Source organism: Burkholderia sp. EMB26 (genome assembly GCF_024730645.1).
Classification (GTDB): domain Bacteria; phylum Pseudomonadota; class Gammaproteobacteria; order Burkholderiales; family Burkholderiaceae; genus Burkholderia; species Burkholderia cenocepacia.
In genome coordinates, this window is sequence record NZ_CP078070.1 from 2667509 (window position 1) to 2722779 (window position 55271).

The 55271-nt window shown below is 65.7% G+C and carries 57 protein-coding genes and 2 tRNA genes (2 of these 59 running past the window's edge); 25 read left to right on the forward strand and 34 right to left on the reverse strand.

Annotated features, from left to right (window positions below; translation table 11 throughout):
- On the reverse strand, positions 1 to 303 hold the beginning of the coding sequence (locus tag KU887_RS12555; RefSeq protein ID WP_034201486.1) for a spermidine synthase. Its footprint begins 615 nt before the window's first position; 303 of the gene's 918 nt are visible here — the first part of the coding sequence; the start codon lies at positions 301 to 303; its stop codon lies beyond the left edge, outside the window.
- A 145-nt stretch (positions 304 to 448) separates the two neighbouring features.
- Here KU887_RS12555 and KU887_RS12560 point away from each other — a divergent pair, with 145 nt between their 5' ends.
- Positions 449 to 703: a hypothetical protein gene (locus KU887_RS12560; RefSeq protein ID WP_006497065.1), complete on the forward strand. Its 255-nt coding sequence runs from the start codon at positions 449 to 451 to the stop codon at positions 701 to 703.
- Between the two features lie 294 nt (positions 704 to 997).
- Positions 998 to 2194, forward strand: coding sequence for a glycosyltransferase family 87 protein (locus KU887_RS12565; RefSeq protein WP_258250084.1), 1197 nt, complete (start codon positions 998 to 1000; stop codon positions 2192 to 2194).
- Between the two features lie 23 nt (positions 2195 to 2217).
- On the opposite strand, the gene KU887_RS12570 is transcribed toward KU887_RS12565, so the two are convergent.
- The 4 genes from KU887_RS12570 to KU887_RS12585 form a co-directional block, all read right to left on the reverse strand.
- The gene (locus KU887_RS12570) at positions 2218 to 2697 is read right to left on the reverse strand and encodes a DNA-deoxyinosine glycosylase (RefSeq protein WP_006490664.1); all 480 of its coding nucleotides are present in this window, start codon (positions 2695 to 2697) and stop codon (positions 2218 to 2220) included.
- On the reverse strand, positions 2697 to 3293 hold the full coding sequence (locus tag KU887_RS12575) for a chorismate lyase (RefSeq protein WP_006493701.1): 597 nt from the start codon (positions 3291 to 3293) through the stop codon (positions 2697 to 2699). Before KU887_RS12575 ends, KU887_RS12570 begins: the two co-directional genes overlap by 1 nt.
- Before the next feature lie 8 nt (positions 3294 to 3301).
- Complete coding sequence (gene htpG, locus KU887_RS12580; protein WP_258250085.1) at positions 3302 to 5200, reverse strand: molecular chaperone HtpG; 1899 nt, start codon at positions 5198 to 5200, stop codon at positions 3302 to 3304.
- A gap of 229 nt (positions 5201 to 5429) precedes the next feature.
- Complete coding sequence (locus KU887_RS12585) at positions 5430 to 6890, reverse strand: PLP-dependent aminotransferase family protein (RefSeq protein WP_006483766.1); 1461 nt, start codon at positions 6888 to 6890, stop codon at positions 5430 to 5432.
- 186 nt (positions 6891 to 7076) lie between these two features.
- Between KU887_RS12585 and KU887_RS12590 the strand changes: the two genes are divergently transcribed.
- From KU887_RS12590 to KU887_RS12620, 7 genes are all read left to right on the forward strand, one after another.
- Positions 7077 to 7769, forward strand: coding sequence for a VOC family protein (locus KU887_RS12590; RefSeq protein WP_006494064.1), 693 nt, complete (start codon positions 7077 to 7079; stop codon positions 7767 to 7769).
- Positions 7770 to 7823: 54 nt separating this feature from the next.
- Complete coding sequence (locus KU887_RS12595; protein ID WP_006497072.1) at positions 7824 to 8732, forward strand: DMT family transporter; 909 nt, start codon at positions 7824 to 7826, stop codon at positions 8730 to 8732.
- A gap of 151 nt (positions 8733 to 8883) precedes the next feature.
- Positions 8884 to 10065, forward strand: a complete 1182-nt coding sequence (locus KU887_RS12600; RefSeq protein ID WP_006497073.1) for a PLP-dependent aminotransferase family protein — start codon at positions 8884 to 8886, stop codon at positions 10063 to 10065.
- 42 nt (positions 10066 to 10107) lie between these two features.
- Entirely contained in the window at positions 10108 to 10566 is a 459-nt protein-coding gene (locus tag KU887_RS12605; protein WP_006478174.1) for a RidA family protein, read from the forward strand.
- 13 nt (positions 10567 to 10579) lie between these two features.
- Entirely contained in the window at positions 10580 to 11464 is an 885-nt protein-coding gene (locus KU887_RS12610) for a PhzF family phenazine biosynthesis protein (RefSeq protein ID WP_048984612.1), read from the forward strand.
- A 216-nt stretch (positions 11465 to 11680) separates the two neighbouring features.
- On the forward strand, positions 11681 to 14020 hold the full coding sequence (locus tag KU887_RS12615) for an EAL domain-containing protein (RefSeq protein ID WP_258250086.1): 2340 nt from the start codon (positions 11681 to 11683) through the stop codon (positions 14018 to 14020).
- A gap of 204 nt (positions 14021 to 14224) precedes the next feature.
- A complete protein-coding gene (locus KU887_RS12620; RefSeq protein WP_006487623.1) occupies positions 14225 to 15433 on the forward strand; it encodes a chromate transporter in 1209 nt (402 codons plus the stop codon).
- Between the two features lie 45 nt (positions 15434 to 15478).
- On the opposite strand, the gene KU887_RS12625 is transcribed toward KU887_RS12620, so the two are convergent.
- Positions 15479 to 15925: a multidrug/biocide efflux PACE transporter gene (locus KU887_RS12625; RefSeq protein WP_034201481.1), complete on the reverse strand. Its 447-nt coding sequence runs from the start codon at positions 15923 to 15925 to the stop codon at positions 15479 to 15481.
- A 112-nt stretch (positions 15926 to 16037) separates the two neighbouring features.
- On the opposite strand from KU887_RS12625, the gene KU887_RS12630 reads away from it, so the two are divergent.
- Positions 16038 to 16922 carry a LysR family transcriptional regulator gene (locus KU887_RS12630; RefSeq protein WP_059721361.1) on the forward strand — a complete coding sequence of 295 codons (885 nt, stop codon included), beginning with the start codon at positions 16038 to 16040 and terminating at the stop codon, positions 16920 to 16922.
- Positions 16923 to 16975: 53 nt separating this feature from the next.
- Here KU887_RS12630 and KU887_RS12635 read toward each other — a convergent pair whose 3' ends face one another.
- The 5 genes from KU887_RS12635 to KU887_RS12655 form a co-directional block, all read right to left on the reverse strand.
- Positions 16976 to 17434, reverse strand: a complete 459-nt coding sequence (locus KU887_RS12635) for a CopD family protein (protein WP_006487629.1) — start codon at positions 17432 to 17434, stop codon at positions 16976 to 16978.
- Between the two features lie 264 nt (positions 17435 to 17698).
- Positions 17699 to 20020, reverse strand: coding sequence for a DNA topoisomerase IV subunit A (gene parC / locus KU887_RS12640; RefSeq protein WP_006487625.1), 2322 nt, complete (start codon positions 20018 to 20020; stop codon positions 17699 to 17701).
- A gap of 69 nt (positions 20021 to 20089) precedes the next feature.
- Positions 20090 to 22072 carry a DNA topoisomerase IV subunit B gene (gene parE / locus KU887_RS12645; RefSeq protein WP_006497076.1) on the reverse strand — a complete coding sequence of 661 codons (1983 nt, stop codon included), beginning with the start codon at positions 22070 to 22072 and terminating at the stop codon, positions 20090 to 20092.
- A 220-nt stretch (positions 22073 to 22292) separates the two neighbouring features.
- Complete coding sequence (locus KU887_RS12650) at positions 22293 to 24278, reverse strand: ATP-binding cassette domain-containing protein (protein ID WP_171983969.1); 1986 nt, start codon at positions 24276 to 24278, stop codon at positions 22293 to 22295.
- Positions 24279 to 24508: 230 nt separating this feature from the next.
- Entirely contained in the window at positions 24509 to 24913 is a 405-nt protein-coding gene (locus KU887_RS12655) for a DUF4399 domain-containing protein (protein WP_012328968.1), read from the reverse strand.
- 198 nt (positions 24914 to 25111) lie between these two features.
- Between KU887_RS12655 and KU887_RS12660 the strand changes: the two genes are divergently transcribed.
- From KU887_RS12660 to KU887_RS12670, 3 genes are all read left to right on the forward strand, one after another.
- A complete protein-coding gene (locus tag KU887_RS12660) occupies positions 25112 to 25294 on the forward strand; it encodes a rubredoxin (protein ID WP_006478164.1) in 183 nt (60 codons plus the stop codon).
- Positions 25295 to 25442: 148 nt separating this feature from the next.
- Positions 25443 to 25517: transfer RNA gene (locus tag KU887_RS12665), tRNA-Arg, on the forward strand.
- Between the two features lie 163 nt (positions 25518 to 25680).
- Positions 25681 to 26895, forward strand: a complete 1215-nt coding sequence (locus KU887_RS12670; RefSeq protein ID WP_258250087.1) for an integrase arm-type DNA-binding domain-containing protein — start codon at positions 25681 to 25683, stop codon at positions 26893 to 26895.
- Positions 26896 to 26948: 53 nt separating this feature from the next.
- Here the strand turns inward: KU887_RS12670 and KU887_RS12675 are convergent, their stop codons facing one another.
- From KU887_RS12675 to KU887_RS12715, 9 genes are all read right to left on the reverse strand, one after another.
- Positions 26949 to 27653, reverse strand: a complete 705-nt coding sequence (locus KU887_RS12675) for a hypothetical protein (RefSeq protein ID WP_088923128.1) — start codon at positions 27651 to 27653, stop codon at positions 26949 to 26951.
- A gap of 744 nt (positions 27654 to 28397) precedes the next feature.
- Positions 28398 to 31250 (reverse strand): DUF927 domain-containing protein, encoded by a 2853-nt coding sequence (locus KU887_RS12680; RefSeq protein ID WP_258250088.1) that lies wholly within the window; start codon positions 31248 to 31250, stop codon positions 28398 to 28400.
- A 127-nt stretch (positions 31251 to 31377) separates the two neighbouring features.
- Positions 31378 to 31704: a hypothetical protein gene (locus tag KU887_RS12685; protein WP_004556769.1), complete on the reverse strand. Its 327-nt coding sequence runs from the start codon at positions 31702 to 31704 to the stop codon at positions 31378 to 31380.
- A gap of 9 nt (positions 31705 to 31713) precedes the next feature.
- Positions 31714 to 32061, reverse strand: coding sequence for a hypothetical protein (locus KU887_RS12690; protein WP_009908645.1), 348 nt, complete (start codon positions 32059 to 32061; stop codon positions 31714 to 31716).
- Positions 32054 to 32266, reverse strand: a complete 213-nt coding sequence (locus KU887_RS12695) for a hypothetical protein (protein WP_258250091.1) — start codon at positions 32264 to 32266, stop codon at positions 32054 to 32056. The genes KU887_RS12690 and KU887_RS12695 overlap by 8 nt, the downstream gene beginning before the upstream one ends.
- A complete protein-coding gene (locus KU887_RS12700) occupies positions 32259 to 32561 on the reverse strand; it encodes a hypothetical protein (RefSeq protein WP_258250092.1) in 303 nt (100 codons plus the stop codon). The genes KU887_RS12695 and KU887_RS12700 overlap by 8 nt, the downstream gene beginning before the upstream one ends.
- Positions 32562 to 33100: 539 nt before the next feature.
- Positions 33101 to 33385 carry a hypothetical protein gene (locus tag KU887_RS12705; protein ID WP_249278670.1) on the reverse strand — a complete coding sequence of 95 codons (285 nt, stop codon included), beginning with the start codon at positions 33383 to 33385 and terminating at the stop codon, positions 33101 to 33103.
- The gene (locus tag KU887_RS12710; protein ID WP_088923538.1) at positions 33385 to 33648 is read right to left on the reverse strand and encodes an AlpA family transcriptional regulator; all 264 of its coding nucleotides are present in this window, start codon (positions 33646 to 33648) and stop codon (positions 33385 to 33387) included. The genes KU887_RS12705 and KU887_RS12710 overlap by 1 nt, the downstream gene beginning before the upstream one ends.
- A gap of 137 nt (positions 33649 to 33785) precedes the next feature.
- Positions 33786 to 34298 (reverse strand): DNA-binding protein, encoded by a 513-nt coding sequence (locus KU887_RS12715; RefSeq protein ID WP_081062730.1) that lies wholly within the window; start codon positions 34296 to 34298, stop codon positions 33786 to 33788.
- A gap of 580 nt (positions 34299 to 34878) precedes the next feature.
- On the opposite strand from KU887_RS12715, the gene KU887_RS12720 reads away from it, so the two are divergent.
- Both KU887_RS12720 and KU887_RS12725 read left to right on the forward strand, forming a co-directional pair.
- A complete protein-coding gene (locus KU887_RS12720) occupies positions 34879 to 35826 on the forward strand; it encodes a hypothetical protein (protein WP_140401375.1) in 948 nt (315 codons plus the stop codon).
- A gap of 168 nt (positions 35827 to 35994) precedes the next feature.
- Complete coding sequence (locus KU887_RS12725) at positions 35995 to 36570, forward strand: recombinase family protein (protein WP_088923118.1); 576 nt, start codon at positions 35995 to 35997, stop codon at positions 36568 to 36570.
- A gap of 233 nt (positions 36571 to 36803) precedes the next feature.
- Here KU887_RS12725 and KU887_RS12730 read toward each other — a convergent pair whose 3' ends face one another.
- The 5 genes from KU887_RS12730 to KU887_RS12750 all read right to left on the reverse strand — a co-directional run bounded on the left by KU887_RS12730 (position 36804) and on the right by KU887_RS12750 (position 41041).
- The gene (locus tag KU887_RS12730) at positions 36804 to 38339 is read right to left on the reverse strand and encodes a P-loop ATPase, Sll1717 family (protein WP_140401363.1); all 1536 of its coding nucleotides are present in this window, start codon (positions 38337 to 38339) and stop codon (positions 36804 to 36806) included.
- Positions 38340 to 39016: 677 nt separating this feature from the next.
- Complete coding sequence (locus KU887_RS12735) at positions 39017 to 39793, reverse strand: O-methyltransferase (RefSeq protein WP_369718848.1); 777 nt, start codon at positions 39791 to 39793, stop codon at positions 39017 to 39019.
- Between the two features lie 46 nt (positions 39794 to 39839).
- Positions 39840 to 40136 (reverse strand): 4Fe-4S dicluster domain-containing protein, encoded by a 297-nt coding sequence (locus KU887_RS12740; RefSeq protein WP_006487655.1) that lies wholly within the window; start codon positions 40134 to 40136, stop codon positions 39840 to 39842.
- A 2-nt stretch (positions 40137 to 40138) separates the two neighbouring features.
- Entirely contained in the window at positions 40139 to 40447 is a 309-nt protein-coding gene (locus tag KU887_RS12745) for a hypothetical protein (RefSeq protein WP_006487637.1), read from the reverse strand.
- 12 nt (positions 40448 to 40459) lie between these two features.
- On the reverse strand, positions 40460 to 41041 hold the full coding sequence (locus KU887_RS12750; RefSeq protein WP_258250095.1) for an RNA polymerase sigma factor: 582 nt from the start codon (positions 41039 to 41041) through the stop codon (positions 40460 to 40462).
- Between KU887_RS12750 and KU887_RS12755 the strand changes: the two genes are divergently transcribed.
- The 3 genes from KU887_RS12755 to KU887_RS12765 all read left to right on the forward strand — a co-directional run bounded on the left by KU887_RS12755 (position 41040) and on the right by KU887_RS12765 (position 41849).
- A complete protein-coding gene (locus KU887_RS12755) occupies positions 41040 to 41183 on the forward strand; it encodes a hypothetical protein (protein WP_153260051.1) in 144 nt (47 codons plus the stop codon). The genes KU887_RS12750 and KU887_RS12755 overlap by 2 nt on opposite strands.
- Positions 41184 to 41215: 32 nt before the next feature.
- Positions 41216 to 41292: transfer RNA gene (locus KU887_RS12760), tRNA-Met, on the forward strand.
- Between the two features lie 224 nt (positions 41293 to 41516).
- The gene (locus tag KU887_RS12765) at positions 41517 to 41849 is read left to right on the forward strand and encodes a hypothetical protein (RefSeq protein ID WP_077188835.1); all 333 of its coding nucleotides are present in this window, start codon (positions 41517 to 41519) and stop codon (positions 41847 to 41849) included.
- A 53-nt stretch (positions 41850 to 41902) separates the two neighbouring features.
- On the opposite strand, the gene KU887_RS12770 is transcribed toward KU887_RS12765, so the two are convergent.
- Positions 41903 to 42643 (reverse strand): SDR family NAD(P)-dependent oxidoreductase, encoded by a 741-nt coding sequence (locus tag KU887_RS12770; RefSeq protein WP_006487647.1) that lies wholly within the window; start codon positions 42641 to 42643, stop codon positions 41903 to 41905.
- A gap of 115 nt (positions 42644 to 42758) precedes the next feature.
- On the opposite strand from KU887_RS12770, the gene KU887_RS12775 reads away from it, so the two are divergent.
- A complete protein-coding gene (locus KU887_RS12775; RefSeq protein WP_059721374.1) occupies positions 42759 to 43382 on the forward strand; it encodes a TetR/AcrR family transcriptional regulator in 624 nt (207 codons plus the stop codon).
- A gap of 20 nt (positions 43383 to 43402) precedes the next feature.
- On the opposite strand, the gene eco is transcribed toward KU887_RS12775, so the two are convergent.
- Positions 43403 to 43903 carry a serine protease inhibitor ecotin gene (gene eco, locus KU887_RS12780; RefSeq protein WP_006497142.1) on the reverse strand — a complete coding sequence of 167 codons (501 nt, stop codon included), beginning with the start codon at positions 43901 to 43903 and terminating at the stop codon, positions 43403 to 43405.
- Positions 43904 to 44046: 143 nt separating this feature from the next.
- Here eco and KU887_RS12785 point away from each other — a divergent pair, with 143 nt between their 5' ends.
- A complete protein-coding gene (locus tag KU887_RS12785) occupies positions 44047 to 44373 on the forward strand; it encodes a hypothetical protein (RefSeq protein ID WP_006478153.1) in 327 nt (108 codons plus the stop codon).
- Between the two features lie 198 nt (positions 44374 to 44571).
- On the opposite strand, the gene KU887_RS12790 is transcribed toward KU887_RS12785, so the two are convergent.
- The gene (locus KU887_RS12790) at positions 44572 to 44976 is read right to left on the reverse strand and encodes a hypothetical protein (protein ID WP_006487627.1); all 405 of its coding nucleotides are present in this window, start codon (positions 44974 to 44976) and stop codon (positions 44572 to 44574) included.
- A gap of 117 nt (positions 44977 to 45093) precedes the next feature.
- On the opposite strand from KU887_RS12790, the gene KU887_RS12795 reads away from it, so the two are divergent.
- Both KU887_RS12795 and KU887_RS12800 read left to right on the forward strand, forming a co-directional pair.
- Entirely contained in the window at positions 45094 to 45474 is a 381-nt protein-coding gene (locus KU887_RS12795) for a DUF5594 family protein (protein WP_006487642.1), read from the forward strand.
- Positions 45475 to 45659: 185 nt separating this feature from the next.
- Positions 45660 to 47027, forward strand: a complete 1368-nt coding sequence (locus tag KU887_RS12800) for an MFS transporter (RefSeq protein WP_006497144.1) — start codon at positions 45660 to 45662, stop codon at positions 47025 to 47027.
- 41 nt (positions 47028 to 47068) lie between these two features.
- Here the strand turns inward: KU887_RS12800 and KU887_RS12805 are convergent, their stop codons facing one another.
- From KU887_RS12805 to KU887_RS12815, 3 genes are all read right to left on the reverse strand, one after another.
- The gene (locus KU887_RS12805) at positions 47069 to 47662 is read right to left on the reverse strand and encodes an AAA family ATPase (protein WP_060267035.1); all 594 of its coding nucleotides are present in this window, start codon (positions 47660 to 47662) and stop codon (positions 47069 to 47071) included.
- Positions 47655 to 49076 (reverse strand): alpha,alpha-trehalose-phosphate synthase (UDP-forming), encoded by a 1422-nt coding sequence (otsA, locus tag KU887_RS12810; RefSeq protein ID WP_006497145.1) that lies wholly within the window; start codon positions 49074 to 49076, stop codon positions 47655 to 47657. The genes KU887_RS12805 and otsA overlap by 8 nt, the downstream gene beginning before the upstream one ends.
- Before the next feature lie 138 nt (positions 49077 to 49214).
- The gene (locus KU887_RS12815; protein WP_006487640.1) at positions 49215 to 49424 is read right to left on the reverse strand and encodes a hypothetical protein; all 210 of its coding nucleotides are present in this window, start codon (positions 49422 to 49424) and stop codon (positions 49215 to 49217) included.
- 288 nt (positions 49425 to 49712) lie between these two features.
- Between KU887_RS12815 and KU887_RS12820 the strand changes: the two genes are divergently transcribed.
- Positions 49713 to 50264 (forward strand): hypothetical protein, encoded by a 552-nt coding sequence (locus KU887_RS12820; RefSeq protein WP_006497146.1) that lies wholly within the window; start codon positions 49713 to 49715, stop codon positions 50262 to 50264.
- Positions 50261 to 50755 carry a hypothetical protein gene (locus KU887_RS12825; RefSeq protein WP_006497148.1) on the forward strand — a complete coding sequence of 165 codons (495 nt, stop codon included), beginning with the start codon at positions 50261 to 50263 and terminating at the stop codon, positions 50753 to 50755. The genes KU887_RS12820 and KU887_RS12825 overlap by 4 nt, the downstream gene beginning before the upstream one ends.
- Positions 50756 to 50819: 64 nt before the next feature.
- On the opposite strand, the gene KU887_RS12830 is transcribed toward KU887_RS12825, so the two are convergent.
- Positions 50820 to 52157: an AAA-associated domain-containing protein gene (locus tag KU887_RS12830; RefSeq protein ID WP_006755837.1), complete on the reverse strand. Its 1338-nt coding sequence runs from the start codon at positions 52155 to 52157 to the stop codon at positions 50820 to 50822.
- 22 nt (positions 52158 to 52179) lie between these two features.
- Positions 52180 to 53937 (reverse strand): ABC transporter permease subunit, encoded by a 1758-nt coding sequence (locus tag KU887_RS12835; protein ID WP_006497150.1) that lies wholly within the window; start codon positions 53935 to 53937, stop codon positions 52180 to 52182.
- Between the two features lie 502 nt (positions 53938 to 54439).
- On the opposite strand from KU887_RS12835, the gene KU887_RS12840 reads away from it, so the two are divergent.
- On the forward strand, positions 54440 to 54706 hold the full coding sequence (locus KU887_RS12840) for a hypothetical protein (RefSeq protein WP_011545926.1): 267 nt from the start codon (positions 54440 to 54442) through the stop codon (positions 54704 to 54706).
- 42 nt (positions 54707 to 54748) lie between these two features.
- Here the strand turns inward: KU887_RS12840 and KU887_RS12845 are convergent, their stop codons facing one another.
- Positions 54749 to 55271: the end of an ATP-binding protein gene (locus KU887_RS12845; RefSeq protein ID WP_058901692.1), read on the reverse strand. Its footprint extends 794 nt past the window's final position; only the last 523 of its 1317 coding nucleotides appear in the window; its start codon lies off the right edge, out of view; its stop codon occupies positions 54749 to 54751.

Here is a 55271-nt window from a genome sequence, read left to right on the forward strand (position 1 = left end):
CCACGCCATCATCTGCTGCGCGTATTCAAGCTCGATGTGCAGCGGCTTCGAGATCCGCATCGCGCCCTGCACCCACTCGGTGCCGAAGTGCAGGAAGCGCACGCCGCCTTCTTCGGAGAACGTAACGGGCGCGAAGCGCGGCTTGCGCGGCGCTTCGAGCACCGGCACGTCGTCGTGCTCGTCGATGTCCGGGCGGCGCTTCACGCGCGGCGGCTGGAGTTTTTCGGAGCCGTTGTAGGCGGACGCCTTGCGTTGCTTGAACGCGCGCGCCTCGGCGGACGCGCGCTTGATCAGTCGGGTCATGATGATTGAATCTCGCTGGGTGACGCTGGATGAGCGGACGAGAGGATAGCATTGGTGGGAAACGGAGGCCGCGACGAACGCGCGGCCCTGCGTGACGCCGAATCACGTCGGCGCTACGCTGCACTTGCGGATCACGGGAGCGCGCATGACCTCGAACGACAGGAAGATCTGGTTTCCAGCGAAGCGCTACGGCTGGGGATGGGGATTGCCGGTGGCGTGGCAGGGCTGGGTCGTGCTGCTGCTGTTCGCGTTCGGGATCGTCGCGAGCGCGTGGCTGCTGCCGCCGCAACGCTCGCCGGTCGCGTACGGCGCGTGCATCGTGGTGCTGGTCGCCCTGCTCACCGCGGTGTGCTGGATCAAGGGCGAGAGACCGCGGTGGCGCTGGGGCAACGACGATTGAGCGTCGCCGGCAACGGCGCGCGACGGGCGCCATGCGTGCCTGCGGCCGGTACGTGCCGATGTCCCAGTCCATTCGACTGCTGATACGACGACCGTCGAAATCCACGAACCCGCCGCCAGCCTGATTCGCAGACGTGACCGGTCATTTACTTTCTTGCAATAAAAAGGCCGTTCGGTCGACCGAACCTATGCCAAACTGAAACGGCATTCGGGGAGGCTCATAGCGGCCATGACGCACACTGCGACGGACCACGCATCGCCAGATCGCCGGGGATGGCTCTCCCGAGAGCGGCTCGTGCTGTACAGCGCGGCCATCCTGCTGTTTCAGCTCGCGTTGCTGGGTATCTGGGCATTTTCGTGCTGGGTGCTGCATCTCCCCGGCGTGCCGCCTCCCGGCATCGACTTCCGGGTTTTCTGGAGCGCGTCCTTCGTGTCGCTCCACAGCGGGCCGCTCGCTGCCTTCGACCTTCATCAGATGTTCGCGGCGGAAGCCCGCTTGCTGCCGGATTGGCCGCCCGCGCGGATCGCCGCGCCGTGGGTTTATCCGCCGACCTTCCAGTTGCTGGTGTATCCGCTGGCGTTGCTGCCCTACGCCGCTTCGTACGGCCTGTTCGTCGGCATCGGCATCGCTGTCGCGCTGGCGGCGTGCACGCTCACGATGAAGGATCGCCCGCTGCCGTGGATCGCGCTCATCGCGTTCCCCGGCATCTGGGTCGCGACGATCTGCGGCCAGAATTCATTGCTGACCCTGGCGTGCGCCGCCGGCGCGCTGGGATGGCTCGAACGACGTCCGGTCGCCGCCGGCGTATGCGCTGGCCTGCTCGTCATCAAGCCGCAGCTCGCGCTCCTGTTCCCGGTGCTGTTCCTCTGCGGCGGACATGTCCGCGCGGTTGGCGCGATGGCCGTCACGGCCGCGCTGTTCTGCGCGGTCAGCGCGCTGGTGCTCGGCGTGCCGCCGTGGATGCGTTTTTTCGACACGCTGTCGTGGTTCAGCCACTTGATCCTGGCGAACAACGCCGGCGGAATCTGGAACGCGATGCCGACGCCGTTCGCGATGTCGCGACGGTCGGGCGCCAGTCTGCCGACCGCCTTTGCCGTGCAGGCGGCCGTCGCGATACCGGCCGTCGTTGCGACCGCGGGTCTATGGGCGAGGAAGAAGCATGCCGACCTGTGCGCGGCGGCGGCGATCGTTGCGACGCTGCTGACGCAGCCGTACCTCGTCTACTACGATCTCGCGTGGCTGCTGCTCGCGATCATTTACATGTGCAGGTACGACCGGGCAACCCGCGCGCTCGGGCGGGTGGACCATGCGGTCATGGCGTTGGCGTGGGTCCTGCCGGGCCTTTCGTTTTTCTTCGTGTTCAAGCCCGCGATGGGACAACCGGGCGCCGTCCTGTTGCCGATTTTGCTGATCCTGATCGTCTACCGCGCCTTGCATCCGCGCGCGGCTGACGCGAGAACCCCGGTTGCCGTACGACAGTCGCCCGGCTAGCGCGGCGACGCTCCGACGCGACGCTATCGAACGGCGATCGCGCGCCACTGCGCGAGCTTCTGCTCGAACGACAGCATCGCATTCGCCGGGCTCGACGACGGCAACACGAGCGTCTCGTATCCGGCCTGGCCGATCACGTCCGCGAACCGCCCCGCCGTCTTGCCGTTGAAGCACACGCGCTTCAGCAACGGCGCATGCTCGCGCAGCGACGCGAAGTCGTTCGGCTTCGCATTGCGAATCGCGGAATCGAGACTGCCCTGACGATGGCACGCATCGAGCACATCCCAGATGCCGATGCCGTGCGACAGCACGCGCGCGAGCCGCGCGTCGTACGGCAGTTCATGCAGCGTCGGCTCGCCGAGCACCGCGCCGAGCAGCCGCCAGAACTGGTTGCGCGGATGCGCGTAGTACTGCGCGGCGTCGAGCGACGCCTCGCCCGGAAAGCTGCCGAGAATCATCGTGTGCGTATGCGGCGCGACGACCGGCGGAAAGCCCTGCAGCATCACGCGCCTCCGTGCGGCCCGACCGACCCCGGCCCGTCGCCGTGCGCGGCGAGATGGCGCCACAGCGCCGGCAGCATGCACTCGGTGACCATCAGCGGCTTGCCGTGACGCTGGAACACCGAGCGGCGCGCGGCAAACGCATGCGGCGCACGCGCGCCCTGCAATGCATGGCTCGCGAGCGCATACAGCGGATGACCGGCGATCACGCGCCGGCTCACGAGCGCCGAGCGCTCGACCTGCGGATCGCTGTACAGCAGCTCCGCGAGCGGCCGCGTGCGCAGCCGCCGCATGGCCTGCCACACGCCCTTGCTGGCCGCGAGCGGCGCAATGCTGTGCGCGGCGACGTACGGCGTGCCGTCGACCGACAGGATCACCTCGCGCACCCACATCGGCGCGCGCGGCGAACTGGCGAGCGCGTCCGGCTCGTCGAACCACGGCGAATCGACGGCCTCGCGCGTCACGCGCACGTTCACGCGGCCGAGCCGCGCGAGGTGCGCGGTCAGCGATCCGCCGCGCGTCAGCCAGTCGCGCTGGTCGAGCGTGCAGCCAGGCCGCGGCGTCTCGCGCCAGCCGGCCTGGGCGCCGTCGAATCGCATGCGCGCGTTCACGCGGCGCGCGACAGCAGCAGCGCGTTGGTCCGCTTCACGAAGCTCGCCGGATCGTCGAGCATGCCGCCTTCGGCCAGCAGCGCCTGATCGAACAGCAGATGGCACCAGTCGCCGAAATCGGCGCTGTCGGCGTTCAGCTGCTTCACGAGCGCGTGCTCGGGATTGATCTCGAGGATCGGCTGCATCGCCGGCGCGTTCTGGCCGGCCGCCTTCAGCATCCGCTGCAGATAGCCGCTCATGTCGTTGTCGTCCGCGACGAGGCACGACGGCGAATCGGTCAGGCGGAACGTGACGCGCACTTCCTTCACCTTGTCGCCGAGCGCTTCCTTCATCTTCTCGACGACCAGCTTGATCGCCTCGCCGGCCTGCTCCTGCGCCTTCTTCTCCTCGTCGTTCAGCTCGCCGAGATCGAGATCGCCGCGGGCCACGCTCGCGAGCGGCTTGCCGTCGAATTCGTGCAGGAACGACAGCATCCATTCGTCGACGCGGTCGGTCAGCAGCAGCACCTCGACACCCTTCTTGCGGAACACTTCGAGATGCGGGCTGTTCTTCGCGGCCTGCCAGGTATCGGCGGTCACGTAGTAGATCTTGCTCTGCTCGGGCTTCATGCGCGACACGTAGTCGGCGAGCGACACGTCCTGCGCGTCGGTGTCGCCGTGCGTCGACGCGAAGCGCAGCAGCTTCGCGATGCGCTCGCGGTTCGCGTGATCCTCGCCGAGGCCCTCCTTCAGCACCTGGCCGAACGCGCCCCAGAACGTCTTGTACTTCTCCTTGCCGGCATCCTCTTCCGCGTTCGCGAGTTCCTCGAGCATCGACAGCGCGCGCTTGGTCACGCCCTCGCGGATCGCCTTCACGTCGCGGCTTTCCTGCAGGATTTCACGCGACACGTTCAGCGGCAGGTCGGCCGAATCGACCACGCCCTTCACGAAGCGCAGGTATTGCGGCAGCAGTTGCTCGGCGTCGTCCATGATGAATACGCGCTTCACGTACAGCTTCAGGCCGCCGCGATAGTCGCGGTTCCACAGGTCGAACGGCGCGTGCGCCGGCACGAACAGCAGCTGCGTGTATTCGCTGCGACCCTCGACGCGGTTGTGCGTCCACGTGAGCGGATCCTGGTGATCGTGCGCGATGTGCTGGTAGAACTGCGTGTACTGCTCGTCGGTGACGTCGCTCTTCGAACGCGTCCACAGCGCGCTCGCCTGGTTGACGGTTTCGTCCTCGTCCTTCAGGACCATCTCGCCCTTTTCCTGATCCCACTCTTCCTTGCGCATCAGGATCGGCAGCGCGATGTGGTCGGAGTACTTCTGGATGATCGACTTCAGGCGGTGCGACGACAGCAGGTCGTCCTCGCCTTCGCGCAGGTGCAGCGTGATCGTCGTGCCGCGCTGCGCGCGCTCGATCGCGTCGATCGTGAAATCGCCCTCGCCGGCGCTTTCCCAGCGCACGGCCTGGTTCGCCGGCAGGCCCGCGCGGCGCGTCTCGACGGTGATCTTGTCGGCGACGATGAAGCCCGAGTAGAAGCCCACGCCGAACTGGCCGATCAGCGCCGCATCCTTCTGCTGGTCGCCCGACAGCTTCGTGAAGAATTCCTTGGTGCCCGACCGCGCGATCGTGCCGAGGTTCGCGATCGCCTCGTCGCGGCTCATGCCGATGCCGTTGTCGTCGATCGTGATCGTGCGCGCGGCCTTGTCGTAGCCGATGCGGATGCGCAGGTTCGGATCGTTCTCGTACAACGCGTTGTCCGCGAGCCCCTCGAAACGCAGCTTGTCGGCCGCGTCGGACGCGTTCGACACCAGTTCGCGCAGGAAGATTTCCTTGTTGCTGTAGAGCGAATGGATCATCAGGTGGAGGAGTTGCTTGACCTCTGCCTGAAAGCTCATCGTTTCGTGTGCCATGGATGCTGTTTCCTCTTACTAGAACTGAAAAGGGGTGACGCCGGCGCCCGGCGCGCGATGCCGGCGGCCCCGCGAAAGACGGCGCGTCCGGGACGGCGCGTCCGGGACGGCCCGTGTGGGACGGCCCGTGTGGGACGGCCCGTGTGGGACGACCGCCTGGCGCCGGCGGTTTGCGCGCGTATCTGGGGACGGCTCGGACAATTTCAAGAGCCGGCCTTGCCGCGCCGCGTCACGACGCGCGCCGCACCGCCGAGTCGATATAGCTCGCCAGCAGCCCCGGCAGCGCCGGATCGCCGCAGTTCGCGACGTTGAAGCGCATCCACGTGGACGGCGACTGCTGCGGCGAGAACAAGCTGCCCGGCGTCAGCAGGAAGCCGGCTTCGTGCGCGACCGCCGCGAGCGCGTCCGAATCGACGCCCGTGTCGGCCCACAGGAACATCCCGGCCGCGGGCATCGTGAAGAGCCCGAGCCCGGTGCGCTCGAGCATCCGCGCGGTCTTGTCGCGCACGCCGTCGAGCCGGGCGCGCAGCCGCTCGACGTGGCGCCGGTAATGCCCTTCGGTCAGGATCTTGTACAACACGCGCTCGTTGAGCTCGGGCGTGGTCATCCCGACCAGCATCTTCTGGTCGGTGATCGCTTTCGCGATTTCCGGCGCGCACGCGACGTAGCCGACCCGCAGGTTCGCCGCGAGTGTCTTCGAATAGCTGCCGAGATAGATCACGCGCTTCAGCTGGTCGAGGCTCGCGAGGCGCGTGGCCGGATAGCTGGGCGGGCACAGGTCGCCGTATATGTCGTCCTCGACGACCAGGAAATCGTAGGCCTCCGCGAGCTTGAGGATCCGGAACGCCTGCGCGGCCGACAGCGATGTGCCGGTCGGGTTCTGCAGCACCGAATTGATCACGAGCATCTTCGGCCGCCACATCTGCACCAGGGTTTCGAGCGCGTCGAGGTCGGGGCCGTCGGGCGTATACGGCATCCCGACGAGCTGCGCGCCCTGCGCCGCGAAACGGCCGAACATCTGGAACCACGCGGGATCGCCGACGATCACCGCATCGCCCGGGCGCATGTAGATCCGCGAGATCAGGTCGATCGCCTGCGTGATGCCCGACACCAGCACGATCTGTTCGGGCTTCGCGCCGATCTCGACTTCGGCGAGACGCGTCTGCAGTTGCTGGCGCAGCGGCAGGAAACCCTGCGCGGTGCCGAAACCGAGCATCTGCGCGCCCGACTGGCGCCCGAGCGCGCGCAGCGCGCCGGTGATCAGCTCGCCGTCGAGCCAGCGCCCCGGCAGGTAGCCGAGGCCGGGACCCTTCTCCGGGCTGACGGTATGCAGCATGTTGCGCAGCAGCCAGACGACGTCGATCGTGTTGTGCACGGGCGCGGCCTCGGCCACCCGCGCGACGCTGTCGGCCGGCTGCGGGCCGGCGCCCGTGCGCTCGCGCACGTAGAAGCCGGAGCCGCGCCGCGAGTCGAGGTAACCCTGCGCGACGAGGCGCTCGTAGGCCTCGACGACGGTGAAGCGCGACACGCTCTTGTCGAGCGCGAGCTTGCGGATCGACGGCATGCGCATGCCGGGACGGAACACGCGTTCGTCGATACGCCGCCGCGCCCACTGGACCAGCTGGTCGACGAGCGTGAGCGTGGCCGTGTCGTGCGGCGCGGGAATCTGGGCGAGTGGGACGGTGGACATGGGCGGCAGCTCCAACTGTACCGAAGGCTATCGCGCCGATTGTACCGTTACTGTGCCGGTAGCGACGATTACAGTTGACCGGAATGGCGATCGTGCGGCCGCCGTTGCGGCCCCGCCGCACCCGGCGCTGCGCCCGCCGGCCCGCCGTCCGCCTACCATGACACTTTCGCTTCCCGACCGACGCTCATGCCAGCCCGCTCCCTGACACTCGACCATCTCGTGATTGCCGCGCGCACCCTCGACGAAGGCGTGCGCCATGTCGCCGACGCACTCGGCATCGAGCCGGCCGGCGGCGGCCGCCATCCGCTGATGCGGACCCACAATGCGCTGTTCGGCGCGTGGGGCGGGCTCTACCTCGAAGTAATCGCGATCGACCCCGATGCGCCCGCGCCGGACGACGGCACGAAGCCGCCGCGCGCGCGGCTGTTCGGGCTCGACGATCCGGCGCTCCAGGCGCGGCTCGCGCAGGGCCCGTTTCTCGCGCACTGGGTGGCGCGCGTCGACCGCCCGCGCCAGCTTGCGTTGTGGCAGCGCCAGTACCCGGCGCGCATCGCGCCCGTCGTCGCGATGCGGCGCGGCGACCTGAGCTGGGGCCTCACGGTGCCCGACGACGGCAGCTTCCCCGCATGGCAAGGCGCCGGCGACGGCCTCGTGCCGTCGCTGATCCAGTGGGACAGCCCGCGTCATCCGGCCGAATCGCTGCCGGCCGACGGCGTCGCGCTGAAGGCGCTCAAGGGCGTCCACCCGCACGCGGATACGGTCCGCGAGCAACTCGACTGGCTCGGCGCCGCGCACCTGCTCGACCTCGAATCGACCGACGGTCCGCCGGCGCTGGCCGCCGAATTCGACACGCCGCACGGCGCACGCACGCTGCGCTGACCGCCCCGCCGCTTTCCCGACGACAACGACCTGCACGACGGAGACACCCACGACATGAATTCGCGCGAAACCCGGGGCATGCTGCTCGGCCTCATCGGCGTGATGATCTTCAGCCTGACGCTGCCGATGACGCGCATCGTCGTATCCGAGCTCAATCCGCTGCTCAACGGGCTCGGCCGCGCGCTCGCCGCCGCCGTGCCGGCCGGCCTGCTGCTGTGGTGGCGCCGCGAGCCGCTGCCGAGCCGCGCGCAACTGAAAAGCCTCGCAATCACGTCGGCCGGCGTGATCATCGCGTATCCGGTGTTCTCGGCCTGGGCGATGAAATCGGTGCCCGCCTCGCACGGCGCGGTGGTCAACGGCTTGCAGCCGCTGTTCGTCGCGCTGTATGCGGCCTGGCTGTCGCACGAACGGCCGTCGAAGGCGTTCTGGGCCAGCGCGGTGGCCGGCAGCGCGCTCGTGATCGCGTTCGCGCTGCGCGACGGTGGCGGCACCGTGCAGGCCGGCGACGCGCTGATGCTCGTCGCGGTCGGCATCGGCGCGCTCGGCTATGCGGAAGGCGCGCGCCTCGCGCGCCAGATCGGCGGCTGGCAGGTGATCTGCTGGGCGCTCGTCGTGTCGGCGCCGTTCCTCGTGCTGCCGGTCGGCTGGCTCGCGTGGATGCAGCACGCCGCGCATCCGGGCCCGCTCGCGCTGCGCACGTGGCTCGCGTTCGGCTACGTGACCCTCTTTTCGCAATTCATCGGCTTTTTCGCGTGGTATGCGGGGCTCGCGATGGGCGGCATCGCGCGGGTCGGCCAGGTGCAACTGCTGCAGATTTTCTTCACGATCGCCTTTTCCGCGCTGCTGTTCGGCGAAACGGTCACGTCGTCGACGTGGCTGTTCGCGGCCGCCGTGATCGCGACCGTGGTGCTCGGGCGCCGCTCGGCGGTCGCCACGGCCCCGCGTCCCGCTCGCGCCGGCTGAACAGCTGCGCCATAATGGACGTTTTGCCTGATCGGTTTGCCCACCCGGCCGCGAAGGCTTCATCGCGTTCGCGCTCGCCCACCCGGCGGCGTCGAAGCGATTCGCCCGAACGACCTTTCTTGACTGACCACGATATCCGAACGAGGAGACTATGAATCCGAGCGACCTGCATCCGCCGCACTGGCAGCTTTCCGAACGCGCCCGCAAGCTGACGAGCTCTGCGATCCGCGAGATCCTGAAGGTCACGGAACGCCCCGAGGTCATCTCGTTCGCCGGCGGCCTGCCCGCCCCCGCGACGTTCCCGGCGGAACGCATGCGCGCCGCCGCCGACCGCGTGCTGCGCGACGCGCCGGCCGCCGCGCTCCAGTACAGCGCGACCGAAGGCTACCTGCCGCTGCGCGAATGGATCGCCGAGCGCTACAGCGTGCGCGTGTCGCAGGTGCTGATCACGACCGGCTCGCAGCAGGCGCTCGACCTGCTCGGCAAGGCGCTGATCGACCCGAACAGCCCGATCCTCGTCGAAACGCCGACCTACCTCGGCGCGCTGCAATCGTTCTCGCTGTACGAGCCGCGCTACGTGCAGGTGCCGACCGACGAGCAGGGCCTGCTGCCGGAAGGCCTCACGCCCGGACTCACGCAAGGCGCGCGCCTGCTGTACGCGCAGCCGAACTTCCAGAACCCGACCGGCCGCCGCCTGCCCGTCGAGCGCCGCCGCGCGCTCGCCGCGTTCGCGCAGACGAGCCCGTTCCCGGTGCTCGAGGACGATCCGTACGGCGCGCTGAACTACCAGGGCGAGCCGCTGCCGACGATGCTGTCGATGGCGCCCGACCACGTCGTGCACCTCGGCACGTTCTCGAAGGTGCTCGCGCCGGGCCTGCGGATCGGCTACATCATCGCGCCCGAGGAACTCCACTTCAAGCTCGTGCAGGCCAAGCAGGCCACCGACCTGCACACGCCGACGCTCACGCAGCGCATCGCGCACGAAGTGATCAAGGACGGCTTCCTCGACGAGCACATCCCGACGATCCGCGCGCTCTACAGCGCGCAGTGCGACGCGATGCTCGGCGCGCTCGCGCGCCACATGCCGGAAGGCGTCACGTGGAACCGCCCGGAAGGCGGGATGTTCATCTGGGTGAACCTGCCCGCGCAGATCGACAGCATGAAGCTGCTCGCCGCGGCCGTCGACAACCACGTCGCCTTCGTGCCGGGCGCGCCGTTCTTCGCGGAGAACGCGCAGCAGAACACGCTGCGCCTGTCGTTCGTGACGGTGCCGCCCGAGAAGATCGAGGAAGGCGTCGCGCGCCTCGGCAAGCTGCTGCGCGAGCGCCTCTGATCCCCTTTTTCCTGTCACGACTCTCTACGAGGAATCGAACACATGGCTAACGTCTACGACAAACTGAAATCGCTCGGCATCGAACTCCCGACCGCCGGCGCCCCGGCTGCCGCCTACGTGATGAGCGCGCAAAGCGGCAACACGGTCTACCTGTCGGGCCACATCGCGAAGAAGGACGGCAAGGTCTGGGCCGGCAAGCTCGGCGCGGATCTGCAAACGGAAGACGGCAAGGCCGCGGCCCGCTCGATCGCGATCGACCTGCTCGCGACGCTGCACGCGCACACCGGCGACCTGAACAAGGTCACGCGCATCGTCAAGCTGATGAGCCTCGTCAACTCGACGCTCGACTTCACCGAACAGCACGTCGTGACGAACGGCGCGTCGGAGCTGATCGCGGAAGTGTTCGGCGACGCGGGCAAGCATGCGCGCTCGGCATTCGGCGTCGCGCAGATCCCGCTCGGCGCGTGCGTCGAGATCGAACTGATCGCCGAAGTCGCGTAACGGGCGCGTCGCGATGTCCGGCCGTCTCGTTCGTTTCAAGCAGGTCGACGTGTTCACGTCGGCGCCGTTCAAGGGCAATCCGCTTGCCGTGGTGTTCGACGCCGATTCGCTCGGCGACGACGCCATGCTCGAGATCGCCCGCTGGACGAACCTGTCGGAAACGACGTTTCTCTGCACGCCCACCGATCCGGAAGCCGACTATCGCGTGCGGATCTTCACGACGGGCGGCGAACTGCCGTTCGCCGGTCACCCGACGCTCGGCACCGCGCATGCGTTCCTCGAAAGCGGCGCGCGGCCGCGCACGCCGGGCCGGCTGATCCAGCAGTGCGGAGTCGGCCGGGTCGCGCTGCGCGAGCAGGCCGACGGCTGGGCGTTCGCCGCGCCGCCGGCACGCGTCACGCCGCTCGACCGTTCGGACTACGCGGTACTGGCCGCCGCGCTGCGCAGCGACGCGCTCGACCTCGATGCCGAGCCGTGCGCGGTCGACAACGGCGCGCCGTGGCTGGTCGTGCGGCTGAAGTCGGCCGATGCGTGCATCGGCCTGTCGCCCGATCCGGCCGCGCTGGCCGCGCTCACCCGGCGTTACGGCGTGGACGGCCTCGCCGCCTACGCGCCGCATGCCGAAGGCGGCCCCGCGACGTTCGAGATCCGCTGCCTGATGACGGGCGGCCAGTTCGGCACGCCCGGCGAGGACCCCGTCACCGGCAGCGCGAACGCCGCGCTGGCCGGACTGCTGACGCGCCAGGCACGCCGCCCCGGCCCGTCGTATACGGCCCGCCAGGGCACGGCGATCGGCCGCGACGGCCGCATCTTCGTCAGCTACGACGAAGACGGCACGACCTGGATCGGCGGCCGCGTCGTCACGGTCGTCGACGGCACGTTTCGGTCACCCGACTGACATTTCGCGATGTGCGATGGCGCCGGCTCGTCCGGCGCCCTACGCTTCACCCAACTATCGCAAAAACGTTCCAGCCAGTAATATCGGGCCTAATCCGTTGTTTCGGAGGTCTGTCCATGGTTGCGCGTCCCGCGAACGAACAGACGTCGGGACAATCCGAACCATAGCCGGCCATCCAGACGGATGGCGCACGCGAGCAGGACGCCGCCCTCTTCGATGAGCTCCGCCCGGTCCAACCACACGCCGCCGAACCGGCCGCTGCGCGCGCCGCGCAAATCGCGCCGGCGTGCGCTGTTTGCCATCCCGCTGCTCGGGATGCTGGCGCTCGCGCTGCTGTGGGCCGTGATCATCGCGCGTCTGTCCGTCGAAAAGGACAGCGCGTACAAGGAAGCGGCGGCCTCCGCGGCGATCCTGTCGTCCGCGCTCGAGCAGCATACGGTCAAGGCGATCCACCAGGTCGACCAGATCACCCGCTTCGTCAAGTTCGAATTCGAGAAATCGCCGGCGCGCTTCAATCTCGCGAGCGCCGTCGAGAAAGGCGTCGTGCCGAGCGACACGCTGATCCAGGTGTCGCTCGTCAACGCGAAGGGCATCCTGTTCGCGAACACCGCCGAACTCCATCCGCAGCCGATCAACCTGTCCGACCGCGAGCACTTCAAGGTCCACCTCGCGCACAACGACGATCGCCTGTTCATCAGCAAGCCGGTGCTCGGCCGCGTGTCGAGCCACTGGACGCTGCAGATGACGCGGCGCCTGAACAACCCGGACGGCACCTTCGCGGGCATCGTCGTGGTGTCGGAAGACCCGAGCTACTTCACGAACGATTTCTACAACAACGCGGCCATCGGCAAGGAAGGCGTGATCGCGGTCGTGTCCGACACGGGCGCGGTGCTCGCGCGGCGCACGGGGTCGGTCAACAACGCGCCGGGCGCGTTTTCGGCCTCGGGCGTCTACCCGATCGCGGAGCGCGTGACCGGCACGATCATCGATCCGATCGACGGCGTGACGCGCATCGTGTCGTACCGCCACCTCGACGGCTACCCGCTCGCCGTGATGGTCGGGCTGTCGCAGACGGAAGAGTTCGCGGACTACACGCACACGCGCAACGTCTACCTGCTGATGACGAGCTTCATCACGCTCGCGATGCTCGCGTTCTTCGGCGTCGCGACGGGCCTGATCGGCAAGCTGCTCGGCCGCGAGCGCGAAATGACGCAGCTCGCCGAATACGACCTGCTCACCGGCCTCGCGAACCGCTATGCGACGCTGCGCGGGCTGCGCAACGACGTGTCGATGCCCGCGAGCCTGTCGCGGCTCGGCCTGCTGTTCATCGATCTCGACAACTTCAAGACCGTCAACGACACGCTCGGCCACAACGCCGGCGACATCGTGCTGCAGATGACCGCATCGCGCCTCGCCGACGCGGTCGACGACGAAGGCTCGCTCGCGCGCATCGGCGGCGACGAGTTCGTGGTCGTGATGAAGGGCGACGACGTCGAGCGGCGCGCGGTGCGGCTCGCGGAAGCGATCATCCGGATGTTCAGCGAGCCGTTCGACGTACGCGGCAGCTCGTTCGTGCTGCATGCGAGCATCGGCATCGCGCTGCACACCGTCGCGAACGAAAGCGAGATCGACCTGTTGAAAAAGGCCGACCTCGCGATGTACAGCGCGAAGGACGCCGGCAAGAACTGCTACCAGTTCTATGCGCCGCACCTGTCGCACCGCGCCGACCACCTGATGCGCTGGGAGCAGCAGTTGCGCGTCGCGCTCGCCGAGGGGCAGCTGTTCCTCGCGTACCAGCCGAAGATCGACCTCACGCACCGCACGATCACCGGCTTCGAGGCGCTGGCACGCTGGGATCACCCCGAGCACGGCGTCATCTCCGCGAACGAATTCATTTCGATCGCCGAATCGACCGGCCTGATCGTGCCGATCGGCGACTTCGTGATCCGCACCGCGTGCGAGCAGATCGCGCGCTGGCGCGACGAAGGCCACGACACGCTGACGCTCGCGGTCAACATCTCGCCCGTGCAGTTCTGGCGCGGCGACCTGATCGAGACGATCTCGCAGGCGCTGCAGGACACCGGCATCGACGCGAACCGGCTCGAGATCGAGATCACCGAAACCGCGATGATGGAATATCCGGAGCTCGTGTCCGAAAAGATCGTCGCGCTGAAAAAGCTCGGCATCCGGATCGCGCTGGACGATTTCGGCACCGGCTATTCGTCGCTGTCGTACCTGCACCGCTTCTCCGTCGACACGCTGAAGGTCGACCGCTCGTTCGTGCAGGCGATCCCGAACGATCGCAGCGTGTGCGTGATGGTGTCGTCGATCGTGCATCTCGCGCGCTCGCTCGGGCTGACCGTCGTCGTCGAGGGCACGGAGACCGAGGAGCAGATCACGTGGCTGTCCGCGCTCGGCGAAATCGAGGCGCAGGGCTTCCTGTTCTCGCGCCCGGTGCCGGCCGACGCGATTCCCGCGCTGATCGCACGCTTCGGCGTGCGCGGCGATCGTCCGAACGTCGTCGCGCATCGCGCGACCGGCAGCACCGGCGCCTGAACAGCCGCACCGCTGCTGCCGCGGCGCGCGTTGCGCACCGCCGCAATTGTTTCGTGTTCCGATCCGATCGTTTAGTTCATTAACTGGTGTTTTCGCGCATGGCAGTGTCATGATGCGCGGCGGACAATCGGGAGGGCCGACGTGTCGGCGGGCCGCCGGCACGGCCCTACGCGAGAGATCCGGCCCTGCGCCAACCACACAATCATGACAACCGTCGAAGTCGAAGCGACCACGCGTGTCGAAGAGGCACCCGCATCCCTGTGGGCCTTGTTCAAGGTCGTCGCCGGCATTTCGGCCGTCTCGTGGGGCGGGCTTTCGATGATGGCGCAACTCGAACGCCATTACGTGGAGCGGCTGCAGCGCATCGAGCCGCACGTTTTCGGCGATCTCGTCGCGCTCGCGTGGCTCGTACCGGGCCCCGTCGGCTGCAACGTTGCCGTGCAGGTCGGGCAGACGCTGCACGGCCGTGCCGGCGCATGGGTCGCCGGCATGGCGAGCGTGCTGCCGTTCTCGATCCTGATGACGCTGTTCGCGATCTTCTATCAGACGCCGCTCGTGCGCTCGCTTGCCGCGCCGATGCTGATCAATCACTTCGGGATGGTGCTCGCCGCGCTGATCGGCGTCACGTGGGTCAAGCAGTTGCGCTCGCTCGCGCGCACGCGGCTCGAACAGGCGATCGCCGCGCTCTCGACGATTCTGCTCGCTTTCGCGCATAGTCCGGCCGCTTTCGTCGGGATTCTGTTCGCCGCGTTTGCAGCGGGCTGGCTGACGGGGCCGCCGCAACGCGACGCGGTCGATTTCACGCTGTCGAAGCGCGACCGCAGCCTACTCGTGCTGCTCGGCGTGCTGGTGCTGCTGTTCGCGGTGCCGTTGCCCGGCGATTACCAGGCGCAATTGCTGTGGCCGCGGCTCGCGGGCGCCGGCATGACGCTGTTCGGCGGCGGCTTCTCCGCGCTGCCGGTGCTCAAGACGCTGTTCGTCTCGCCGGCGACCGGCATCTCCGATCACGACTTCACGCTGGCGTTCGCGCTGTCGCCGGTCGCGCCGGGGCCGTTGCTGAACGTGGTGCCGTTTCTCGGCTACCTGACCGACGGCTGGGTCGGCGCGCTGCTCGCCACCGCCGCGCTGTTCATTCCGTCGGGATGCCTCGTCGTGTTCGCGCAGAACCACCTGCTCCGGCTCAAGCGCCATTCGCGCTTCGAGCACGGGATGCGCCTGCTGCGCGCGGCGACGACGGGCTTTCTCGTGGTCGCCGTCGTCAAGATCCTGCATCGCGAACCGGCCGACCCGGTTTACTGGCTGACGGGCGCCTTCGCGACGCTGTGCTTCACGCGCTTCAAGGTGCCCGTTTATGCCGTATACGGCGCGGTCGCCGTGGCCTGCAGCGTGTGGCTGTGGGCCGCCGCGCACTGACGGGCGGCGGCCGTCGCGCTGCCCGGCCGGGTTCGCCTCACCGGCTCAACCGGCCCGCATCGCGACCCGGCGTGCCATCCAGCGGGCGCGCAGCGCGTCGTACGCGAGGTTGAAGCAGAACGTGTAAGGCAGGAAGAACAGCACGATGCCCAGGTCGAGCAGCAGCGCCTCGACGAGGCTCACGTTCAGCCACCATGCGGCCACCGGCACCACCATCGCGACGAGGCCGAGTTCGAACATCACCGCATGCGCGATCCGCATGCCGAGCGTGCGCGACAACCCAGCCCGCCGCTCGAAGCGGTCGAACAGCGCGTTGAAGGTCATGTTCCACGCCATCGCGATCAGCGACACCATCACCGTCAGCACGCCGACGTGCGACACCGGCATGTCGAGCAGCCACGCGCCGATCGGCGCGCACAGCGCGATCGCCACCAGTTCGAACGTCAGCGCGTGCAGCAGGCGCTCCGTCACCGTTTTGTTGATCTGTTTCATGATTCGCTCCAATGCGTTACCTGATCCATGGCGGCCATTTTGATCGGCAATACCGTATGAATCCAGTTTGATATCATCGGCTTTACCGATATATCACCGCCTGGAGCACTGCATGCACCACGCCCCCGAAGCCCTGCTCGCATTCGCCGAAGCGGCGCTGCTCGGCTCGTTCACGGCCGCCGCGCGCAAGCTCGGCAAGCGCCAGTCGACCGTGTCGGAAGCGATTGCGAACCTCGAAATCGATCTGGGCGTGCAGTTGTTCGATCGCTCGACGCGCACGCCGACGCTCACCGACGCCGGCCGCGCGCTGCTGCCGCAGGTACAGCGCGCGCTCGAGGCCAGCGCGGCGATCGACCGCACGGCCGCCCGGCTCGCGCACGGCGAGGAAGCGCGGCTCACGCTCGTCGTCTCCGATACGTACCAGTCGAAGCGCTACGAAGAGACGCTGATGGCGCTCGAACGGCGCTTTCCGGCGCTCGAGCTCGAATGCCAGATCGCCGAGCACGACGACGTGCTCGACCTGATCCAGCAAGGCCGTGCGCAACTCGGGCTGATGGCCGCGCGCGCGGCCTACCCGGCCGATATCGGCGCGGCGACGGTGGCGGAGGAATCGGAGATCGGACTGTTCGTCGGCCGCACGCACGCGCTTGCCGAATACGGCGACGCCGAGGTGCCGCACGCGGCGCTGCGCGACGTGCGCGAACTGCGCCTCAATACCTACGTGAAGACGGAAGGTCGCGGCACCGACGACCGGATCGTCGTCGGCACGCAGCACTGGCTGGCGCCGAGCTACCTGATGCTGCTGGAGATGGCGGTGCTGGGGTTCGGCTGGGCGGAACTGCCGCGCTGGATGGTCGAGCACTTCGCGCGCGACCGCCTGTGCGAGCTGCGCTCGCGCGGCTGGCCGCGCCGCGTGCGGGTGGATGCGGTGTGGTCGCGCAACCGGCCGCTCGGGCCGGCCGGTTCATGGCTGCTCGACGCGATGCTGGCCGCGTAGCGCCGCGTGCCGCCAGGCCCGCGGCGACCCGGCAGCGGCCGGACGCCGGCCGGTCAGAAACCGCGCGACAGCACGGCCGCGCCGATCGTGACGACGCCGAGCACGAGATTCACGACGACGAGCAGGCGTACCGCGTTCACCGCGCGCGCGCCGTCCGGCCAGTTCTGCGCCTGCACCGCACGGCGAATGCGCGGGAACAGCGCGAAGCGGATGTGCCCGAAGATCAGCATCATCACGACGCCGAGCCCGGCCATCGCATGCAGCGACCACGTCGCGTGTGCGCCGCCGAAGCTCGTCAGCAGGAAACCGCCGGACAGCAGGATCACGATCACGGCCCCCGACACCCAGTTGAAGAAGCGGCCGAACACGCCTTCGATCAGCGGCAACCGCAACTGCGGCGACAGGTCGGACAGCGCCGGGCGCAGGCAGAAGTGCGCGAAGACCATCCCGCCCACCCACACGGCGACGGCCAGCAGGTGAAGAAACAGCGCGACGGCAACGGCGTGGGACATGGCGACGATCCTGTATGAGGGGGGGGCAGCGAACGGCCGCGTCGCGCGCGGCATCAAGCGACGTTCGACCAGCCAGTCGCGTCGCGGTTCAGACCCTCGGCGCGATTTCACACTATTTTGCAAATTCCGCGTGACAGCGCCACGCTTGCTTACCCGAATCCCCGCGTCAAAAAAAGAAAAAGCCGCACGGCCGCCGAAGCGGACGTGCGGCCTTCGATCGCGGCCGAACCGTCGAACCGGACGATCCGGACGCCCCGCGCGGCGTCAGCCGAGCAGCGGGCGCAGCTCGTTGACGACCTTGAGCTTCGTCTCCGGCGTGCGGCCCTTGCGTGCGCGCTTGCCGATGTGCGGCGCGAGCCCGGCGTACGACAGCGTGTCGTCCTGCGCCTTGCCGCCGCGGCCGGTGCCGATCAGCACGACGCCGGCCGGATCGATCGCCAGCGCCTGCACGAGCGTTTCCTTGTCGTCGAGCGCCATCAGGATCACGCCGCGGCCGCCGCCGGACAGCGTCTTCATCTCGTCCATCCCGAACACCAGCAAGCGCCCGCCGCTCGACAGGCACGCGACCTGCGTCGCGTTCGGCAGCACCGGCATCGGCGCGAGCGGCACCGCGCCCGCATCGATCGTCATGAAGGACTTGCCGGCCTTCACGCGGCTCACCATGTCGCCGACCTTCGCGAGGAAGCCGAAGCCGTTGCTCGACGCGAGCAGCAACTGCTGGTCGGCCGGCGCCGCGTAGTAGTGCATCAGGTGCGAGCCCGATTCGAGCTCGATCAGCGACGTGACCGGCACGCCGTCGCCGCGCCCGCCCGGCAGCACCGACACGTCGACCGAATACACGCGGCCGCTGCTGCCCCATGCGATCAGGCGATCCGGCGTGCGGCACTGGAACGCCGCGTACAGGTGGTCGCCTGCCTTGAACGTGAAGCCGGCCGGGTCGAGCCCGTGGCCCTTCAGCGCGCGCACCCAGCCCTTCTGCGACACGACGACCGTCACCGGCTCGTCGACCACCTTCGCCTCGAACGTCGCGCGCTTTTCCTGCTGGATCAGCGTGCGGCGATCGTCGCCGTACTGCTTCGCGTCGGCCTCGATCTCCTTGATCATCAGCCGCTTCATCGCGCTGTCGTTGGCGAGCAGCTCCTCGAGCTTCGCCTTCTCGTCGCGCAGCGCTTCGAGTTCCTTCTCGATCTTGATCTTCTCGAGCCGCGCGAGCTGGCGCAGGCGGATTTCGAGAATGTCCTCGGCCTGCCGCTCGCTGAGGCCGAACGCGCTCATCAGCGCGGCCTTCGGCTCGTCCGACTCGCGGATGATGCGGATCACCTCGTCGATGTTCAGGAAGACGATCATCCGCCCTTCGAGGATGTGGATGCGGTCGTCGACCTTCGCGAGACGATGGCGGCAACGGCGCGTCATCGTCAGCTGGCGGAACTTCACCCATTCGTCGAGGATCGTCAGCAGGCCCTTCTGGCCCGGCCGGCCATCCGCGCCGATCATCACGAGGTTCAGCGTCGCGTTCGATTCGAGGCTCGTGTACGCGAGCAGCGTGTTCACGAATTCCGTCTGGTCGATCGTGCGCGACTTCGGCTCGAACACGAGCCGCACCGCCGCTTCCTTGCCCGACTCGTCGCGCACCGCGTCGAGCAGGTCGAGCATCGCCTTCTTCGTGTTGAGCTGCTCGGGCGTCAGCGTCTTCTTGCCGAGCTTGAGCTTCGGGTTGGTCAGTTCCTCGATTTCCTCGAGCACCTTCTGGCCCGACGTGTTCGGCGGCAGTTCGGTCACGACGAGCTGCCACTGGCCGCGCGCGAGATCCTCGATCTTCCACTTCGCGCGCACCTTCAGGCTGCCGCGCCCCGTTTCGTACGCCGCCGAGATTTCGGTGTCGCTCGAGATGATCTGGCCGCCGCCGGGGAAATCCGGACCGGGAATCAGGCTCATCAGCTCCGCGTGCGTGAGCTTCGGATTGCGGATCAGCGCGACCGCCGCGGCCGCGACTTCGCGCAGGTTGTGCGACGGGATTTCGGTCGCGAGGCCGACCGCGATGCCCGACGCGCCGTTCAGCAGCACGAACGGCATGCGGCTCGGCAGCGTCTTCGGCTCCTCGAACGAGCCGTCGTAGTTCGGCATGAAGTCGACCGTGCCCTGGTCGATCTCGTCGAGCAGCAGCTTCGCGATCGGCGTGAGGCGCGCTTCCGTGTAACGCATCGCCGCCGCGCCGTCGCCGTCGCGCGAGCCGAAGTTGCCCTGCCCGTCGATCAGCGGGTAGCGCAGCGAGAAATCCTGCGCGAGCCGCACGAGCGCGTCGTACGCCGACTGGTCGCCGTGCGGATGGTATTTACCGAGCACGTCGCCGACCACGCGCGCCGACTTCACCGGCTTCGCGTCCGGGCCAAGACCCATTTCGTTCATCGCGAACAGGATCCGGCGCTGCACCGGCTTCTGGCCGTCGCACACGTCGGGCAGCGCGCGGCTCTTCACGACGCTGACCGCGTAGCTGAGATACGCCTGCTCCGCGTAATTGCCGAGCGTCAGCGCTTCGGCATCCGGTGCATCGGACCCGGCAAAGAGATCGGAAGTATTGTCGTCCATCTGAATTCCGTATTCGTAAGTGGCGTGAGGCCGGGCCGGGCGTCATGCCCGGCCGCGCGGATGCTCCGCTTAAATGTCCGCTTCGACGTCGTTGCCCTTTTCCTCGAGCCAGCCGCGCCGCGCGGCTGCCTCGCCCTTGCCCATCAGCATCGTCATCCGCGCGACCGTCGCCTCGTAGTCGAGCTCGCCGAGCTTCACCGGCATCAGGCGGCGCGTGTCGGGGTTCATCGTCGTGTCCCACAACTGCTCGGCGCTCATTTCGCCAAGACCCTTGAAGCGGCTGATGCTCCACTGCGTGTCGCGCACGCCGTCCTTGCGCAGCTTGTCGAGGATCGCCTCGAGCTCGCCGTCGTCGAGCGCATAGAGCTTCTGTGCGGGCTTCTTGCCGCGCGCGGGCGCATCGACGCGGAACAGCGGCGGGCGCGCGACGTACACGTGGCCGCGCTCGATCAGCTGCGGGAAATGCTTGAAGAACAGCGTGAGCAGCAGCACCTGGATGTGCGAGCCGTCGACGTCCGCGTCCGACAGGATGCAGATCTTGCCGTAGCGCAGGTTCGACAGGTCGACGCCGTCGTCCGGGCTGTGCGGATCGACGCCGATCGCGACCGAGATGTCGTGCACCTCGTTGTTCGCGAACAGGCGGTCGCGCTCGGTTTCCCACGTGTTCAGCACCTTGCCGCGCAGCGGCAGGATCGCCTGGTATTCCTTGTCGCGGCCCATCTTCGCGGAGCCGCCCGCCGAGTCGCCCTCGACGAGGAACAGTTCGTTGCGCGCGATATCTTCGGTCTCGCAGTCCGTCAGCTTGCCGGGCAGCACCGCGACGCCCGAGCTCTTGCGCTTCTCGACCTTCTGGCCCGCGCGCGTGCGCGCCTGCGCCTGCTTGATCACGAGTTCGGCGAGCTTCTTGCCGTGCTCGACGTGCTGGTTCAGCCACAGTTCGAGCGCCGGACGCGAGAACGACGACACGAGCTTCACCGCGTCGCGGCTGTTCAGCCGCTCCTTGATCTGCCCCTGGAACTGCGGATCGAGCACCTTCGCGGACAGCACGAAGGACACGCGCGCGAACACGTCTTCCGCGAGCAGCTTCACGCCCTTCGGCTGCAGGTTGTGCAGCTCGACGAAGCTCTTCACCGCCTGGTAGAGACCGTCGCGCAGGCCCGACTCGTGCGTGCCGCCGGCCGGCGTCGGAATCAGGTTCACGTACGACTCGCGCACGAGCGAACCTTCCTCGCTCCATGCGACGACCCACGACGCGCCTTCGCCCTCGGCGAAGGTTTCGTCGGTCGAACGCGAATCGGCGAAACGCTCGCCTTCGAACAGCGGGATCAGCAGCTCGCTGCCGTTCATTTCGTCGAGCAGGTAGCCGCGCAGGCCGTCTTCGTACTTCCACGTCTGGCGCTCGCCCGTCTTTTCGTTGACGAGCACGACCTCGACGCCCGGCAGCAGCACCGCCTTCGAGCGCAACAGACGCTGCAGCTCGCCGAGCGGCAGGTTCGGCGAATCGAAGTATTTCGGATTCGGCCACACCTGCACGCGCGTGCCGGATTTCTTCTCGCCGCGGCCCGCCGCCTGCGTCGCGAGCGGCTTGACCACGTCGCCTTCCGCGAAGCCGAGCTCGGCCATCTTGCCGTCGCGCCACACCGTCACGTCGAGTCGCGTCGCGAGTGCGTTCGTCACCGATACGCCGACGCCGTGCAGGCCGCCCGAGAATGTATACGCGCCGCCCGCGGCCTTGTCGAACTTGCCGCCCGCGTGCAGGCGCGTGAACACGATCTCGACGACCGGCACGCCTTCTTCGGGATGCATGCCGAACGGGATGCCGCGGCCGTCGTCCTCGACCGAGACCGACTGGTCGGCGTGCAGCGTGACCGTGATCTGCTTGCCGTAGCCGCCGAGCGCCTCGTCGGACGCGTTGTCGATGACTTCCTGGATGATGTGCAGCGGATTCTCGGTACGGGTGTACATGCCGGGCCGCTGCTTGACCGGCTCGAGACCCTTGAGCACCTTGATCGATGCTTCGCTATAGGCCGCGCTGGGTTTCTTCGTTGACATAGGCGCTGAATTTCGTCATTCATCGGGACGTTGTCCACACCTCGTGTGGATAACGTCGTGGACAAAACGTTGAGTTCCGTAAAAAAGCGAATCGAAACAACGGTGTGCTTGGACTGCTCCGAAAGCGGGCGCGCGGCGTGCGCTGCGCGCCCCTGAACGCGCGGTATTTTACTGGTTCCGCGTGGCGCGCCAATCGCGGGATCGGCGCGCGCCGCACGCGTCACACCGGCTTGCGCTTCGCCTCGAGCGTTTCCCACCGTTCGAGCGCGGCGAGCAATTCGTCGTCGATCGCCGCGAACCGCTCGGTCAGGCGCGTGCCTTCCTGCGGGTCCTTCGCGAAAATCGAGCCGTCCTCGAGTTGCGCATTGATCGTCTTCTGCTCGGCTTCGAGCGCGGCGATCTTCTCCGGCAGCGAATCGAGCTCGCGCTGTTCGTTGAACGACAGCTTCACCGTGCGCTGCGCGTTGCGGCCGGCCGCGCTCTTCGCCGGCTCGTCCTTCGCGGGCGCCGCTTCCTTGACCGCGCGCTTCGCCGCTTCCTGCTGCGCGAGCTGCTCCGAGCGCTCGCTCTGGATCTGCCAGTCGGTGAAGCCGCCGACATATTCGCGCCACTTGCCGTCGCCCTCCGCCGCGATCACCGACGTCACGACGTTGTCGAGGAACGCGCGATCGTGGCTGACGAGCAGCACCGTGCCGTCGTAGTCGGCCAGCAGCTCTTCGAGCAGTTCGAGCGTCGGGATGTCGAGGTCGTTGGTCGGTTCGTCGAGCACCAGCACGTTGGCCGGGCGCGCGAACAGGCGCGCGAGCAGCAGCCGGTTGCGCTCGCCGCCGGACAGCGACTTCACCGGCGAACGCGCGCGTTCCGGCGCGAACAGGAAATCGCCGAGATAGCTCATCACGTGCTTGCGCACGCCGCCGATCTCGACCCATTCGCTGCCGGGGCTGATCGTATCCGCGAGGCTCTTCTCCTGGTCGAGCTGCGCGCGCATCTGGTCGAAATACGCGACCTGCAGGTTCGTGCCGGTGCGCACCGTGCCTTCGTCGGGCTTCAGGTCGCCGAGGATCAGTTTCAGCAACGTGGTCTTGCCGGCGCCGTTCGGGCCGACGAAGCCGATCTTGTCGCCGCGCATGACCGTCGTCGAGAAGCGGTCGACCACCGTGCGGCCGCCGTAACGCTTCGTCACGTCGGTCAGCTCCGCGACGATCTTGCCGGACTTCTCGCCCTGCGCGACGTCCAGCTTCACGTTGCCCTGCGCATTGCGGCGCTCCGCGCGCTCGTTGCGCATCTGCACGAGCCGCGCGATGCGGCCCACGCTGCGCGTACGGCGCGCTTCGACGCCCTTGCGGATCCACACTTCTTCCTGCGCGAGCAGCTTGTCGAACTTCTCGTTCTCCACCCGCTCGACTTCGAGCTGCTGCGCCTTGCGCGTCTGGTACGCGGAAAAATTGCCCGGGTACGACAGCAGCCGGCCGCGATCGAGCTCGACGATGCGCGTCGCGACGCGGTCGAGGAATGCGCGATCGTGGGTGATGAACAGCAGGCCCGCGCGCTGCGCGACGAGCAGCTCTTCCAGCCAGCGGATGCCGTCGAAGTCGAGGTGGTTGGTCGGCTCGTCGAGCAGCAGCACGTCGGGCTGCAGCACCAGCGCGCGCGCCAGCGCGACGCGCTTCTGCATCCCGCCCGACAGCGCTTCGACGCTTGCGTCGACGTCCTGCAGGCCGATCTGCGCGAGCGTCATCGACACGCGGGTGCGCCAGTTCCACGCGTCGTGCGCGTCCAGCGACGACTGCAGCGCGTTCATCCGCGCGAGCAGCGCATCGTGTTCGGCACCTTCCGGGATCTCCGCGAGGCGGTGCGCGATCGAATCGTATTCTTCGAGCAGTTCGCGCGTATGCGCGAGCCCTGACGCGACCGCGTCGAACACCGTCGCGCCCGGCTCGAATTCGGGCTCCTGCGGCACGTAGACCGTCACGAGCTCCTGCTGGCGCGTGACCAGCCCGTCGTCGGGCTTCGCGAGATCGGCGACGATCTTCAGCAGCGACGACTTGCCCGCGCCGTTGCGGCCGATCAGGCCGACCCGCTCGCCGGCTTCCAGCGAGAAATCCGCGTGATCGAGCAACGCGACGTGACCGAACGCGAGCTGCGCGCCGGTAATGGAATAGAGCGACATGGGGAGACGGCGAAGAGAGAAATCGGAAGCGCCCATTGTACCGGGCGCGCGGGCCGGGATCGGCTTGGCTGGACGGACGAGCGCCGCGGGATGCGCTTGAAGCGCGTCGGCGCGATGCCGGGAGCGGGTTGCGGACGGTTTTTCGCGTGGATGCCGGCCGTCGTTTACGTGCCCGCGTAAACGGCCGAACGCCGGCCGGATGCCCGCGGCCGGCCGATCGACCGATCCCGTGCGCGGCGCGGCGAGCGCCGGCGCGGGACGTGCGATTATTTCACGTTGACCGTGATCGTCGAGCTCAGTTCGGGACCGTACGAACGGTGCGCGCCGTCACCGAGCTGCAGCGTCAGCGTATGCTGGCCAGGCGGCAGCTTCACGTCGGTTTCGGTCTGGGCCTTGCCGAAATGCAGCGAATGGTCGGTCGCCGGGATCACGTCGCCCTTCGGCACCGGCTTGCCGTCGATCAGCAGATGATGATGACCGGTATCCGGGGTCATGTCGCCGGCCGGCTTGAGCGCCATGCCTTCGAGACCGAACTTCACGTGCACGGGGCTCGACACCGTCGCGCCGTCCTGCGGCTCGACGAAGAACACACGCGCTTCGGCGCGCGCGAGCGTCGATACGGCCAGCGCCGCGACACAGACTGCACCCGCGATCCACTTTCTGTTGAGCATCGTTTCCTCCTTCAGATTGACAGGCTCACGAAGCATACACTGCATGCCCGACCGACGCGACGGCGCCGGTTGTTCGCGATGCGTACGTTTAAAACGACGTTGCGCAGGCGTTCGGCGAAATTCCGGTACCATTGCGCCTTTCGTCCGCCGGCTAGGCTGCGGACGGCATCGCCGAATTTTCATTATCCCGAGCGCAACATGAGCGAAGTAACCGAATACCAGAGCTGGGTCTGCCTGATTTGCGGGTGGGTCTACAACGAAGCGGAAGGGCTGCCCGACGAAGGCATTCCGGCCGGCACGCGTTTCGCCGACATTCCGGCGGACTGGCGCTGCCCGCTGTGCGACGTGGGCAAGGAAGATTTCGTCGTCGTCGATTTCTGATTTTCCGTTTCGATCGCGGTTGATTACGCGATACGCGTGTCGCGGGGGCATTCCGCCCCGCCGACGCGCCGCGCGTTTGCTATACTCTGCGCGCTGTCCACACCGCCGTCCGGTTCGCCTTCTTTTGCGCGAATGCCCGGATATGGCTCTCCCCGTAGTTCAATGGATAGAACAAGCGCCTCCTAAGCGCTAGATACAGGTTCGATTCCTGTCGGGGGGACCAGCCATGCCCCAAACCTCCCCCAAGATTCACAAGAAACTCCCCGCTCAAGCCCGTCTGGCGGCCTTCTCGCGCCCATCGTTACCCAACGTTGCTCAGTGACAGCCAGAGAAAGTGTTGGTATTTTTGTTGGTATCAGCAGATACCAACAACACAGATACCAACAATGCCTCTCACTGACATACAGGTACGGAACGCAAAGGCCAGCGCCGCACCGTACAAACTCACGGACGGCAACGGGATGTTCTTGCTCGTCCAACCGAACGGCGCGAAGTACTGGCGCTTGTCCTACCGCTTCCTTGGCAAGCAGAAGACGCTCGCCCTCGGCGTGTATCCGGCCGTCACGCTCGCGACGGCACGGAAGAAGCGCGACGAGGCACGCGAGCAGATCGCGGCCGGCGTCGATCCGGGCGAAGCGAAGAAGGATGCGAAACGGGCCGCCGAGATCGCGGCGGCAAACTCGTTCGAAGCGGTAGCGCGCGAGTGGTACGACTCCCAGCGTCCGGGCTGGAGCGACGGCTACGCGGAGAAAGTGCTGAACTCGCTTGAAGTCGACGTGTTCCCGAAGATCGGCCCTCGCCCGATCGCGGAGATCGACTCGCCACAGATGCTCAGCATCGTGCGCGAGGTCGAGGCGCGCGGCGTGCGTGAGACGGCGAAGCGGATCCTCCAGCGCTCTCGCGCGGTCTTCCAGTACGGAATCATGACCGGGCGATGCTCCAGGAATCCGGCGGCCGACATCGATGCGCAGACGGTCTTGAAGAAGGGTCCCGGCGTGCAGCACATTGCCCGCGTCAAGGCAACGGAGATTCCGCAGCTCATGCGCGACATCGACGCTTACCAAGGCGACCTAGTTACCCGGCTCGCGCTCCGCCTGATGGCGCTGACCTTCGTGCGGACAACGGAAATGATCCGTGCGGAATGGTCGGAGTTTGACGAAGCCGCCGCAGAATGGCGCGTACCGCCGGAGCGCATGAAGATGCGCGACCCGCACATCGTGCCGCTATCACGGCAAGCGCTCGACGTGCTCGCCCAGCTCCGCGCGCTCAACGGCCAGCATCGATTCGTGTTCTACAGCGTGCAAGGTCGGAGCCACATTTCGAACAACACCATGCTCTATGCGCTCTATCGCATGGGGTACAAGTCGCGGATGACCGGGCACGGCTTTCGCGGGCTGGCGGCTACGGCTCTGCGTGAACTCGGCTTCGGCCGGGACGTTGTAGAACGCCAGATGGCGCATGCCGAGCGCAATCAAGTAACGGCCGCCTACGTCCACGCCGAGTATCTGCCGGAGCGCAGGCGAATGATGCAGGTGTGGGGCGATCACCTCGACCGCCTTAAGGCAGGGGCGGACGTCATCCCCATTGTGTCGGTCCGATAGCGGTCCTATGTCGCCCGCGCTCTTAACCGCCAAGAACGGGATTGGGCGCATTTTCAGTTGCCAAGGCGAGCGTCGCAGAACGCTTCGGTCGCGAGCAAACAAGCAACCGCGTCCCGAACCGGATCAATTTTCACTTGCGTAAGCGCACGCTCGATCTCCACTCTATTTGTCTCGAACATCTCACGCGCGAAATCCGGTACCGCAGGCGACTTCAGAAAATGCTGGATCTCGGCAATGTTCGGTGTCGCGCCCTCTATTGGGCCAGCGGAACTGAGACGCGCGGCGAGAAAAGCGCTGAAATCTTTTGCAAATTCAAGACAAAATTGGGCCGCGTCGACGGTCGGCGCTGAAATCTCAATCAGATCACCGCCAGGACCAAACCGATGAATGTCATTTGGTACGAAGTAGCGTCCGTCCGCCCATGCGCTTATGACCGGATGGCCATCATGGGTAGCGGCATTCCTGCTGAGCCAAATAAACTTTCCGTGACGAAGGCCTTCGATGTCGCTCCACGTGATCTTCGGTTTCAGGAATGTTGAGCCAGCATCTTTGAGAGTTTGGACGGTGTTGCTGAACGCAGAGAATGCGTAAACGATCCTGCCTTCCGTTTGTTCGTCTCCCTGCTGCCCGGTGAGAAATCGAAGCATTGATTGATCGCAGCATTCGACGACTGAGCGCAAGCAGAAGTCGAACTCTTTGACCTTCGACCTGAAGAAGCTAGCGACCCAGCGGCGATGCTGATCTTGCGTAAGACTCATATTTGAAGAAAGCCCCGTTTCGTACAAAACGCGATTGTACGGCTGCCACACAGCTCGACTGAGTCTTGCCGACAGCAAAGGTTGAACCGTTGTGGCAAACGTGTCGCCATCGGGAAGAGTAGCAATCCACCATGCCTCCTTGCATGGTTATGCCCCCCTTGCCGCGCGCCTCCCACCGATTTTTCAGAGTCAGCACCGCACTACCGGTCCCCTGCATTTCGGTATGAATATGCCCCCCCTTAGGCGGGCCGGGAGTAGGAAAAACACGCGGGTGTGAGCCCCCGCGTCTTTGCCCTAGACGCAGGGTCCCCCGCTTTTCAGCCGCCCCGACACTTGCGGTCGGCGCAACAATGCCCGATGGGGGCGCATCGCGCCCCCCCTTCAAAACACGTCTCTGATGCCCGTCAAATCCCGGAGAGCCGCGCCCCGTCTAGCTTCACGATCGACGCAGACGGTCGACGCCTGCCCGCTCACTGCAAAACGAGTTGGAGATTTGGAGATAAACGCCTGAATCGGCTGCAAAGCCTTGTGGGATAAGGCTTCGCGTGTCTCCAAACGATTTGGAGAACGCTGGAGATACTGGAGATAAACCGGGCTGGATTGTTACGGAGGTGGCAAGATTCGCAGCAAGCGCCCGCCTAGTTCCGTCTGGCGCGTATCGCTCAAAGTAACTTTGACGCACGGGCGAAAATTGCCGCGCAAAGGAATGCCCGCCACCGCCCTCCCGGACGGCGGCGGCGTCTTTCACAGTTCGAGCGTGAAGATGGACGGCAACACACGGTAGACCATGAATTTCCCATGGCCGGGGATGTACTCCTGCCGGTATGGGTAGCCGTCGCTACGCGGCATCAGCACGCCCCGTTTCATCAGTGCCTTGGCGACGATCTTGTGATCGAAGCCGGCACACACGTCCTTGCGAAACACGGCCGCTTCGATCAGGTACTCCGTCTCGACGCTTTCGGCATCGTCGGCGCTCATCTTGCCGCCGAACTCGGCGTAATACTCCCGATCGGATGCGATGGGCGTGCGGCGCTCGTCGCGCTTCACGTGCTGCTTGAAACCCGCTCGATGCGGCACGTTCGGTCGATGGTCGTCCTGCGCCCGGTTCATCCACACGAAACGGTTGTCGCCGTGTGCGGCGAGAAAATGCTGTACCTGCCGCACGGCTTCCGCCTCGTCCGAGTTGCCCGTGCCGCCGCGCAGTTCGAGCCAGCCTTCGAAGCAGCGACGCGCGGCTTCGACCGCTTCGCCCTGCGGCCAGCCGGTTAGCCCGTGCGCCGTCGCCAGCTCGCCGGCCACCGCAACGAGGCAGAACCGCTTGGCGACGCGTGCGACCTGCGAATGCGATCCGTCCGGCACCCATTGCCCGACCAGCTCATCGACGCGCATGCGCAGATGCTCGGCCAGCTCGCCGGCCTGCGACGACGCCCATTCGATGAACGCGGGGCCTGCCGTGCCGTAGTGCATGCCGGCGTGCCGCTCAAGATGCTCGATCAGCGCGGCCGGCGTCGGGAAGCCGTGCAGCTTCTCCACGACACCCATTTCGCCGACCTCGGCCGGGATCGCGGGCAAGCGCACCTCGATACCGCCTTTCATGGGTTTGTTGCCCTCGGCCATCAGCGCGGACACGCTCTTTTCGCCGTTCGACAGGAACAGCAGCCGCCACGTGAGCACGGGCTTGGCCGAGCCGCTACGCGACGCGCGGGCCTTGCCCGACTCGTTCGCGAGCATGTAGATCACATCGCCGACCAAGCGCGGCTCGACCTGTCCGATTTCGTCGAGAATCAGCAGCGCGTCGCTATGCTGAGTGGCGACCGCTTCGAGCGCGTTGTCGGTCGCCTTCCAGCTCCGCACGTAGTCCGGCGAGCCGAACACGGAGGCGGCGATGACGCCGCCGGTCGACTTGCCCTTGGACGTCGTGCCGAGCAGGTGAAACCCGCCCGACTGGAGCCCGGAGAAGTGCAGCAGCGGACCAGCGAAGGCCGTAGCGACGCAGAACAGCAGCCGGCTATTGCCGACGCAGTAGGCCGCGACCTCGCGTTGCCAGTCGTCCAGCGTGCCGCGCTCCTTGAACTGGCTCTGGATCGGCGTATCGGCCTGATAGATCAGCGCTTCTTTGCCGGTGCCGATCACGCGATCGGGCAGCACGAACGCGCCGTGATGCCAGCCGACGCGCGGCACGCAACGCACGCGCTCGTCCGGCTGCGCCATCTGCACATAGTTCGCGATCTGCGTGCGGGCGATCTGCGTCACGCCAAGCTTCACGCCCATATCGAGCAGCATGCGGCGCAGCTCCGTACCGTCGCCGGCAAAGAGGCCGGCCGGCACCGCCCACCGTTTCCGGATGCCGTCGCGGTCCGTGAATTCGAGCAGGTAGCCCCACTCGCTGTTCATCTCGTTTCGCGTCTCCGCGATCACGTCGATACGCGTGCTGACCCAATGCGGCGGCAGCGGATCACCCTGATTGTTGAAGCCGTGAAACCACACGCCCTTGTCGTCGACGACAAACCGCGACTTGCCGTCCTGTGCGCGGGCCGTTTTCGGGCGCTTGGCGGGCTTCGCGGCGGCTGGAGCGGCCTTGCCCTTGCCGGCATCCGACGAGCCGGCCGGTGCGAGCGCAGCGCGCACGGCGGCGGCCACGACATCCGGGCCGAGGTGCGCAGCCAGGTCGTTGAAGTCGGTGCCGGCCGCAGGACGGTTCGGACCGAAGTCGGGCACGGCGACGATGCCGGCGACGGCTTCGGCCGCCGCGCGAGCCTTCATCACGCCCGGATTGCCCTTCGTCGTGTGGTCGTCATCGGCGCAGACGACGATGCGGGCGTCCGGATACTGGCCGCGCAGCGCCGTCGCCACCGCGTGCAGGTTGCCTGCGTCGAACGCGACAGCAGCGGGATAGCCGGACGCGGCCGCGAGCGTGGCGCACGTGGCGTAGCCCTCGCCAATCAGCAGCGTCGACGACACCGGGCCGCCGATCAGCGAGAAGCAGCCCGCCTTGCGGCCATTCGGCAGATAGCGCTTCTGGCCGTCCGTCAGGACGAACTCCAGCGTCCACAGCTTGCCGTCCGCGTCGCGGGCCGGGATGACGAGCGCGCCGTCGCATGCGGCCGTGCCGATGCACAAGCCGCCGCGATAGACGCGCAGCGCGTCGACCGGGATGCGCTTGCGAACAAGATACGGGTGATCGGCCGGTGCGGGCTCGGCCGCCGACCAGATCGACTCAGCGAGCGCCGACGCGGCTTGCTGTTTCTCGGTCAGCTCGGCCAGCTCGGCCGCTTCGCGTGCCGCACGCTCGGCCTTCTGCCGCTCGCGCTCCGCTGGATCGATGGGCTTGGCTCGATGCGTACGCGGATCGAAGCCGCCAAGCTTGGCGAGGTGAAACAGCGTATTGATGGTGATCTTGCCGCCCTTGAACGACTTCCACACATCGCGCGCGTCCTTGCCGTTGTAGTTCTGCGCGCCTTGGCTCCATTCGTTCCAGAGGGCGAAGCCCTCCTCGCCAAACTCGGCCTTGAGCGCCATCCCCACCTGACGCCACGTATCGCGGTCGTCGGGCGGGACATAGCCGAGCGCGACTCTCGCCCGCTCGAATTCGGACATGGGTGCGTTACTCATAGGTTCCCACTGGACGCGCGTCGGCAGGCTTCCGATTAGTAGTCCATATCGGTCAAGCAGCTACCCGACGCGCGAAGAATTGAATGATTCGATGATGCCTAGCGGCGGAGCGTCAGCCGGCCGCGCGAGGCACGGACAGGACCGCTCCGCCGGCCGTGACGTCGTTGCTGTAGACGTAGCGGCCGAGCCGCGACTCGCCGAGTGCGTCGTTCGCTGCCTCCAGCGCCGCGCCGATCGACGGCAGCGACGCGCGGAACAGGCTCAGCACAAGCCAGTAGTCGTCATCGGACATGGCCTTGTCAGCCGCCCAATGCAGGCTGTCCAGCAGTTCCATTGCATCGCTGATCCGCGTGCCGATGCGGTTGCGGTCGGGCCGGTTCACCTCGGCCACGAAGTGCGACGCGAGCGGTTGCACGGCGTTCTTGTTCGTCTTTGCCATGACCGCCCCTCAGTGCGTCGTGCGCGGTTCGCGCGTGACGAGGCCGAGCGCCGCAAACAGGTGCTGTTGTACGCGCCCCATCAGGCCGGCTGCAAACGCTTGGCGGCTGATCGTCACGCGGTGCGCGTCGACGTCGCCTGCGTCCTGCATGGCAGCTTCCATGCCGCGTGCGAACGCAGCGGCTTGATGGGCCGCGTAGTCGTGCAGCCGCACGTCGCCTTTCAGGTCGAGCCATGCGTCGGCGCAGATCGCGCCCAGGTCGACGGCGAATTGCAGCTCGATCGGAGCGCCGGTATCGAGCGGCGGGGCGTTGTCGAATCCGTCGACAACCGCGGTTCGGATGCGCTGGTCAGTCATGGCACACCTCCGGCTGCGCAGTGCGGCGCATTTCGGCCGAATAGCGGCTCGCAACGCTTTGCCCCATGTCGACGAGCGCGCGCTCGTAGGTGCCCTCCGCAAGATGCGAACGGACAGCATCGAACAGGGCTTCGAGTTGGGCGAACTGATGGGCCGCACACATGGCGATCATCGTGACTTCGTTCGGCAGGCGGAAGTTAGACATGGCGCACCTCCAGAATCGACGCGAGGAGTTGCCCGACATCGATCGTGCAATCCAGCTCCGCTTCGCCGCGAATCGGCGTGAGGTTCCAGTCGTAGACGGCTGCGTGCGTGAAGTCGCCAGACCGGCGACCGCAGACGCTACGCCCCGACGCAGGGCCGCCCAAGATCCGCACGCGCCAATCGTGATCGGGCGTCGGACGAGCCGATGCCACCTCAACCAGCATGCCGATGCGCGCGCGCGCATCGCACTTCGTGACGATCGCCAGATCGCCAATCTTGCAGCGCAGGTCAGCCATGACGCACCTCCGCACGCACGAGCGCCGCGATTGCGGCCAGTGCCGCACCGGTTGCGTCGAGTGCGTCTTGATATGTGCTGGCGGTTGCCGCGTCGCGCAGTGCTGCGCGGACAATCGATTGAATGAGGTGGGATTGCTGCCCGGTACGGGCGTGCGAGGGCTGGCGCATTGGGTGCGACCTCCGTTTGTTGCGGGTTGAACCCCGCTCCCCATCGCCAAATGGGGTGAGCGGGCGCAAGGCAGGGTTGGCGAACCGGTACAAACGGAAACCGGCCGACCCGAAGGTCGCCCTACCAAGGCCCGCCCATTGATCGTAGAGGCGCGCGAAGGCATACGGACGTAAAAAAACCGCACAGAGGCGGTCGTCCGCCGTTTGATTCTCGGGTCGCCAAACCCGGTCGCCGTTGTCTCAGCGACCCTCACAGGATACTGCGCACCGCCGTAATGCGCAAATCGGGAAGGCGAAAGACCCGAGGCAGCGGGGTGACGTCGCCGATGCCCAGCGTCGTTCGTCGCGGCAAAGTGACTTTGACGAGACATCATGCCGGAGCCTTCGGATCGAGCATGAAAACCGCGTGCTTGAGGAGTTCGATCGCACGCTTGGCACGTGACGGCATACGTTCGGCGTCGCGCTCGAACACAGTCGCCGCTGCCGCGATCCAGCAAGCTGCCTCGCGTCGGGCTTCGTCAACGCTGCGCCCGAGGGCGTCGGCAAACCGCTCGCGCTGACGCTCCAACTCGCTCTCGTAGAATGCCGCGTCGGCGTCTCGCTTGGCTTCTCGCGCTGCTGCGCGCGCGTTCGTCACATTCACGCCGTTCGTCATCACGCGCCCTCCGTCACTTCGCTCGCCACGTCGGCGGTCCGATAAGTCAACGGGTCGGCCATCCAGCGGTGAATCTCTCGATTCGACCAGACGGTGCAGCGCTGCGTCAAACGACTTGCACGCGGGAAGCGCCCTTCCAGCTCACGCTGGCGGACCGTCTCGCGGGACAAAGGGATGAAGGGCCGCAGATCACTCCAACGCGAAAAACCGTCAAGCGGCAGTCCGACTGGGGCCTGTGATGCGAATGTGTTGCTTGCAGACATTTGTGCTCCCTGAGTATGGTCGTGTCACCATCGACACAACCGGGAGCGTGAAACATGAAACGCGACCGATGTATCGACAGTCGCGTTTGGCACCGCGCAAAACAAGACTGTCGTTACGTCAATCGCGTTTTGCCGATTTACCCTGCAAGCCAAGCCCGTTTCAATTTGCGCACGTGATCCGCCGTGACGCCGAAGCGAGCCGCAATGTCTGAGCAAACATTGCGGCCCTGAAAGTCTTCGCCATTGCGCCGACGGCGATTGAATTCTTCGACAATCTTCGAATTTTTTGCACCGGCAAGTCGCGCTGCCTGAGCCGGCTTAATGGCTTTTTGCCTTTCTCTCTTCGTTTGCTCTTGCCGTTCTCGTTGTTCAGCTTGGAGCACTGCCAGATGGGCGAGCGACATGTCGCGCTCCTCAGCACGCTCAGCAATTTGCTCATGCAACGCGTTGATTCGCTCCAGCAGATCGGATTCAGTTTTCCGCCGCGCATAAAGCACGACGCCTTCCAATGTGCGGCTGTTGAACAACTCGTGCTTCATCAGCTCTTGCGCGGTGCGCAAATCATCCTCGTCAATACATTTGACGAGCAGACCGGCCAGCAAAGCCATGGCCTCACCAACAGGCACGTTACGCGGAATGATGTCTTGCATCCGCCCGAACGGACTTTCACCGTCCTCCGCAGCAAACGGCTGGGACGCTCGGTGTTTTGCGTCTGCTGCGGCAGCGGAGAGAATGCTTCTTCTGACACACTGCCTTGAACGCCGTGAACGAAAACCGGCGCGGGGTTTATGCGTGAGAACTGAACTAGGCGTCTTTGTACGTAGCAATAGCGCACCCTTCTGTGCGGCCTTCACGAAGAACGCCGAGCCAGCCGGTGAAGGTATCCGGTTTTCAGGTGGCCGCCCTAGGCTCGACGGGCCATATTTTCCCACGCTTCGTAGACGGGAATACAGAGCGATGAATAAGCCGTCGCGTCTGGAACCGCCACAAAGCACAGACGGCCGCCACCCGGGATGTGGCGTCTTCAGTGACCAAATCGACGTTTTCATTGCCGCTGGTCAATCGGCATAATCGGTTACTGTCTTGCGAAAAGCCGAACTATCGGTTCTCCTGTCCTCGGAGCCTTCGAAAATGCCTAAGCTTCCACTCTCGCCAATGCTTGTTCAGTACCTCGTCGGCCTATGTTGCTTGAAATGGGACCCTGATGCTGTCGATGTAACGATAGGAGATATGGTTCTTGATCCGGCAGCGGGCAAAGAGCGAGACGTCGACGTCACCGTGACCGTTACTGAGTCCGGGAACATCACACATGCGTTCAAAGCCTACGAGGTCAAGCACGAAGGGACGCCCCTCGACGTTACTGAGGTAGAGCAGCTATGTCTCAAACTGCTCGACATGCCGTCGCTAACTCACAGAGCGATCGTGTCGGCGTCAGGGTTCACCTCCGGGGCTCGATCCAAGGCAGCAAAACACGGGATCGCCCTGTACGAACTCCGTCCGTGGACACGGCCGTTGGAAGAGCAGTTCCCCGCACTCACGATGCGGGGAACTGTTGAAGAATGCTTTCCGATGAGTAAGATCCTGCTTTGTTGGGTCGATCCGCAGTACGCACTTGTCGCACGGGAAGCGAAAGGCTCATTCGCCGTTCAACCCGACGACAAACTATACGACGCTACAGGCAACCCACACCCCAAATACAAGAACTTCACCGGTTATCAAAGGGAATTACTGCTGCGCTCGACCGAGATACTTTTCCAGTTGGAGCCAGCGGTAACGCTGTCGCGCACGTTTCCCGTTCCGTATTCGGCCCCAGACGGCATAGTCCCCGCTGGACCTGCATGGCCGCATACGCATACTCTCGACGTCACCAACGACGCCGTCTACGTAGCTACGGAGAAGGACATATGTCAGCTCCACGTGGTCACGATCAACGGACATCTTCAGTGGCAGCGCGCTAGCGATAAGCCGCTTTACTACGTCATCGAGCAGCTACCGGAGGAGGAGGCATTCGCGGGAGCCCTGATCTCGATGGACAATCGCGAAGGCCATATGACCGCGTTGGTGTTCTCACCGAAAACGCGTGAGATCGGGATCCACTTCGTTCGTCTCGCGGAAAAGCATCTGAACAGCATACGCAAACTCAAACTTGAGCAACTACCGCCTCCAACCGATCGATAGGCGGTCACGTGATCGCAGTACACCGACTACGGTCTCTGCGTGACCGAGACGTCCGAAACCGTTCCCTTTCGGACATAGCCCCACCACCCTGTCCGTAAATAAGGCATCGAATGTTTCGTACATAGGTTATGATTCGGACACCCTTTTCGAACACCCTAAGAGCGCAACATGTCGCGAACCTTCGCATATGCCCGTGTCAGCACAACAGATCAGACGTCAGCGAACCAACTCCGCGAGATCGAAGCGGCCGGCTTCATTGTGGACAAGCGCCGGGTCGTTACCGAAAGTATCTCGGGAAGCGTCAGCGCAGACCAGAGGCCGGGTTTCGCCGAGCTACTTCTTAAGATGGAAGATGGCGATGTGTTGATCGTGACGAAGCTCGACAGACTTGGCCGAAATGCGATGGACGTGCGTGCAACCGTTGAGGCTTTGGCAGATCGCGGCATCCGGATTCATTGCCTCGCGCTCGGCGGCGTCGACCTGACCAGTGCCGCAGGCAGAATGACGATGCAGGTGCTGAATGCAGTAGCCGAATTCGAACGCGACTTGTTGATTGAACGAACGCAAGCCGGTATCGCGCGTGCAAAGGCCGAGGGGAAGTCCATGGGTCGACCGCCTGTACTGTCCAAGCCTCAGCGGGACGATATTCGCCAACAGTTAAGCGAAGGAGCAAGCGTGGCAAGTCTCGCAAAACGATATAGTACAAGCCGACAAACAATCATGCGGGTACGCGACGCGACGTAAATACTCGCCGGGCAAAGCCATTTGGCGCGACGGATGCTGCTCTGCAAGGTCTCGTACCTGATACTTTATATTCTTTGCAGATTTCAGCCCGATCCGTCACGGGCATTAACTCCTCGCACTGTCTTCCGCACATAATTCGCTCTTGCTAGGGCAATTCTTTCACGAGTTTGGTATACGATCCCTCACGGGGATCGTATGAACGATCGGTATCACGCGAGCGCGTCAGTCGTGCGTCAGGATCCGCCCTTAGGTGGTGCTTTCAATGCATTCTGCGCACGCGCAGCCTGCGCCTGTCGCACCCCGAGCAAATAGGAGCGAAATGCGGGATGAACCTCCCAAGTCGCGGCCTGCATCTCGTTCCAGTTTGACAGCTTCACGAAATTCGGATTTTCCTGAAACAGGATATGCCTGAAGCCGCGCACTTGCCGCTTATCAGCGACACGGGGATTCAAAAAACCAGTCTCATGCAAAAGAGCAAGGATGACTATCGAGTCATCGTCATTTTGCGGATGCATTACACTACCACGTATTACGATTGAGGCAATACTCGGAACCTTACCCAGATGCCCCCTCAACTCTTCAAATCCCGACTCAAAAGGTAAATCGGAAAATGAATTAACAACCTCTCTAATATTAGAGCAATCTAACGAAAACTCATTAACAATATCATCCACGCGCTCACCGGAATAAATCTTCATTCCCTCATCAGCCTCATCACTGCCGATCAATTGCGCACCATTCTTTACGGCATAATCCGCCATGTTTTTTATAAGCTGAATGGCGTCACGCGGTCGCTCACGAGCTGATTTAGTGATAAATGAGTCCCAAGATCGCTTTTCAGTACTAGACGGAAGCGTCACTGTCGAGCCATTAAAGAAGACCGCATATGGGTCAACACGCGCCTTGCCAGCATCTTTTGCTGCTTGCTCAAGTCGGCGGCGAACAATGCTGTGCATCAACTTATCATCTGCATGGATCGGCACCACCAAACCGCGCAAGTGATCGGTCTGGTCTCGTTGCCCTTGACTCTCGCTTGTAAGCCGCGTCCATACACCAGAACGCAGCGTGACGATTGCACGTACCGAATCGCACTCTCCCACTAGACGCCGGACAGCAAGTAGCAATGCCCAAATCCGATTCAAATGTGCCGGCTGATCTGGGGCAGCCAGTTGGTCGGTGTCATCGATCAGCAAAAAAAATAGTGATCCATTAGATAGTAGCTGCGTGTTAATCGCACCAACCAGCTGGGTCGCAGAATTGACTCCAGAGAGCTCTTTCGCCAGCTGAACTCCATTTATTTTTGATACGGGCATTGAAACAGCACTAATCAACGCCAACGACTTCTGAATGAAGTCATCTTCCAAGAGACCCGCCTGCCGGGCCTCATTATGAAGCCTCGCCGCATTCCCTTTCAGCAGACCTTTTAGCTGGGTTCCGATTTGCGCCCCAACAGACCTCAAAAGCACGTCATAGTAAAATCTCTTCAATGACCCAATATCCTGAGCCACCGGCAAATCCTTTGTCGAAATATTATCCGGCCGAATAAGCACACACGGCATATTTCTTTTTGTCGATACCTTATCAATCCATTCAACAATCGCGCTCTTCCCGATCCCTTTATTTCCAACGAGTATGCGCATTCCGCCCGGCTCAATTCCGATTAAATTCTCAAACTCCGAGGGAGTAACGAAAATTTGATCGAGGAATTTTCGATCGCCTTCCGCCGTGCCAGTTCTAACGTACTTTAAAAGTAATTTAAAATCTGCCATTTTCGATCGTTAAGAACCTTGTAGTGTAGCGATTGTCACTATATGCCGCGCTGAGGGCACACCAGAATGCATACCTGATACTACATCGCCTTATCGGCCAGCGGTATATCTTGCAGCTGTGCCGGCTCGGTAGAGCGTTGCTCCCGCCTATCGTTTCGTTCCTGCCGCTCGGACTGAGCCGCGAACTGCCTACATCATTCCACTCTGTAGGCCCCGTCGTGCTTAAGCTGGTAGCCAACGATAACTGCAAGCTCAGCCGCACGCCGGGTACGTGGCGGCGCGGGGCAATTCTTTGCGCGCAGCGTTCCAGACGGCGGATAGTTCGCAAGCAATGGAGCGACCATTGGCGGCCCGACACCGTATCTCCAACGTTGTCTCCAAGAAAGTGTGTGTTCTGGAGATAGACTTGGAGATAACGAAAGCCTTGCCAGACAAGGCTCACAAGCGGAAAAGAGGGGGTATCTCCAAATCTCCAGATATTTTTGCTCCGGGCGACGGGACAAGGTTAGACACAATGCCCCTATACGACTGTCGAGCCTACGCCGATACGACTGTTGGTATTTTTGTTGGTATCTACGAAACACTCTCCCTCGATTGGCATATACAGCCTAGAGATATGAATTCTGTCGGGGACCAGACAAGCTCCATGCCTCCCCCGATTCACAAGAACTCCCCGCTCAAGCAACGACAACCGTAAACTCAACCCCCGACTCAAAATCCAGCGTCGTAGTCGAAAACCGCGGCTCCTCGTCGAGGTATTGCTTGTACGGTCGCACGGCGTCCTCGGCCGTGTACATGTTGTCGGCCAGCACGACCGATCCGGGCCGCAGCAGGCGCTCGATCTGCTTGAACAGCTTCAGATAGGCGTCGGCCCAGACGTCGATAAACACCATGTCGACAGTCCCGTCCAGCCCGGCAACCGTGTCGAACACATCGCCCTCCCGCACGTCGACATAGGCCTCCAGGCCCGCAGTTTCGACGTGGTCGCGCAAACGCGCGCACTTGAGCGCATCGCCTTCGGTCGCGATGACCACGCCACGGCCCAACGTCCGCAGCGCGTCGGCGAAATACAGGGTCGACACACCGCAGGAACTGCCGAGTTCGAGAATTCTGGTCGGCCGTTGCGCGAGCACCATGTTGCGCAAGAACCTTCCCGTTTCCGCCGACACGGCCAACGATAGCGCACTGCCCGCCGACGACTCGAAATCTTCGGTGAACAGGCCGAACGTTTCGAGAAACCGCCCTCGCAACCTCGGGGCGAGTGCTTCGTATTCGTCGACGAGCGTCGGAAACGCCTCGTTCGGCCCCTGGAACTGCGCGCGGGCGCGGGCGATGATTTCGCGCTGGCTCTCTTCATGAAGCCGTTGCAAAAGAGCGTGGGTGGTAGAAACCAAGTGCGTTCCTTGATGAGTTTGATCACGTAGACGGCGTATCCAGCGACTGCTATCCGCCATCAGGCCTGCGGCGCTACCGCTCCATCATCGGCGAGCACGGGCGACGCTATGCCCTTCTCGCGAGCGTGATCGCGCGCTCGGGACACGCCGTCACGCAAAGCCCGCATGACCGACAGGCTTGCGCATTCGGCGTGTACGCGACCTTCATTCCATGCACGCGCAGCTTCAAGCGATGCATCAGACCGAGGTCGAGATAATCGGCCTCGTCGATGCGCCGGACCTCGAACACGTTTTCGGGGCAAACGGTGACGCAATCGCCCTTGCCTTCGCAACGCTTCAGATCGACGACCGGCGCAATCACGCCCGCCTTCTGCTTGCAGTCGGCCGCTGATTTCTCGCGCATGGTCACTCCTCCGTGGGCCGCTTGCCGCGCGACCGCCATGCGGCTCGGAACTGCTCGCGCTCTTCCGGCGTCATGGCTTCCCACTTGCGCCAGTGGCGCCGGCCGTGCCAGCCGCGGTGTCCGCGGAATCCGCCGAACAGGATGCGGCTCAACACGAGCAGGCCCAGCGCATGAGCGAAGTCGATCGTCCGGGCGCCAACGAATAGCGCCGGCATCACCCAGTTCCACAACATCATCACGACCCCACCGAGCACCCCGATGGCCACCACCACGAGCAGCGCCTTGCCCGCACATCTGATTCGAAAATTCATCCGTCGACTCCTCTAGATATCCAGTTCGTCGTAAATGGGTTGCAGTCGAGCACGCAGATGCAGGACCGCGTAGCGTTTGCGCGCGAGCAGCGTATTGAGCGTGACACCGCTTTGCGCGGCCATCTCCTTGAAGGACTGCCCTTCCAGCTCGTGCGCGATGAAAACCTCGCGCTGATTCGCCGGCAACTCGTCGAGCGCATCCTGCAACGCCTTGAGCAACAGCGTGCGAGCGTAGAGCGCCTCGGGGCCGGCATCGTGCGCCGGCAGCGCCAGATCCAGGCGATACTCGCTGTCCGCTTCGTCGTCGACATCGAGCAGATCGGTCAGCGGTTGCTCCTTCTTCTTGCGAAAACGATCGATGATGCGGTTGCGCGCGGTACGGAACAGCCACGCGCTCGCCTGTTCGATTGGCGCGGGAAGTCGATAGGCCTGTACGAATTCGTGAAGCACATCCTGCAGAACGTCCTCGGCATCGTCCGGGTCGCGGATCCGGCGCCGAATGAAATTCCCTAGCCTCGTTCGTTCACGCATCACCGTCGCAGTGATGTCGCGGTCTGGGTCGGTCATCGTTTGCGAAGTGGGTGGCGGTTCCATGCGTCTGAAGACGTTTCAGGCGCGCGAATATTGTGGCGAGCGTGAAAAATTTTCGGTGGTACGCGTCGGCTTCACTGCGCTGCAGTCGTTTCAAGGAACAGGCCCGATATGGCACCAGCCCGTCGTCGCAGGAATCGATTGACTCCCCGCATCAACCCGAAGTACACTTCGCGCCGCGGGGTGGAGCAGTCTGGCAGCTCGTCGGGCTCATAACCCGAAGGTCGTAGGTTCAAATCCTACCCCCGCAACCAAATGCCGAAGCCCGCTTTGCGAAAGCAAGCGGGCTTTTTGCTGTCCGGCGGTCCGGGGATGTGGCTTGCGCGTGCAGCGCAACTAAGGCATACGAACGGCGATGCGTTCGCGCGTTCACCACGACGTGCGACACGTAATCGCAGCTCGTCCATTCGCCGCAGCCATGCAGCGAACATTGCGTAGAATTCCGAACCTTCTTCGGTTCAGCACACGGACTTCTCGAATGATTCGAACGATCGCGGCACTCGCCGCGCTTTCGGCGATGACCGCCATGGCCAACGCCGCCGACACCGGCACGGCCCCCACCAAGCAACGCTACGTCAGCCCGGGCATCGCCAACGTCACTGCCTCGGCAGCCCCGCGCCCGGAAAGCACCGCCTCCGACGCCCGCTGTCGGGAACTGGCCGCCGGCATCGACGCGGTCACGCACTCACCGGACCGCGGCCAGAAGGTCGTGCGCGGGATGGGCCCGGACGGCAAGCCACGCAACGAACTGCGCGCCTACGACAAACGGGCCGATCTGGAAGCCGAGCACCAGCGCCTCGGCTGCCAGTAACGAACAACGCCGCACACGCCCCCACCCGGCCAATCCGCGCCGGGCAGCGGCCTTTACGCGTTCGCGCCGCCGTCGATCGTCAATCCGGTCCCGTTGATCGACCGCCCTTCCGGTCCGACGACGAACGCCACGAGCGCGGCCACGTCGTCGGCCTTGCCGTACTGCTGAATCGCCATCCGCGAACGCTGCGCATCGGCATGCGCGCCATCGGCCGGGTTCATGTCGGTATCGGTCGACCCCGGATGCACGATGTTGACCGTGATGCCGCGCGGGCCGAGATCGCGCGCGAGCCCCTGCGTCCAGCCGATCAGCGCGGCCTTGCTCGCCGCATAGAGGCTCATCCCCGCATCGGGCACGCGCGTCGCGAGGCAACTGCCGGTCGACACAATGCGCCCGCCCTCGCCGAGATGCCGCGCCGCCGCCTGCGACGCGACGATCACCGCGCGCACGTTCACGTTCAGCGTCGCGTCGATGTCGTCGAGCGTGAGGTCGTCGAGCGATCCGGCCCGGAAAATCCCCGCGTTGTTGACGAGGATGTCGAGTCCGCCGAATGCCTCCGCGACACGATCGACCGCGTTGCGCACGGCGACCGGATCGGCGCTGTCGGCCTGGATCGCGATGGCGCGCCGGCCCAGCGCCTCGATGCCGGCAACCACGGCCTGCGCCCGCTCGGCCGATTTTTCATACGTGATCGCCACGTCCGCGCCGTCGGCCGCCAGCCGTTTCGCGATCGCCGCGCCGATGCCGCGGCTGCCGCCCGTGACGAGTGCACGCTTGCCCTGAAGTCGGTTCATGTCGGTTCCTTTCCTCATTTATGTAACGACCGACACAGAATGTGGCAAGTTGCGCCGCACAGTCAATTGATTTATTTTATCGATCGATACAGATATCGACGAAGGAACGGACGCAATGGCTGAACGAGGCCGACCGAGAAGCTTCGACAAGGAAGCGGCGCTGGATCGCGCGATGGAGGTGTTCTGGCGTCTCGGCTACGAAGGAGCGTCGATGACGGACCTGACGACCGCGATGGGCATCGCGTCGCCGAGCCTGTATGCGGCCTTCGGCAGCAAGGAAGCGTTGTTCCGGCAAGCGCTCGAGCATTACGGCGCAACCGAGGGGCGGGAAATCTGGGGGGGCGTCGAACGGGCGGCCAGTGCGCACGACGCCGTGCAGCGCTACCTGATGGATACCGCGCGCGTGTTCACGCGGCGCTCGAAGCCGGCCGGCTGTCTGATCGTGCTGTCGGCGCTGCATCCGGCCGAACGTTCCGATACGGTCCGGCAAACGTTGATCGCGATGCGCGAGCACACGGTCGACGCGCTGCGGGAGCGGCTCGCGCAAGGCGTCGCGACCGGCGAAATATCCGCGCACGCGAATCTCGACGCGATCGCCCGCTACTACGTGACGGTTCAGCAGGGCATGTCGATTCAGGCGCGCGACGGCGCGAGCCGCCGCGATCTGGAGGCCATCGCGCAGGCCGCGCTGGCCGCCTGGCCGGCGCTCGTCGGCACGCGCGGCGCGGCCGGTGCGTAGCGGCAGGCGCCGCCGAAAGGTTACTGCTTCGCAGCTTGCTGCACGTCCTTCGACGCATGCCACACGCGATAGCGCACGTCGAAGCCGTCCGGCACATAGACGACGAGCGGCAGGCGGCTGTTGTAGCGCAGCAGCTGGCCGTCACCGCGCACCTGCACGAAGCGTTGCTGCGGCGCCTGGCCTGGGCATGCCATCAGCGTCGATGCCGGCCCTTTCACGTCGGTGAGTCGGTAATACGTGTAGCCCCAGCCCTTCACGTCCTCGGCGGTCAGCTCGCCGCCGAACCACTGCTGGTTGCAGTCGGTCTGCAGCGTCTTGCCGATCATCAGCTCGACGCGCGCATCGCCCTCGTTCTCGAGCGCGGGCAGCGCGATCACGACGCGCTGCTGGCCGGCCGCGGCCTGCGGGAACATCTTGATCGACTCCGCCGGCACGGCGGGCGCGGAGGCCGGCGCGGCCACGCAGGCGGCGGCCGTCGTCACGCAGAAAGCGGCCAGCGCGGCCCGGATCGCGAATTTCATCGATGTGCTCCTGAAAAACAAATGAGCCCCGGATGCTAACACTTTCGTCGCAAGACCTTACGAGCCTGTAATTTGGCGACACAATTGCAAACAGCCGGCAATCCCCGGGCGCGGTACTTATAGCGCAACCAACGGAGAACATCATGCTGAAGCTCATTGCTGCCGCCGGCGTCGCCACCCTGCTGGCCGGCTGCGTCGTCGCCCCGGACGCCGGATACGGCTACGGGCAGCCCTACTATTCCGATCCCGGCTACGCGTACGCGCCGTCCCCCGTGTACGGCACGGTCAATATCTGGGGCGGTGGCGGCGGACGCGACTGGGATCGCGGCCGACGCGACTACCATCACTGGGACGGCGATCGCGGCAACCGTGGCAACGGCTGGTGGCGCGGCGGCGGACGCCGCGGCGACTGGAACGAAGGCGGGGGTGGCGGACACGGTCGCGGCGACGGCGGCGGGCATCGCCACTGACGCGCAATTGCAACCGTTTGTATCCACGCACGGCCCGCCGATGGCCGGCGGCGCGCCATGCAGGGGTACGGACGACCACACAAAAGACAAAGGCCCTCGCATCGAGCGAGGGCCTTTCGTCGTTCGGCGCGGCGAAACGATCGTCGGTGGGTGCCGGCCGACCGGCACCCACCCCGCGCGCACGCCGCGCGCCGGCGCTTACCAGCCGGCCGGCTGCACGTAGCCACCCTGCCGCACCGGCGCCCCGCAGACGTACGCACGCTGGTAGCGGTCGTAGCAATAGTTCGGACCGTCGTCCTGGTACTGCGCCTGCTGATAGGTGGGGTAGGCCGGCTGCTGGTACGCGGGCGCCTGGTAGTACGTCGGCGGCTGATAGGCCGGCGCCTGGTACGCGGGTGCCTGATAGGCGACGGGCGGATTCATCGCCGACGTCACGATCGCGCCCAGCACCGCGCCGCCGATCAATGCGCCGATGACGGCGCCGCCGTCGCGGCCATGCGCGGACGCCGGCCCCGCCACCGCGAGCGAACCGGCAAGGACACACACTGCGGCAATCTTTTTCATGATGGACTCCCACGCGAAGTGGTACTGGATGCGAAGCATTGTGGCGGTGCGCGGCCGTAATAGATGCAGCAAGTGGTAACGCGCGATTACCGGTATCGCATCCGCCGAAACGCGGCGTCGCCGTGCTACGATTTTCGGCATACAGGAGACGCCTTCATGCAGCCCGAAACCGCCCGCCGTTTCGATACCGAATTCGCGCCGCGCATCGCGCAGGCGATCGCCGCGTTCTTCGCCGATCACGTGCAGACCGACGTCGTCCCCTACGGCGGGCACGGGCACCCGACGCGCGTGCAGATCCGCAGCGCGCCGCACGAGCACGTGAGCGGCTTCGTGCATCCGTTGAATCTCGAACTGACGTGGGACTCCGACGAGATCGAGCGGCTGATGGAACCCGACGGCCCGCAGCGCTTCGAGCACTACCTGGCCGCACTGCCGAGAAAGCTGGGCGCGTGGCAGGGCGCGCGCGACATCGATCTCGCGTCGCGCACGCAGGCCGACCCGCTCGTGCGGCTCGGCGGTCTCGACTTCGAAGGCTGAATGCGCGCGCCAATCGGCGGGCGCGCGGTTCGGCGTCGCGCGATGCGGCCCGGTGATACACTCGACCGGCCCCGTTCCGGTGCAGCCATGCCGGCCGGGCCGTTCATCGCCGCCTCCGCCCCCGCACATGGTTGCGCACGCAACCGGCAAGCGGACACGCGGACAACCACGCTCTCGCTCCCGTCATGAACGCCGATACCGGCCTGCCGCTTCCGCAACGCTACTGGGCGATCGTCTGCGTCGCCCTGGGCATCACGCTCGCCGTGCTCGACGGCGCCATCGCGAACGTCGCATTGCCGACCATCGCACGCGACCTGCATGCATCCGACGCCGCGTCGATCTGGATCGTCAACGCATACCAGCTCGCGGTCACGATCACGCTGCTGCCGCTCGCGTCGCTCGGCGAGCGCATCGGCTACCGCCGCATCTACATCGCCGGGCTCGCGCTGTTCACCGCGGCGTCGCTCGGCTGCGCGCTGGCCGGCTCGCTGCCGATGCTGGCCGTGATGCGCGTGATCCAGGGGTTCGGCGCGGCCGGCATCATGAGCGTCAACGCGGCGCTCGTGCGGATGATCTACCCGTCGTCGTTGCTCGGGCGCGGGCTGTCGATCAACGCGATGGTGGTCGCGCTGTCGTCGGCGATCGGGCCGACGGTCGCGTCCGCGATCCTGTCGTTCGCGTCATGGCCGTGGCTCTTCGCGGTCAACGTGCCGATCGGCATCGCGGCCGTGCTCGGCAGCCTGCGCGCGCTGCCGGCCAATCCGCTGCACGACGCGCCGTACGACTTCCCGAGCGCGCTGATGAACGCGTGCGTGTTCGGCCTGCTGATCACGGCCGTCGACGGGCTCGGTCACGGCGAAGGTCATGCGTACGTCGCGGCCGAACTGGCCGTCGCATTCGTGGTCGGCTACTTCTTCGTGAAGCGTCAGTTGTCGCAGCCGGCGCCGCTCCTGCCGGTCGACCTGATGCGCATTCCGATGTTCGCGCTGTCGGTCTACACGTCGACGGCGTCGTTCACGTCGCAGATGCTCGCGTTCGTCGCGCTGCCGTTCTGGCTGCAGCATTCGCTCGGTTTCTCGCAGGTCGAAACCGGCCTTTACATGACGCCGTGGCCGCTCGTGATCGTGTTCGCCGCGCCGCTCGCGGGCGTGCTGTCGGACCGCTATTCGGCCGGCATTCTCGGCGGGATCGGGCTTGCACTGTTCGCCGCCGGCCTGCTGTCGCTCGCGACGATCGGCGCGCACCCGGGCACGGTCGACATCGTGTGGCGGATGGCGCTGTGCGGCGCGGGCTTCGGGCTGTTCCAGTCGCCGAACAACCGCGCGATGCTGTCGTCGGCGCCGCGCGAGCGCAGTGGCGGCGCAGGTGGCATGTTGAGCACCGCGCGCCTGACGGGCCAGACGCTCGGCGCCGCGCTCGTCGCGCTGATTTTCGGGCTCGCGCCCGACCGCGGGCCGACGATCGCGCTCTATGTCGCCACGGTGTTCGCGGCGGTGGCTGCGGTCGTCAGCCTGCTGCGCATCGCATCGCCGCGGCCGGACACGGCGGCCTGACACCATCGCGCGCCGTACGCGCGCCGTACGCGCGGCGGGCGTCAGGCGGCGTCGAGCGTGTCCATCACGAAGCGCACGCGCGCCTTCACGCTCACACGCGGCAATTCGATCAGCCGATAGCCATACGACGTATAGCAATCGACCATCGCGTCATAGGTCCGCACCGCTTCCGCGAAATCCTGCCGGCGCTCGGTGTCCTGCGCATAGATGTCGGGCCATGGCGGCGCGATGAACACGCGCCGGTGATAGCGGAACCGCCGCGCCGCGGCTTCCGCGTGCGCGGGCACCGTCAACCCGGTCAGCTTCAGGTAACCGATCACGTCCGGCACGCCGCGATCGAAGAACACCGGTCCGCGCGCCTGCCGCGCGAGATGGTAGGACCGCATCTCCCAGCTCAGCATCAGCTCCGCGAACGCTGCCGGGTCGCGCCACGGCAGCGCTTGGCCATCGACGGCCATCTGGTCGCGGATCACGCCGCGCCCGGCTTCCTGCGAACGTGCGTAGCCGGCACGTTCGAGCGCATCGAGCAGCGTGCTCTTGCCCGAACCCGGCCCGCCCGTCACGACGAAGAAACGGCCGGCGGGATCGTCGGCCACTTCGTCGTCGCTATCGGCACCGGGCGCGCTCTCACGCATGCGCCACCCGCCGGCCCGCGCGCCGCGTGACCGACGCCGCCGCCGCGACACTGCGCAAATCGGCGACGAACGTGTCGCGCCAGACCGACAGGTCGTTCTCGCGCAGCCGCGCGAGGTTCTCCTCGTGACGCGCCTGCCGCTCCGCGAGCGGCATCGACAGCGCGCGTTCGAGCGCCTCGGCCATCTGCGACAGGTCGTACGGATTGACGAGCAGCGCGCCGGTCAGCTCGGCCGCCGCGCCCGCGAACTCCGACAGTACGAGCACGCCCGGATCGGCCGGATCCTGCGACGCGACGTATTCCTTCGCGACGAGATTCATCCCGTCGCGCAGCGGCGTCACGTAGCCGACCTGCGACATCCGGAAGAACGCCATCAGCAGGTTGCGCTCGTACTTGCGGTTCAGGTACTGGATCGGCGTCCAGTCGAGTTGCGAGAAGCGGCCGTTGATGCGGCCGGCCTCGCCTTCGAGCGTTTCGCGGATGTGCTGATAGGTCTGCACGTCGGAACGTGTCGGCGGCGCGATCTGCAGGAGCGACACGCGCCCCTGCCAGCCCGGTGCATTCGCGAGCATCCGCTCGAACGACTGGAAGCGTTCGACGAGCCCCTTCGAGTAATCGAGGCGATCGACGCTCATTACCAGCTTGCGGTCGCCCAGCGCCTCGCGCAGCATCTTCACCGGCTTGCGCGTGCCATACTGAACGGCCGCCTGCGCGATCGCGTCGGGATGCACGCCGATCGGATAGGCGGCGACCTTCACGACACGGCCATGCGCATGCAGCATCCCGTCGTCGCTCGCCGCGCCGATGCCGCGCCGCTCGATGTAGTCGGTGAAGGCCTGCTTGTCGGCTTCGGTCTGGAAGCCCGCGACGTCGTACGCGCACATGAACTTCACGAGTTCCTCGTGCGGCGGCACGAGGCGCAGCATGTCGGGCGACGGAAACGGGATGTGCAGGAAGAAGCCGATCGGGTTCTTCACGCCGAGCTCGCGCAGGCAGTGCGCGAACGGCAGCAGGTGATAGTCGTGCACCCAGATCAGGTCGTCCGGACGCAGCAGCGCGGCGAGCTGCTTCGCGAGCATCGCGTTCACGCGCAGATAACCGGCGTACTCCTGCCGATCGAAGCGCGCGAGATCGCCGCGGTAGTGGAACACCGGCCACAGCGTCGCGTTCGAGAAGCCGCGGTAGTACTGGTCGTAGTCGCGCCGGGTCAACCCGACCGTCGCATACGTCACGTTGCCGTCCCGCTGGATCGCGGGCTCGGCATCGGGCGCGCCGACGATCTCGCCGTTCCAGCCGAACCAGACGCCGCCCGTTTCCCGCAGCGCGTCCATCACGCCGACGGCTAGGCCGCCCGCGCTCGGGCGCGTATCCTCGCCGGCGGCGACACGATTCGATACCACGATCAATCTGCTCATGCGACTTCCCCTCCTCGATTCGATTGGCTGGCGCGCGACGCACGCCAAAGCAGGCGCGGCGGCACGAAGGCGGCCGCGCGGCGACTCAGTTCCGAGAATTGCAATGAAATACGGCGGTGGAATGCGGCGACGACCGTATCAAGCGTCCTGCTCCTGACCGAGGTCGCGTTGATAGTCGAGCCCTTCCGGGCGAGCACCACCCTGGTTGTGATCGCCGTCCGACGGCGTCTCGTCCGGCGCGCCCGCGGGCGGTGCCGATGGCGCGTCGGTCTGCGGACGCGAGCGGTCTTCCGGATGGCTGGCCGCCGCGTCAGGCGGCCGGTGTGACAACCGTTTCGAACGGCGCATGGCTGGGTGTCTCATGTGCGGCGCGGCTCGAGGCCGTCGTAGAAACATTCCATAGCAAAACAGTCTAGGTCGCTTCGTCGCACCCAAAGGTAACAATTACCTTCAATTTGTAACGTTTCGACCCTGCTCCGATCATCTATCCGACAATAACGCCGCCCGCGCGCACGCGGCCTGCCGCTCGGCGATTTGTCAAAGCTTTGCAGTTTTCCTATGACAATTGCGAAACAATGACGCGGCATCAGGGCGTGCATGCATCGCCGCTCACCCAGACAGGACTTGCACTCAGGGATGAACATTCGTTTCGAATCGCCGCGCCGGGCCACGCCGGCGCGCGTCGTGCTGGCCGTGATCGCCACGGCCGCACTGCTGTCCGGCTGCAATTCGTTGTACAGCGAAGGCGCGACAGCCGGCGCCGGTATCGCGGGCGCCGCGATCGCTTCCAAGGTCACCAACAACGCCGCCGTCGCGACCGGCATCGGCCTCGGCGCCGTTGCCGGCGCGCGGGCTGGCGTCCAGTACACGCAACGCGTCGCGCACCGCTACACGCAGGAGCAGATCGCGAAGGCGGCCGGCCCGCTCGACGTCGGCGGCGTCGCGCCGTGGTCGACGCACCATTCGTTCCCGATCGAGGACGACGAGCAGGGCCGCGTGACGGTCAGCCGGATGATCAGCATCGGTCCGCTCGACTGCAAGGAAATCGTGTTCGCGGTCGACACGCCGGCGAAGGCCGACAAGGCCGCGCAATCGGCGTTCTACGTCGCCACCATCTGCCGCGACGGGCCCGTATGGAAATGGGCATCGGCCGAACCGGCGACCGAACGCTGGGGCGCGCTGCAATGAGCGTCGCGATCCGTATCGCGGCGATCGGCGCGCTGTGCGCGGCGACGGTCGCGCTGTCGGGCTGCGGGTCGGTCGGCGCGGCGAGCGGCGCGCTGGCCGGCGCGGCGACGGGCCTCGTCACCGCGAACCCGGCAGTGGGCGTCGGCGTCGGGATCGCCGTACAGGCGGCGACCGACGAAGCCGTCAACCGCACGATGAAGCAGCTCCATCAGAACCAGCAGGACGCGATCGCGAAGACGGCCGGCAGTCTCGCCGTCGGCGAAGTGAAGCCGTGGAAGGTGAAGAACACGTTGCCGCTGGAGAACGGCGAAGGCGAAGTGCGCGTCACGCGCGCGTACGCGTCGGCGCTCGCGCTGTGCAAGGAATTCGCGTTCTCGGTGAAGGACGGCGACAAGGCCGACTGGTATTTCGCGAATGCGTGCCAGCAAGGCACGCACTGGAAGTGGGCGTCGGCGGAACCGGCCGTTGATCGGTGGGGGAGTTTGCAGTAACGGTGCGGTGCGCCGCGCCCGTGGCGTTCTGCGCCGCGCGGTTATACCGAGCGCCCCACCCGCATCAGGACTCGACGTCCTCGAGGCTGAAGATTTCGGTCTGGTCGTTGTACGAGAAGATCTCGCCGTAACGGCCCCAGTCGATCACCGCGTCGAGCGTTTCCTCGGCCGCGCCGTCCGACAGGAAGTCCTCGAGTTCCTGCTCGAAGCGCACGCGCGGCGCGCGGTGCCCCGGACGCTCGTTCAGCACCTTCTTGATCCGCGCGGCGAGCGGCACGTGCTTCAGCAGGTGATCCGCGAACATCAGCTTGCGCTCCTGCGTACCGAATTCCGCGAACACGCGCCCCGGCGGCGTCAGGAACACGTCGCCTTCGCGCACGTCCGCGAAGCCGAGGTACTGCAGCACTTCCGCGATCGGGAACAGGTCGTCGACCTCGAGGTGCAGCGTGCGGGCGATTTCCGGCATGTCGGCGCGGCCATGGTACGGCGCCATCGCGAGCGTCTCGATCAGGCCGGCCATCAGGTTGGTCGACACCTGCGGCAGCCAGCTGCCGAGCTCGAGTCCCTTCTTCGTCGCTTCGCCGGTCTGGCGTGCGGTCATCTTCGCGTAGATGTCGTCGACGAGCTTGCGGAACGCGGGGTCCAGACGATTGCGCGGATGCTTGAACGGCACCTTGATTTCGGCGATCACGCGTCCCGGGTTCGATGACAGCACGAGAATCCGGTCGCACATGAACACCGCTTCCTCGATGTTGTGCGTGACGATCAGCACCGACTTGATCGGCATCCGGCCTTGCGTCCACAGATCGAGCAGATCGGTACGCAGCGTTTCGGCCGTCAGCACGTCGAGTGCGGAGAACGGCTCGTCCATCAGCAGGATCGTCGGGTCGACGACGAGCGCGCGCGCAAAACCGACGCGCTGGCGCATCCCGCCCGACAGCTCGCGCGGATACGCGTTCTCGAAACCGTCGAGACCGATCAGGTCGATCGCGGCGAGCGCACGCTCGCGCCGCTCACGTGCGCCGACGCCGAGCGCTTCCAGCCCGGCTTCCACGTTCTGCAACACGGTCAGCCACGGGAACAGCGCGAAGGTCTGGAACACCATCGCGACGCCTTCGGCCGGGCCGCGCAGCGGCTTGCCGAGGTAGGTCACTTCGCCGCCGGTCGGCTCGATCAGGCCGGCGATGATGCGCAACAGCGTCGATTTGCCCGAGCCCGAGCGGCCGAGCAGGCCGACGATCTCGCCTTCGCGCAGCGACAGGTTCGCGTCGTCGAGCACGAGCAGTTCGCCCTGCGTCTTGTTGAAGCCGCGGCAGACATGATCGACGCGCAGGATTTCTTCACCGAGGCGCGGGGGCTGGGACGTCTGGACGGGGGCGTTTACAGCATTCGGATTGTGCATCGCGTTTCGCTCTCAATCGGTCTCAGTCGAGCCGCAGCTTCGCTTCGGCGAAGGCATACAGCGGGCGCCACAGCAGGCGGTTGAACAGGGTGACGAACAGGGACATCACGGCGATGCCCAGGATGATCTTCGGAAAATCGCCGGCGGCGGTGGTCTGCGCGATGTAGGCGCCGAGGCCGTGCGCCTCGATCTTGGTGCTGCCCCACTGCACGGCTTCCGACACGATGCTCGCGTTCCACGCGCCGCCCGAGGCGGTGATCGCGCCCGTCACGTAGTACGGGAAGATGCCGGGCAGGATCGCCTGGCGCCACCACTGCCAGCCGCGGATGCGGAAGTTGGTCGCCGCTTCGCGATAGTCGTTCGGGTAGGACGTTGCACCGGCGATCACGTTGAACAGGATATACCACTGCGTGCCGAGCACGATCAGCGGCGACAGCCAGATGTCCGCGTTCAGGTGGAAGCGCGCGATCACGATCACGAACACCGGGAACAGCAGGTTGGCCGGGAACGCGGCGAGGAACTGCGCGAGCGGTTGCAGCTTCTCGGCCAGTTTCGGGCGCAGCCCGACCCACACGCCGATCGGCACCCAGATCACCGACGCGATCGAGATCAGCACGACCACGCGCAGCAGCGTGATGAGGCCGAGCACCAGCACGTGGCCAACCTCGGCCATCGTCACGCCGGTCGCGACGAAGCTGACGACGCGCCACACGATGTAGGCCGTGCCGATCAGCACGAGCCCGGCCCATGCGATGTCGACCGTGCGCGACGCCTTCTTCTCGACTTTCGGCAGCGTGAAACGCATCGCGCCCGACAGCGGCAGGCGCAGCGGGATCCGCGCGGCCTTCGCGAAGAACCAGCCGGCCGGCACGAGCAACTGATGGATCAGCCGCGTGCGGCGCACGAGGTCGAGCAGCCACGACTGCGGCGCATCGCCCGACGCGGTGTTCTCCATCCGGAACTTGTCGGCCCACGCGATGAGCGGGCGGAACAGGAACTGGTCATACGCGAGGATCACGACCGTCATCGTCAGGATCACCCAGCCGATCGCGCCGAAGTTCTTGTCGGAGATGGCCTGCGCGAGATACGCGCCGATGCCCGGCAGCGTGATCGTCTGGTTGCCGACGGTGATCGCCTCCGACGCGACGACGAAGAACCAGCCGCCCGACATCGACATCATCATGTTCCAGATCAGGCCCGGCATCGAAAACGGCACTTCGAGCTTCCAGAAGCGCTGCCAGGACGTCAGGTGGAAGCCGCGCGACACTTCGTCCAGGTCGCGCGGCACCGTGCGCAGCGACTGGTAGAAGCTGAACGTCATGTTCCACGCCTGGCTCGTGAAGATCGCGAAGATCGCGGCCAGCTCGGCGCCGAGCACGCGGCTCGGGAACAGCGCGAGGAAGAACGTGACCGTAAACGAGATGAAGCCGAGCACCGGCACCGACTGCAGGATGTCGAGGATCGGGATCAGCACCATGCCCGCGCGGCGGCTCTTGGCCGCGAGCGTGCCGTAGACGAGCGTGAACGCGAGCGATGCGACCATCGCGGCGAGCATCCGCAGCGTGGTGCGCAGCGCGTATTCGGGCAGGTTCGACGGATCGAGCGAGATCTTCTGCGTCTGCAGCACGCCGATCGGCGCCATCGTTTCGTGAAAGCCGACCACCGCCATCGCGATCAGGCAGATGATCAGCGGAAATGCGATGAAGTCCCACCGGTTCGGCAACACGCGCCACGCGGATGCGTTGGCGGTCCGGTTCGGATTGAAGAATCCGACGTTCATCAGGCGCCCTCCCCGGTAAGGCCGAACGAAGCCGGCAGTCGATGTTGATTCATGGCAAAGCGCACGGGCGCGGTAATTCGATTGACTGGCGATCTCGCGCACGCGGCGCGCCGTGCGCGCATGCGCTGCCGCGGCCGGGCGAGTCAGGCCGCGACGGCACGACACTACACCAACCTGTATTTCAGGTACAACCGTCCGGGGACGGCGCAGGCAGCGCATGGATCGTGCCCGGCGCGTGGGCGGATGGCGGGCGCGCGGTACGGAACAGCCCGGCCGCAGTCCTGCGGCCGGCACGCAGGCCCGAATTATGCCGTGATCCGGCCCGGCCGTGAACCCGCCCGCCGCACGCGGGCACAAACCGTGTCCGGCATCAGCAGCCGGATACGACGAAGCAGGTATGATCGGGGCTAGCCCCCGGGTTCGTGTCGGCGGTGCCGCTGCCATGCGCACGCGCCCTCTGTATACAGGCCCCGGGGATCGACCGACGAGCGGGAGGAAGGGAATGGCAGGAAACTTGGTGATCGTCTGTCGCGATCAGGATGCCGACGCGTTCTATGAACTCATGCAGGAGTACGGGTCGTTCCAGACGCGGCTGTCGTCTACGGCGTGGTACCTGAACATGAACGTCGTGCCGGAATCGCTGCAGGAGGAAATCCTGGAGCGCCTCGGCCGGTATACGACCGTCTATATCTTCGAGGCCACCACGGTGACCTACAACACGATCGACAGCAACGCGGCCGAGACGCTCGGCACGCTGTTCGGCGAATGAAGCCGCGCGGCGCCTGCCCGGCCGGGCAGGCGCCGCGGCCGCTCAGGCGGCCTCGGCGTGGGGTTCGTCCTTCGGCACGGCCTCGAACGGAAACGTCATCGATACCCGCAGGCCGCCTTCGGGGCGATTGCCGATGTCGCACGCGCCCCCCAGCCTGAGCACCAGCCGCTCGACGATCGCGAGCCCGAGCCCGCTGTGGCCGTTCCCGCCGCGTGCCGGGTCGAGCCGCACGAACGGCCGCGTGGCGGCCGCGAGGTCGCGCGGTGCGATGCCGCCGCCGCTGTCGCTGACCGACAACACGTAGCCCGTCGGCGTGCGGGCCGTCTCGACGACCACCGGCGGCGCGCCGTACGCATGCGCGTTGTCCAGCAGGTTCGACAGGATCCGGTCGAGCGTCGCCGTCGGCAGCCGGAAGCCGGGATCGGCCTCCAGCCGCGTCTGGACCGCTGGCGCGTTCGGCGCGACCGCACGATAGCTGCGCGCGATCCGCTCGCACGCCTGGTCGACCGGCACCGGCTCGCTGCGGTCGGCCCCGCCATGCGCAAACACCAGGAACTGGTCGACG

Coding starts and splice junctions, on each gene's coding strand:
- KU887_RS12560 (WP_006497065.1), top strand. CDS start 449: ATGACCTCGAACGACAGGAAGATCTGGTTTCCAGCGAAGCGCTACGGC.
- KU887_RS12570 (WP_006490664.1), bottom strand. CDS start 2,697: ATGCTGCAGGGCTTTCCGCCGGTCGTCGCGCCGCATACGCACACGATG.
- KU887_RS12575 (WP_006493701.1), bottom strand. CDS start 3,293: ATGCGATTCGACGGCGCCCAGGCCGGCTGGCGCGAGACGCCGCGGCCT.
- htpG (WP_258250085.1), bottom strand. CDS start 5,200: ATGGCACACGAAACGATGAGCTTTCAGGCAGAGGTCAAGCAACTCCTC.
- KU887_RS12585 (WP_006483766.1), bottom strand. CDS start 6,890: ATGTCCACCGTCCCACTCGCCCAGATTCCCGCGCCGCACGACACGGCC.
- KU887_RS12590 (WP_006494064.1), top strand. CDS start 7,077: ATGCCAGCCCGCTCCCTGACACTCGACCATCTCGTGATTGCCGCGCGC.
- KU887_RS12595 (WP_006497072.1), top strand. CDS start 7,824: ATGAATTCGCGCGAAACCCGGGGCATGCTGCTCGGCCTCATCGGCGTG.
- KU887_RS12600 (WP_006497073.1), top strand. CDS start 8,884: ATGAATCCGAGCGACCTGCATCCGCCGCACTGGCAGCTTTCCGAACGC.
- KU887_RS12605 (WP_006478174.1), top strand. CDS start 10,108: ATGGCTAACGTCTACGACAAACTGAAATCGCTCGGCATCGAACTCCCG.
- KU887_RS12610 (WP_048984612.1), top strand. CDS start 10,580: ATGTCCGGCCGTCTCGTTCGTTTCAAGCAGGTCGACGTGTTCACGTCG.
- KU887_RS12615 (WP_258250086.1), top strand. CDS start 11,681: ATGAGCTCCGCCCGGTCCAACCACACGCCGCCGAACCGGCCGCTGCGC.
- KU887_RS12620 (WP_006487623.1), top strand. CDS start 14,225: ATGACAACCGTCGAAGTCGAAGCGACCACGCGTGTCGAAGAGGCACCC.
- KU887_RS12625 (WP_034201481.1), bottom strand. CDS start 15,925: ATGAAACAGATCAACAAAACGGTGACGGAGCGCCTGCTGCACGCGCTG.
- KU887_RS12630 (WP_059721361.1), top strand. CDS start 16,038: ATGCACCACGCCCCCGAAGCCCTGCTCGCATTCGCCGAAGCGGCGCTG.
- KU887_RS12635 (WP_006487629.1), bottom strand. CDS start 17,434: ATGTCCCACGCCGTTGCCGTCGCGCTGTTTCTTCACCTGCTGGCCGTC.
- parC (WP_006487625.1), bottom strand. CDS start 20,020: ATGGACGACAATACTTCCGATCTCTTTGCCGGGTCCGATGCACCGGAT.
- parE (WP_006497076.1), bottom strand. CDS start 22,072: ATGTCAACGAAGAAACCCAGCGCGGCCTATAGCGAAGCATCGATCAAG.
- KU887_RS12650 (WP_171983969.1), bottom strand. CDS start 24,278: ATGGGCGCTTCCGATTTCTCTCTTCGCCGTCTCCCCATGTCGCTCTAT.
- KU887_RS12655 (WP_012328968.1), bottom strand. CDS start 24,913: ATGCTCAACAGAAAGTGGATCGCGGGTGCAGTCTGTGTCGCGGCGCTG.
- KU887_RS12660 (WP_006478164.1), top strand. CDS start 25,112: ATGAGCGAAGTAACCGAATACCAGAGCTGGGTCTGCCTGATTTGCGGG.
- KU887_RS12670 (WP_258250087.1), top strand. CDS start 25,681: ATGCCTCTCACTGACATACAGGTACGGAACGCAAAGGCCAGCGCCGCA.
- KU887_RS12675 (WP_088923128.1), bottom strand. CDS start 27,653: ATGAGTCTTACGCAAGATCAGCATCGCCGCTGGGTCGCTAGCTTCTTC.
- KU887_RS12680 (WP_258250088.1), bottom strand. CDS start 31,250: ATGTCCGAATTCGAGCGGGCGAGAGTCGCGCTCGGCTATGTCCCGCCC.
- KU887_RS12685 (WP_004556769.1), bottom strand. CDS start 31,704: ATGGCAAAGACGAACAAGAACGCCGTGCAACCGCTCGCGTCGCACTTC.
- KU887_RS12690 (WP_009908645.1), bottom strand. CDS start 32,061: ATGACTGACCAGCGCATCCGAACCGCGGTTGTCGACGGATTCGACAAC.
- KU887_RS12695 (WP_258250091.1), bottom strand. CDS start 32,266: ATGTCTAACTTCCGCCTGCCGAACGAAGTCACGATGATCGCCATGTGT.
- KU887_RS12700 (WP_258250092.1), bottom strand. CDS start 32,561: ATGGCTGACCTGCGCTGCAAGATTGGCGATCTGGCGATCGTCACGAAG.
- KU887_RS12705 (WP_249278670.1), bottom strand. CDS start 33,385: ATGACGAACGGCGTGAATGTGACGAACGCGCGCGCAGCAGCGCGAGAA.
- KU887_RS12710 (WP_088923538.1), bottom strand. CDS start 33,648: ATGTCTGCAAGCAACACATTCGCATCACAGGCCCCAGTCGGACTGCCG.
- KU887_RS12715 (WP_081062730.1), bottom strand. CDS start 34,298: ATGCAAGACATCATTCCGCGTAACGTGCCTGTTGGTGAGGCCATGGCT.
- KU887_RS12720 (WP_140401375.1), top strand. CDS start 34,879: ATGGTTCTTGATCCGGCAGCGGGCAAAGAGCGAGACGTCGACGTCACC.
- KU887_RS12725 (WP_088923118.1), top strand. CDS start 35,995: ATGTCGCGAACCTTCGCATATGCCCGTGTCAGCACAACAGATCAGACG.
- KU887_RS12730 (WP_140401363.1), bottom strand. CDS start 38,339: ATGGCAGATTTTAAATTACTTTTAAAGTACGTTAGAACTGGCACGGCG.
- KU887_RS12735 (WP_369718848.1), bottom strand. CDS start 39,793: ATGGCGGATAGCAGTCGCTGGATACGCCGTCTACGTGATCAAACTCAT.
- KU887_RS12740 (WP_006487655.1), bottom strand. CDS start 40,136: ATGCGCGAGAAATCAGCGGCCGACTGCAAGCAGAAGGCGGGCGTGATT.
- KU887_RS12745 (WP_006487637.1), bottom strand. CDS start 40,447: ATGAATTTTCGAATCAGATGTGCGGGCAAGGCGCTGCTCGTGGTGGTG.
- KU887_RS12755 (WP_153260051.1), top strand. CDS start 41,040: ATGCGTCTGAAGACGTTTCAGGCGCGCGAATATTGTGGCGAGCGTGAA.
- KU887_RS12750 (WP_258250095.1), bottom strand. CDS start 41,041: ATGGAACCGCCACCCACTTCGCAAACGATGACCGACCCAGACCGCGAC.
- KU887_RS12765 (WP_077188835.1), top strand. CDS start 41,517: ATGATTCGAACGATCGCGGCACTCGCCGCGCTTTCGGCGATGACCGCC.
- KU887_RS12770 (WP_006487647.1), bottom strand. CDS start 42,643: ATGAACCGACTTCAGGGCAAGCGTGCACTCGTCACGGGCGGCAGCCGC.
- KU887_RS12775 (WP_059721374.1), top strand. CDS start 42,759: ATGGCTGAACGAGGCCGACCGAGAAGCTTCGACAAGGAAGCGGCGCTG.
- eco (WP_006497142.1), bottom strand. CDS start 43,903: ATGAAATTCGCGATCCGGGCCGCGCTGGCCGCTTTCTGCGTGACGACG.
- KU887_RS12785 (WP_006478153.1), top strand. CDS start 44,047: ATGCTGAAGCTCATTGCTGCCGCCGGCGTCGCCACCCTGCTGGCCGGC.
- KU887_RS12790 (WP_006487627.1), bottom strand. CDS start 44,976: ATGCTTCGCATCCAGTACCACTTCGCGTGGGAGTCCATCATGAAAAAG.
- KU887_RS12795 (WP_006487642.1), top strand. CDS start 45,094: ATGCAGCCCGAAACCGCCCGCCGTTTCGATACCGAATTCGCGCCGCGC.
- KU887_RS12800 (WP_006497144.1), top strand. CDS start 45,660: ATGAACGCCGATACCGGCCTGCCGCTTCCGCAACGCTACTGGGCGATC.
- KU887_RS12805 (WP_060267035.1), bottom strand. CDS start 47,662: ATGCGTGAGAGCGCGCCCGGTGCCGATAGCGACGACGAAGTGGCCGAC.
- otsA (WP_006497145.1), bottom strand. CDS start 49,076: ATGAGCAGATTGATCGTGGTATCGAATCGTGTCGCCGCCGGCGAGGAT.
- KU887_RS12815 (WP_006487640.1), bottom strand. CDS start 49,424: ATGCGCCGTTCGAAACGGTTGTCACACCGGCCGCCTGACGCGGCGGCC.
- KU887_RS12820 (WP_006497146.1), top strand. CDS start 49,713: ATGAACATTCGTTTCGAATCGCCGCGCCGGGCCACGCCGGCGCGCGTC.
- KU887_RS12825 (WP_006497148.1), top strand. CDS start 50,261: ATGAGCGTCGCGATCCGTATCGCGGCGATCGGCGCGCTGTGCGCGGCG.
- KU887_RS12830 (WP_006755837.1), bottom strand. CDS start 52,157: ATGCACAATCCGAATGCTGTAAACGCCCCCGTCCAGACGTCCCAGCCC.
- KU887_RS12835 (WP_006497150.1), bottom strand. CDS start 53,937: ATGAACGTCGGATTCTTCAATCCGAACCGGACCGCCAACGCATCCGCG.
- KU887_RS12840 (WP_011545926.1), top strand. CDS start 54,440: ATGGCAGGAAACTTGGTGATCGTCTGTCGCGATCAGGATGCCGACGCG.